Consider the following 55,870-nt stretch of genomic DNA (forward strand, 5'->3'; position numbering starts at 1 on the left):
CTGTGACCAGATACAGCGTGCCGATCGTCTTGTGATCGGTGCTGGTGAGCCACTGCACGGCTCTGGTGTCTCGGATCCTCTTCACGCCCCGCCTGTGTCCGCGCCCGGCCCGCGGGTCACACTCGGGGGACGCGAGGAGCATCACGGAAGAAGGGTGTGACGATCCGGGGGGTGCCGGACACGAACCGAGCATGAGCAACGACGAGATCTTCGCCGCTGCCTATCGCGAGCACTACTGGGCGGTCAGCCGTTATGTCGCCAGGCGACTGCAGGGGCGGACCGACGAGGTGGAGGAAGTGGTGGCGGAGGTGTTCACGGTCGCCTGGCGGCGCCGGGCCGACCTGCCGGCCGCGCCGCTGCCCTGGCTGTACGGGGTGGCCCGGAACTGCCTGGCCAACGCGGTACGCGGCTACGGGCGCCGGCGCCGGCTGGTGGACCGGCTGGGCAACGACGAGACCGCGCACGGCCGGCACATCGCGGCAGGCCCCGACGCGGAGGCACCGGGCGCCTGGGTGCACGAGGCCCTGGACCGGCTCTCCCCGGCCGACCAGGAGATCCTGCGCCTCGCCGCCTGGGAGGAACTCGGCGCCGAGGAGATCGCGGTCGCCCTCGGCTGCGGTCGCCGGGCGGCAGCCATGCGCCTGCACCGTGCCCGCCGCCGCCTGCGCACGGAGATCGACCGCCTGTGCCCCGCGGCACCGCCGGCACACACACCGCCGCCCGGGCTGCGGCGCCTGAGCCCCGCGGCACCGTCGCCGGAAGCGCCGCCCGAGCCGCGCCCCGGCGAACCGTCGCCCGAGGTGCCCGCTGGGGGGCCGTCGCTCGGAGCGCTGCCCGAGGTGGCCCCGGGGGGACCGGCGCCCGACGGCGGTGCCCGCCGGGACCGGCGATCCTCCAGCCCCGCGCCCACCACCGGCGCATGCCTGTGCAAGGACCCCCGACATGCCTGACGAACTCGAACTTCTCCGGCGCGCCAACCCCGTACCGGACGACGGGCCGCACTTCGGTGACGGGCCCCTGGACCAGCACGCCGAGTGGCGGCTCGATCGTCTGCTGCGTCAACCCCTCCCGACGCGCCGCGTCCCCCGCGCCCGGTTGCTGTGGGGCCTCGCCGCCACGGGCGTCGTAGTGGTGACCGCGCTCGCCGCGCTGGTCGGCGGGCCGAACACCCAGCCCGCCCTCGCCGCGCCCCGGCCGCTGACCGTGCGCGCCGACTCCACGCCCGTCCCGCTGACACGGCTGGCCGAACTGGCAGCGACCGCCGCCGCCGACGGCTCGCCGCGCCTGCGCAAGGGCACGCACGTGCAGTCGTGGAGCCTGAGCATGACCGACGGCAAACCCCCCGTCACCCTGCCCGAGGAGCGGGTGGTGCGCTGGCGCGCGGACGACAGCCACACCGAGCTGGTCGTGGCGACCGACCCGCGCCGGCCGGGACGCCCGGTCCTCACCGACGAGGGCGGAGACCCCCGCGTGGTGGCCGACGGCCACGTCCTCAGCCGGACCACCTACCCGCCGAGCTGGAGTGACGCCCCGCCCGAGGCACCGCCGCCGCACACCCCGGCCGCCCTGCGCGCCTACCTCACCGAGACCGCCCGTACCGGCTCACTGGGCACCCCACAGCTCCTCGACGCCGTCGGGGAGCTGCTGGACCACTGGACGCTGGGCGCCCGCGAGTCCGCGGCACTCGTCGAGGTCCTCGCGGACGCCAAGGGCCTGCGGGCCGTGGGACAGGTGACCGACCGCCTCGGCCGCCTCGGGCAGGCGTACGTGTACGAGGGCGAGGGCAGCCGGCAGATGCTGATCCTCGACCCACGCACCGGCACCGTCCTCGGCCTGGAGACCACCTTCACCCGGGACGCCCCCGAGTACGGCGTCGAGGCGGGGGACGTCATGGACTACAGCGCCTGGATGCGCTGACCGGCGAGGCATGGCGCTGCCCGGCGACGCCGACCGGCGCTCCGCCGCCTGGGGTTGCTCGGCGACGCCTGGCGGTGCCCCGGCCCGGGTGTGGCGCTGCCCGCCCGGCGCTGGTCGGCGACGTCTGGTGGTGCCGTGAGCGGTGTCGCGCGGACCCGCCTGCCCGGGGTTGTCCGGCGCGGCCGGGCGGTGACCCGGTCCGTGTGGTGCCCGGCTGCCCGGCCGTCCGGGGCTGGTCGGCGATGCGCTGCCAGTGATCCGTGCCGTACGGTGCTGACCCGCCGCCCGCCGCTGCCCGGCGACGCCGGCCGGCGGTCCGCCCGGCCCGGCACTGCCCCACGACGCCCACCGCTGAACCCCTACTGCCCCCTACACCCCCAGCTGCCGGGCGGCGGCCGTCACCGTTTGGTCCAGGAGCGTGGCGATCGTCATCGGGCCGACGCCGCCCGGTACCGGGGTGATCAGCGACGCCCGCTCCACGGCCGAGTCGAAGTCGACGTCGCCGACGTTCCCCGGGTTGTAGCCCGCGTCGATGACGACCGCGCCCGGCTTGATGTCCTGCCCGCGGATCAGTCGCGGCCGGCCGACCGCGGCCACGACGATGTCGGCCTCGCGGACCACGGCCGAGAGCTCGCTGGTGCGCGAGTGGCAGTAGGTCACGGTCGCGTCCCGGGCGAGCAGCAGCATGCCCACCGGCTTGCCGAGGATCGCGCTGCGGCCGACCACCACGGCCCGCTTCCCGGCCGGGTCGATGCCGTACTCGTCGAGCAGCCGCAGGATGCCGCCCGGCGTGGCGGAGACGAAGCCCGGCAGCCCGAAGCTCATCGCGGAGAACGACGCGAAGGTGACACCGTCGACGTCCTTCTCCGGCGCGATCGCCTCGAACGCGGCCCGCTCGTCGATGTGGTCGCCCACCGGGTGCTGGAGCAGAATGCCGTGCACGCCCGGGTCGGCGGACAACTCCCGCAGAGTGGTGACGAGTTCGTCGGTCGTGGTGGTCGCGGGCAGGGCGACGTGCCGGGACTCGATGCCGGCCTTGCGGCTGCGGTTCTGCTTCATCCGGACGTACGTCACGGACGCCGGGTCCTCGCCGACCAGCACGGTCGCCAGACACGGCGCGGTTCCGGTGCGCTCGGTGAGAGCGGCGGCCTTCTTCGCGGTGTCCTCGACGATGCGGCGGGCGGGCGCGGTGCCGTCCATCAGACGGGCCTGGGTCATGCTGCACACTCCTGAGCTGGATCGACTCTCCTCGCCCAGGCGCGCGGCAACCGACGCGGACCGCTCCCCGGTGGTGCTCCACCTCAGCGCCAGTCACGGCCCGCGTACAGCGTAACCGAGGGTGCGTACGACCTGCGGACCCCGCTCGGCCTCCTTCCGCTCCCGCCGTACCCGGCCGGGGCCTACTCGTCCCAGGCCTGGATGATCAGCTGATCGGTGATCTTGCCGTCCCGCAGGGTGACCATCGACTCGGCGAGGACCCGGGTGCCGTCCCCGTACTCGCAGGACTCGCTGTAGGCCGCCTGGTCGCCCTGGACGACGCACCGGTCCAGCCTGTGCGTCATGTCGCGGCTGTAGATGTCGTCCAGCAGTTCGGCGATCTGGCTGCGACCGTGCAGGACCGTGGGATGGCTGGGCTGGTTGTTGCGGTCGACGATGCGGATCTCCGCGTCGTCCGCGTAGAGCGACAGAAGGTTGTTGCCGGTGTTGCCCTCGATGGCCCGGCGCAGTGTGTCGGTGTCGAAGGCGGACCCCGCCGCGGTACCCATGGTGACCTCCTTCAGGTGCCCGTGTGGTCCAGGTGCCCGTGCGGTCCGGCCAGGAGCGGGCCGCACGGGCCCACCTCCGAGACTCCTCCGCCCCGGCGGCCCCGGCAAGCCCGGCCGCGCGCTCCACCTCCCGGGTGAGCGCGGCCCGCCGCCCGTGTCCGCCCGGGGCCCGTCGCCGTTGCTGAAGGCATGATCTCAACACGACGTATCGCCGCCGCCGTCGGTCTGGCCGCCGGGATCGCCGGCCTCGCCGTACCCCAGGCGAACGCGGCCGGCACCGGCGCACCGCTCGTCGGGAAGCTCGGCGCGCTGAGCACGCTGGACTCGCTCGCCGTCGGTGACCTCCCGGCGGAGCAGCGGGGCCGGGTGCCGCGGCCCACAGAGCAGTTGCAGGAGCTGAAGCACCTGAAGGAGCTGAACCGGCTCAACCAGGTGGAGCAGGTCCTCGCGCCCGCCGCGCCGGTGCTCGGTCTGGTCGGCGCCATCCACTGATCCCGCCCCCCGGCACGAGGGCCGTCCCGTCGGGGCGGCCCTCACCGCTGCCCGGGACCGCCGCGTCCGGAAAGATCCACGAACCACCTCGTGGTCCGCCCCGCTACCGATCGGTCGCGCGTAGTGTCGGTGGTGAAGGCAAACGAAGGAAGGAACCAGACCATGGCGCAGGAAGTCCGCGGCGTGATCGCGCCGGGCAAGGACGAGGCCGTACGGGTCGAGACGATCGTGGTGCCGGACCCGGGGCCCGGCGAGGCCGTCGTACGCGTCCAGGCCTGCGGCGTCTGTCATACCGATCTGCACTACAAGCAGGGTGGCATCTCGGACGACTTCCCCTTCCTGCTCGGTCACGAGGCCGCCGGTGTGGTGGAGTCGGTCGGCGAGGGCGTCACCGACGTCGCCCCCGGCGACTTCGTCGTCCTGAACTGGCGTGCGGTGTGCGGGCAGTGCCGCGCCTGTCTGCGCGGCCGGCCCTGGTACTGCTTCAACACCCACAACGCACGGCAGAAGATGACCCTCGCCGCCACCGGCCAGGAGCTGTCCCCGGCCCTGGGGATCGGCGCCTTCGCCGAGAAGACGCTCGTCGCGGCCGGCCAGTGCACCAAGGTCGACCCGGCCGTCTCCCCGGCGGTCGCGGGCCTCCTCGGCTGCGGGGTGATGGCCGGCATCGGCGCGGCGATCAACACCGGGAACGTGGGACGTGGCGACTCGGTCGCCGTCATCGGCTGCGGCGGTGTCGGCGACGCGGCCGTCGCCGGGTCGAACCTGGCCGGCGCGGCGAGGATCATCGCGGTGGACATCGACGACCGCAAGCTGGAGAAGGCCCGCACGCTGGGCGCCACCCACACCGTCAACTCCAAGGAGACCGACCCGGTCGAGGCGATCCGCGAGCTGACCGGCGGCTTCGGCGCCGACGTCGTCATCGAGGCCGTCGGCCGCCCGGAGACCTACCGGCAGGCGTTCTACGCCCGTGACCTCGCCGGAACCGTCGTCCTCGTCGGCGTCCCCACCCCCGAGATGAAGCTCGAACTGCCCCTCCTGGACGTCTTCGGCCGCGGCGGCGCCCTCAAGTCCTCCTGGTACGGCGACTGCCTGCCCAGCCGGGACTTCCCCATGCTGATCGACCTCCACCTGCAAGGCCGCCTGCCGCTCGACGCGTTCGTCACCGAGACGCTCCAACTGGACCAGGTGGAGCAGGCCTTCGAGCGGATGCACCACGGTGACGTGCTGCGTTCGGTGGTGGTGCTGTGATGGCCGTGCGCATCGAACGCCTCGTCACCCCGGGCCAGTTCACCCTCGACGGCGGCACCTGGGACGTGGAGAACAACGTGTGGATCGTCGGCGACGACCACGAGGTGATCGTCATCGACGCCGCCCACGACGCCGAGGCCATCGCCCGCGCCGTCGACGGCCGCCGGCTGACCGCCATCGTGTGCACGCACGCCCACAACGACCACATCAACGCGGCACCGGAACTCGCCGAGCTCACCGGCGCGACGATCTGGCTGCACCCCGACGACCTGGCGCTGTGGAAGCAGACCCACCCGCACCGGGACCCCGACCGGCACCTCCTCGACGGCCAGGTCATCGAGGCCGCCGGCGCCGACCTCACCGTCCTGCACACCCCGGGGCACGCCCCCGGCGCCGTCTGCCTGTACGACCCGGGCCTCGGCACCGTGTTCACGGGCGACACCCTCTTCAAGGGCGGCCCCGGAGCCACCGGCCGCTCCTACTCGCACTTCCCGACCATCATCGACTCCCTCCGCAACCGCCTCCTCACCCTCCCGCCGGAGACCAAGGTCCTCACCGGGCACGGGGACGGCACCACCATCGGCGACGAGGCCCCCCACCTGGAGGAGTGGATCGCCCGCGGCCACTGAGCCGGAGGACACCGAGCCCGGCGGACACCGGGTCGCGCGGCGACACACCGCTGGGGCCCGCGTAAAAGCCGACAGAAGATGTCCGGCTTCCCGGCGACAGTGGACGACGACAGCAGTCGTACCGCAGTCGTACCGCACGGGAGGCCGTACATGTCAGGACCGCTGGAAGGCAAGGTGGCGCTGGTCGCCGGGGCGACCCGGGGCGCCGGACGGGGCATCGCCGTCGAACTCGGCGCGGCCGGCGCCACCGTCTACGTCACCGGCCGCAGCACCCGCGCCCACCGCTCGGAGTACGACCGCCCCGAGACCGTCGAGGACACCGCCGACCTCGTCACCGCGGCCGGCGGACAGGGCATCGCCGTGGCCGCCGACCACCTCGACAAGACCGCCGTACGCGACCTGGTGGACCGCGTCGCGGACGAGCGGGGGCGTCTCGACGTCCTCGTCAACGACATCTGGGGCGGCGAGAACCTCTTCGAGTGGGACACCCCCGTGTGGGAGCACGACCTCGACAACGGCCTCCGACTGCTCCGTCTCGCGGTCGAGACCCACGCCGTCACCAGCCACTACGCCCTGCCGCTGCTGCTGCGACACCCCGGCGGACTGGTCGTGGAGGTCACCGACGGCACCGCCGAGTACAACCGCGACACCTACCGGGTGAACTTCTTCTACGACCTCGCCAAGACCTCCGTCCTGCGCATGGCCTTCGCGCTCGGCCATGAACTCGGCCCGCGCGGTGCCACCGCCGTCGCCCTCACCCCTGGCTGGATGCGCTCGGAGCTCATGCTCGACGCGTACGGCGTCCGCGAGGAGAACTGGCGGGACGCCCTGGCGCGCGAACCCCACTTCGCCATCTCCGAGACCCCCCGTTTCACCGGCCGGGCCGTCGCCGCCCTGGCCGCCGATCCCGACGTGGCCCGGTTCAACGGCCGGTCGCTGTCCAGCGGCGGCCTCGCCCGGGTGTACGGCTTCACCGACCTCGACGGCAGCCGGCCGGACGCCTGGCGGTACCTGGTCGAGGTGCAGGACGCGGGCAAGCCGGCGGACGTCACCGGCTACCGGTGAAACCGGGCGCAGAACCGGTGAAAGCGCGTCCGGGGGGCCGTACCGTCGGCCCATGACTGATCCGACTCGCTTCGCAGGACACGGAGTTCTCGTCACGGGCGGCGCCCGCGGCATCGGTGCGGCCGTCGCCCGGCGCATCGCCGAGGAGGGCGGCCGGGTGCTGGTCACCGACCGGGACCTGCCCGAGGCGGAACGGACCGCCTCCGCCCTGCGCCGACAGGGCCTCGCCGCCGAGGCGTTCGCGTGTGACGTGGCCGACCGCGCCGCCGTCGAGGCGGCCGTCGCCCACGCCGTCACCGCGTTCGGCTCGCTCGACGTGCTGGTCAACAGCGCCGCCCACTGCACCTCGGACGCCCCGCTCTTCGAGGACGACCCCGACGAGGCCTGGGCGCGCGACCTCGACATCACCCTCACGGGCGCCTACCGCTGCTGTCGCGCCGCCCTGCCGCACCTCGCCGCCTCCGGGCGCGGGACGATCGTCAGCGTCGGCTCCGTCAACGGCGTGCAGGACTTCGGCAACCACGGCTACAGCGCCGCCAAGGCCGGCCTCGGCTCGCTCACCCGCACCCTCGCCGGGCACGCGGCACCCCGGGGCGTGCGGGTCAACCTGGTCGTGCCGGGCACGGTCCGCACCTCGGCGTGGGAAGGACGCGACGACGAACTCGACGCCGTCCGCCCCCTCTACCCGCTCGGCCGGGTCGGCGAGCCGGAGGACATCGCCGCCGCCGTCGCCTTCCTCGCCTCGCGCGACGCCGCCTGGATCACCGGGACCTCCCTCCTCGTCGACGGCGGCCTCACGGCCGTCAACACCGGCTTCCGCGCGGCCGTGCGGCACACCTCCTGACCCTCAGTCCGAGGCCGCCGCCAGCACCGCGAGCACCCGGTCCGTGTCCGCCTCGGTGGTCCGCCAGTTGCTGAACGCGGCGCGCAGCCCGGGCACTCTGCCGTACACCGTCGGCGTCACGTACGCCTCCCCGGACGCGGCGACCGCCCGGGCCAGCGCCGTCACCCGCTCCGGCGACGGGTCCGTGGCCAGGGTGAAGCACACGACGTTGAGGCGGACCGGAGCCAGCAGGGTGAGGCCCGGCAGCGCGTCGACGCCCGCGCCGAGCCGGCGGGCCAGCGCCACGTTCCGCTCCACGACCTCCCGGTGCCCGTCCCGCCCGTACGCCACCAGCGAGAACCAGGCCGGCAGGGCCCGCAGTCGGCGCGAGTTCTCCGGGGTCAGATGCAGGAAGTCGGGATCGCCGTCGGGTGGGCCGAGATACGGCGAGGCGTTGTGGAACACCGCCATCTGAAGGTCGCGCCGCCGGGTGAACTGGACGGCCGCGTCATAGGGGACGTTCAGCCACTTGTGCAGGTCCACGCAGACCGAGTCGGCCGCGTCGAGCCCGTCGACCAGCGCCGCGTGTTCCGGGGAGAGCGCGGCGAAGGCGCCGAACGCCGCGTCCACGTGCAGCCAGAAGTCGTAGCGCTCCTTCAGCGCCGCGACGGCCCGCAGATCGTCGAAGTCGACGGTGTTCACGGTGCCCGCGTTCGCGACGACCAGCACCGGCCGGCCGCCGGCCCCGGCCAGCGCCGTCTCCAGCGCGGTCACGTCGACGGCCTCCCGGTTGCCGGGCAGCAGCGGCACCGGCCGCAGCCGGTCCCGGCCGAGGCCCAGCACCGACATCGCCTTCGCGATGCTGGAGTGCGGGCTGCCGGAGAGCACGTCCAGCGGCCCCAGCGCGGCGGTGCCCGCCCGGGAGACGTCCACTCCCAGCCGCTCACCGGCCCACTCCCGGCCGATCGCGAGCCCGACCGCGTTCGACATGGTCGCGCCCGTCACGAACGCACCGCTGTGCGCCTCGCTCAGCCCGAACAGCTCGCGCAGCCACGACACCGTCTCCCGTTCCAGCTCCTGCGCCCAGGAACCGCCGGCGCCGGACAGGTTCTGGTCGAACGCGGAGGTCAGCCAGTCACCGGCGACGGCGGCGGGCGTGGCGCCGCCGGTGACGAAGCCGAGGTAGCGCGGACCGGCGGAACCGGAGAAACCGGGCGCCCACCGCTCGGCGAACCGGGCGAGCGCGCGGTCACCGCCCGCACCCGAGGCGGGGAGCGGCTCCCGCGCGGGTACCGGCCCGGGCGCGGCGACCGGCCGGCCTGCGAGCCCCGCCACCTCCCGGGCGGCGAGATCACGGGCGGCCTGGAGCAGTTCGGGGAGCCGGGCGAGGTCGTCGGCGAGAGCGGGGTGCATGCGGCGCAGCGTAGACGGTCACCGCTCACCGCGAGAGGTGCCGTACGGCCGGAAGTTCACCGTTTCGTCACAGCCTGACCGGAACCACAACCATCTCCGGCCCGGCCGGGTCTAGTAGTCCGACATCGCGGGAATCGCGCTGGAGAGCACCGGGGAGGCCCGGGCGAACGGAACGGGCAAAAGGGGAAGGGGAAGAGGCCGCCATGGGGGTCATAGGCAGAAGAGGTGCGGTCGCGCTGGGCGTCACGGGACTGGTGGCGCCGCTGGCGCTCGCCCTCACCGCAGCGCCGGCCCAGGCCGCGAGCTGCACCACGAGCACAGGGCCGTACCAGAAGCAGGTGGAGAAGTTCCTGGGCCGGCCGGTCGACGGCAAGCAGTCCGCCACCGACTGCAAGGCCATCCAGGCCTTCCAGAACAAGCACGGCATCACGCCGAACATCGGCTACGCCGGTCCCGTCACCTGGGGCGTGATGGACCTGATGAACAAGCAGAAGGCCGTCGGGAACAAGCCCAACAAGGACGGCAAGTGCCCGGTGAACAAGGGCCGCATCGCCTGCGTGAACCTCACGCTCCAGCTCAGCTGGATCCAGGACGGCAACCGGCTCGTCTACGGCCCGGTGCCGGTGCGCACCGGACGCGACGGCTACGAGACCCGCACCGGCCTGAAGAAGATCTACTGGCGGGACATCGACCACGTCTCCACCATCTACAACGTGCCGATGCCCTACAGCCAGTTCTTCGACGGCGGCCAGGCCTTCCACTCGGTGGGCCTGAGCATGTGGAACCCGCCCGGTTCGCACGGCTGCGTCAACATGACCACCACGACCGCCAAGAAGTACTGGTCGCTGCTGAAGAACGGTGACGACGTCTTCGTCTACGGCCGCAAGCCCGGCACCTGAGCCGCCGGGATCCGTCACACCTCCGGCGCGTCCCCGAAGTCGGGGATCTCCAGCCGGACGCCGCCCTGCCGTGCCGATTCGTGCGCGATGACGCCCGGCAGGGTGTATCGGGCGGCCACCCACGCGTTCACCGGTGGCAGCGTCCGCGTGGTGACGGCGGTGACGAAGTCGTCCACCAGGAAGTGGTGGCTGCCCTCGTGCCCGTTGTGCAGGTGGTCGAACTCCCGGGGCAGCCGTGACCGGTCGTGCACCGGCGCCGAGCCCGAGGTGAAGGCCGCGCGCAGCTCCGGCGCGATGTGCGCCAGTGACGGGTCGTCAGGGGCCAGGGTCGGCTTCGGCTCCAGTAGCTCGCTGATGTCCTCGACCCCCTTCTTGTCCTGCCACAGCGCCACCGTCGCCAGCTGTTCCATGCTGGCCTCCGTCCCGAAGAACCGGAACCGGGACTCGCGGATGTGCGAGGGGTAGCCGACCCGCCGGAACTCGTTCGTACGGAACGATCCGCCGCCCGCCACCTCGAACAAGGCGGTCGCGTTGGACACGTCGTTGTCGAACTGGCTGACCGAACGGTCGAAGACGCCGTCGCCGCGCTCGTCGCGCACACCGATCGCGGACACGCTCACCGCATGCGTCCCCCAGGCCCCGAGGACCCCGCCCACCGCGTGCGTCGGGTACAGCAGCGGGGGATAGCTGGCGGTCGCCTTCCAGTTCTCGCCGCCGCTGTACTGGTAGGCCTCGTAGAACCCGAGGTCCATGTCGTGGACGTAGTCGCCCTCGGCGTAGAACAGCCGGCCGAAGGCGCCCGCCGCGATCTGGTTGCGGGCGTGCACGGTCGCCGGGTGGTAGTGACTGGTCTCGCCCATCATGTACGTCAGCCCGGTGGCCCGGACGGCGTCGATGATCGCGGCCATCTCGTCCACGGTGATCGCCATGGGGACGGCCGAGTAGACGTGCTTGCCCGCGGCCAGCCCCTGGAGGACCAGCGGTCCGTGGGTCCAGCGCTGGGTGAAGACCGCGACCGCGTCGACCGCCGGCGACTCCAGCATCGCCTCGTACGACGGGAACGTGCCCGCGAGCCCCTGCGCGGCGACGAGCCGCTCGGCCCGCTCGGGCAGCAGGTCGGTGACATAGACGTCACGGACGCCGGGATGGGCCTGGAAGAGGGTGGCGAACTGTCCGGAGAACTGTCCGGCGCCGACGATGCCGAGCGAGAAAGTCATACGGATTACTTTCGCCACGGAACAATCAAGCCGTCAAGGGCTGGGTGACTTCTTCCTCGCTACCCCTCCAGCCGCCATATGCTGGCCCTATTACTTCTGCACCAGAAGAAAGTAGAAAGGTTGGCTTCCATGACCAGCTGGTGGCCGCTGAGCCCCGCGGAGCGCTCCGTGGCGATCGAGGTGCTCGTGCACGGCCCGCTGTCCCGCACCGAGCTGGCCCGGAGGCTGCGCCTCTCCCAGGGCAGCCTGACCCGGCTGACCAAACCGCTCATCGAGTCCGGGCTGCTGGTGGAGGCCGCCGAGACGGGTGGGGCCGGCGAGGGCCGCCAGGGGCGGCCGTCGCAGCCCCTCGACATCGTCGCCGAGTCCCGCTCCTTCCTCGGATTCAAGATCACCGCCGACCGGGTCTACGGCGTCGTCACCACCCTGCGCAGTGAGGTCACCGGCCGGCTGGACCGGCCGCTGACCACGCACGACCCTGACGCCGTCGCCGCCCTGCTGGCGGAGATGACCACCGAACTGGCCGGACGGCATCCCGACCCGGCGGGTCTGGGCATCGGTGTGGGCGGACGGGTGCGGGAGCGTACGGTGGTGGGCGAATCGGCCTTCCTGGGCTGGCGGGACGTGCCGCTCGGCACGCTCGTCCGGGAGCGCACCGGGCTGCCGGTCGTCGTGGAGAACGACGTCGCGGCCCTGGTGGAGGCCGAGACCTGGTTCGGCGCGGGCCGGGGGCTCGACCGCTTCGCCGTACTGACCATCGGCGCGGGCATCGGCTACGGGCTGGTGCTCGGCGGCCGTCGGGTGCCGTACGAGGAGGAGGACCGCGGCTTCGGCCGGCACTGGATCATCCATCCGTACGGCCCGCTCACCCCCGAGGGCGCCCGGGGCAGCGCCGTGTCGTTGCTCACCATCCCCAGCATCCGCTACCAGGTGCGCGCGGCCACCGGCCGGGACATCGGCTACGAGGAGATCCTCGCCGGTGCCGCCGCCGGCGAGCCCATGGCCTTCCGGGTCGTCGACGAGGCCGCCCGGGCCCTCGGCACCCTCGTCGCGCAGATCGCCAACTTCGCGATGCCGCAGAAGATCCTGCTCGCCGGAGAGGGTGTGGGCCTGATGGATGTGGCGGGGAACACGGTCCGTGACACCATCCGCTCCCACCGCCACCCGCTGGCCGCCCCGGTGGACCTGGAGACGAAGGTGTCCGACTTCCACGACTGGGCGCGCGGCGCGGCCGTGCTGGCCATCCAGGTGCTGGTGCTGGGCCGGACCGGGGAGTGAGCCGGGGTCGAGGAGTGGCAGGGGCAGTGAATTCCCGCTTCCGGTTGACACATTGACGTGATGAGTAACACGGTCCGGAATGTCCGTATCGCGGGTACTTACTCACAGCGCCTTCACCTCGATCGGCATATGCTTCACAGCATGTCCACCACTGTTGAAGCCGTCTCCGAGCGATCGGCCGCGGAGGTCAACGAGGAGATCCGGGCCCTGTGGCGCCGGTCGGGCGGGACACTGACCACCGAGCAGCGTGCGGAGTACCAGCGCCTCGTGATGGAGTGGGCCGCAGCGGCCCCGCAGTCGCACCGGGCGGCCTGACCGACCCCGCGCACACCGCGCCGAACCGTCCGGGGCACCCGTGAACGCACGGGTGCCCTTCTCGTCGTGCCCCCGGCCCTCCCGTCAGCCCCATGTCGCCGAGTAGTACCGCTGGTACGCCTTGCGGTCCTGCTCGGCCCGGATGTAACGGGTCGCCACCAGCGCGATCAGACTGCCCGCGATGACCAGCAGCCCCGGCCCGACGTTCCGGGTGTCGGTCAGCCGCGCCAGCGCAGTGCTGCCCTCGGACGCGCCCGTGACCGGCGCCGAGGAGCCCGGCGAGGCCGCGCTCGGCACCATCGCGCCCTGCGGCGCGGACGCCGACGGCGCGGGGGAGGGGGTGCCGCCCGGGGCGCCGCCCGCGTTCTGCGCCGACACGATCAGCCGGACCCCGAGCGCCGTCAGCGCCTTGGTCACCGGCTGGAAGAACGTCGTCCCGCCCGCCGTGCAGTCGCCGTTCCCGCCCGAGGTGACGCCGAGCGCGATGCCCTCGGAGAACAACGGGCCGCCGCTGTCGCCCGGTTCGGCGCACACGGTGGTCTCGACGAGCCCGGTGACCGTGCCCTCCGGGTAGTTGACGGTCGCGTTCAGGGCCGTCACCTGGCCGTCGCGCAGACCGCTGGTGCTGCCGCTGCGGAACACCCGCTGCCCCACCGCCGGATCGGCGGCCCCCGTGATCCGCACCCCCTTGCCACCGCCGATCGCGACGACGTCCGCGCCCACGCCGGCCTTGCCGTCGGCGTACTGCACGAGCGAGAAGTCACTGCCGGGGAAGGAACTGTTCACGGTCCTGCCGAGTTGCCGATCGCCCTGGTTGTCGGCGAACCAGGTGGACCCGGCGGGACCGCAGTGGCCGGCGGTGAGGATGAAGTCGGACCGCCCGTCGGTGACGTTGAACCCGGCCGAGCAGCGACCGCCCGTCGACAAGATCGGCTGGGCGCCGTTCAGCCGTGTGGTGAACGTGCCCTTCGTACGCTCCATGTGCACGAAGCTGCCGATCCCCGTGGCGACCCGGGTCAGCCGCGACCAGTCCCCGGCGGACACCGTGCGGTCCGCCCGCACCACGACCCGGTTGGTCCGGTAGTCCACCGCCCACGCCGTGCCCGGCACCCGCGGAGCCGAACGCAGCGTCGCCGTCGCCGACTTCAGCTCGTTCATGCTGTGCGACACGATCTTCGCCGCCGCCCCGGCCCGCCGCACCTCCCGGGCCGTCGCCTCGTCGGTCACGGCCACGACCGTACGCCCGTCGGCGCCGATCCAGTTGCCCGCCGTACGGGCCGTGCCGAGCCGCGCCACCAGTGCGGCGCCGGTGTCGCCCGTGGCGGCGAGCGGTCTGGCGGAGGCGGGCGGTGTCTCGCTCGCCATGGCCGCCTGGGCGACCATCGCGCCCCCCAGGAGGAGTCCGCCGACCGCCGCCAGCCGTGTCACTCGCCGGACGACCCGTCGTCGTGCGTGCCGCATGCATGGCTCCCGAAGCCGAACCCGAACGCGCGCTGCCCGTACCGGCACCGCGAGGCCCTCGGATCGTCGAGGGCCCGCTCCTCCATACGGGGGCCGGGGTCACGGCGTTCACCGGCGCCGGTGAACCGCCGGGCGCGGTTCAGTTCTTGCGGGCCACCCCGCCGAACATGGCGACCTCCTCCGGCTCGGCCCCGTCGCCGTCCTCCGGGCGCCACCGCGAGCAGGACACCACACCCGGCTCCAGCAGTTCCAGGCCGTCGAAGAACCGGGCCACGTCCTCGGGCGTGCGCTGCTTCAGCTTCGGAGTGCCGTGCTCGTTCCAGAACTTCACCGCCTCGTCCACGTCCGGCATCGACGGGCTGGTGATGGTGTGCGACAGCACCAGGTGGCTGCCCGTCGGCAGCCGGTCCGTCAACTGCCGTACCAGGCCGTACGGGTCCTCGTCGTCGCCGATGAAGATGACCACGCCGAGCAGCATCAGCGCCACCGGCTGACTGAAGTCCAGCGTCTTCGCCGCGTGTTCCAGGATCGCGTCGACGTTGCGCAGGTCCTCGTCCAGATAGTCGGTACGGCCTTCCGGTGTGCTGGTCAGCAGGGCACGCGCGTGGGCGAGGACGAGCGGGTCGTTGTCGACGTACACGATCCGGCACTCCGGCGCGATCCGCTGCGCCACCTCGTGCGTGTTGTCGGCGGTGGGCAGCCCGGTGCCGATGTCCAGGAACTGCCGGATGCCCACCTCACCGACCAGATGGCGCACCGCTCGGCCCAGGAACAGCCGGTCGGCGCGCGCGTACTCCCCGATGCCCGGGTGCAGTTGGCGGATCTGGTCGCCGGCCGCCCGGTCGACCTCGTAGTTGTCCTTGCCGCCGAGCCAGTAGTTCCAGATGCGGGCGGTGTGCGGCTGGCCGGTGTTGATACGGGCGCGCAGCGACACGGCCACGTCGTTGGTGGCTGCCGGGTTGTCGGTCACGTGGGTCAGCTCCTGGGTGCCTGAAGAGATGCCTGAGGGGGTGTCCGGCGAAGACGCCTGACGGGGACTGCACCGTGCAAGACGCAATCTAGACGCCTGAGTTGATCTCCGTCGCCCGGCCCGGGTTTTCTGTTGAGCACCGGGAAGAGGGCCGGCGCCACCCGCGTCCGCGCCCGGTAGGCGTCCGCCCGTTGCCGCTGCGCGGCGAGCCGGCGCAGCATCCCGGCGGCCCCGGAGCCGGACGCGGCCCCGCTCCCGCGTCCCACCGCTCCCGCGTTCCGCCGACTCCGTCTCCGGGCACCTCACAGCCCCTCGTCCCGACCGAGCCACACGGCCGGCATCCCGCAGGGCACCGCCCGCCGTCGGGCCGCCCGAGTCACCGGGCTTCGCCGGGCACGGGCCGCCCTCCTACACTGCGGGCATGGACGACACGCGGCTCGACCGGCTCGGGTCCGGCAAGTACCTGCTGCTGACCAGCCACCGCAAGAACGGCACGCCCGTCGCGACCCCGGTGTGGGTCGTCCCGGACGACGGCACGCTCGGGGTGTGGACGGCGGCCGACAGCGGGAAGGTCAAACGGATCCGGCGCCGCCCGGACGTCCTCGTCGGCCCGTGCGACGTGCGCGGCAACCCGACCGGCGACCAGGTGCCGGCCACCGCCGAGATCACCGATCCGGCCACCACCGCCCGCTACCGGAGCCTGATCGCCCGCAAGTACGGCCTCCTCGGCCGCCTCACCCTGCTGGGCAGCCGGCTCCGGCGCGGCCTGGACGGCACCGTCGGCGTCCGGGTGACCCTCGGGGAGTGAGGGCACCCGGGACCGGCGCCCTACGACGCGTCCAGTACCGGACCGGCCAGCTCAGGGCCCCCGGTCCGCGGCTCCCCGGTCCCCCCGCCACCGCGAACAATGCTGCGGCGGTCACCCATATGCGCCGGGCACGGACCACTGATCCTCCTCGAACACCGACCTCGGGCGTCCCGGCAACGCCGGACGCCCCTCGCCCCGGGTGGATGGGGAGCGGAGGCTGTGGGTTGCCTGCGCAGGAGAGCCGATGGTTCGCGCGGGAGGAGGAGGGGACCCGGCCGTGGTGTCAGCGGCACCGCGCCGGTGGGGTACGGCGGTGTACGGCGGTCAGGTCCAGGCCCGGTACGGCTCGTCCGTCAACTGGAACACCGGCTCCCCGCGCACCGGGTCCTTGGCGGTGGACAGCCGCACCCGGTCGCCGCTGTGGATGCCGATCGGCGGACCCATGACCCGGCCTCGGACGACGAACCCCTCGGCCATCTCTATCAGCGACACATTGCGCGCCGCCGGTGTGTTGCGGTGCACCACCGTGGAGTGGCGGACCGTGCCGACGCCCTCGCTGCGCTCCGTGCGCAACTCGCTGCCCTGGCAGACCGGACACAGCAGCCGGTGGTACATCGCGGTGCCGCACCAGGTGCAGCGCTGGAAGAGGATGGCGTCCTTGGAGTCCGTGGCGGCGGGATCGAGAACGCCCGCCGCGGAGCCGGCCACCGGATGCGAGGTGCTTGCTGGAAGGGGGTACACGCTGCTCAACTCCCTGCGCTCGGCCGGAATCCCGTGTGCCCGGGGCGGACCGGGCACACGTGTGCGCGGTTGCCGTGCCACCGTGCACGCCGACAGAGTATGGCACTGAGTGTCACTCGTAAAGGCACTCGGTACCCCTAATCACCCCTGTTCCGGGTCAACCCCTGCCGAGCGCCGTCTCCAGTTCCTGCACCACCCGCCACAGCGGCGCGTCCCGGCGGGACACCAGTACCACCACGTCGTCGGGCTGCCCCGCCTGCGCGCCGGCCGTCACCGACCCGGCCGGGGCGGGGGCCGGCGGAGCGTCCGCCGACCGGCCGAACGTCTTCTGCACGTACCCCAGCGCGTGGTCGACGGCGGCTCCCGGGTCATCCTTGCCCTCCGACCGCAGCCATGAGCGCAGGGCGTTGTTGTGCGCGGCGACGACCGCGGCCGCGATCACGTCGGCGCGCAGGGTCCCGTCGGGCCGTCCCGCGAAACGGGCGCGGAGGTACTCGGCGAGCGCGCGTTCGTAGCGCCACACCACCGAGAGTTCGTACGCGCGCAGGCCCGGCACCTGCCGGGTGAGTCGGTAGCGCTGCACGGAGAAGGCCGGGTTCTCCGCGTACATCCGCAGCACCAGTCGGGCCGCGTCGCAGACCCGCCGCACCGGCTCGTGTTCGGCGCCGCCCGCCGCGAGGAAGGCGGTCATGTCGGCCAGGCAGCGCTCGTGGTCGGGGAAGACCACGTCCTCCTTGGAGGGGAAGTAGCGGAAGAACGAGCGCCGGCCCACCCCGGCCAGGGCGACGATGTCGTCCACGGTGGTCTGCTCGTACCCGCGTTCCAGGAAGAGCCGGAAGGCCGCCGCCACCAGGGCGTCCCGGATCGGCGGCTTCGCGGCCGGCGCCGCGCTGCTGGAGCTCATGGACGGGAACGTAGCACCCGGACCGGATTCGTGACACTCAGTGCAGTGCGAGGGTCGTTCCGGGGGAACTGAGTGCTTCTGAGGTCACCGTGGAGCGGCCGGACCGGGCTGTGAGGTGCGGGGCGGGAGGCGGGTCTTGGCCGGGGGTGGCCGAAAGTCGCCGCACCCTGCGGCGTAACCTTTCTCCGCCGTCACCGCCGCCGTCGAAGACGCCGCCGGCACCGGCCCCGCACCACCGCGCCGCATCACACCCCCGCACGACACACCCGCCACGACACCCGCAGCCCCGCGCCGCCCCGAGGAGCCCCCCCATGCCCGCCGCCCGCCCCCGTCTGCTCTACGTCACCGACCTGGCGTACCAGGCGCGCGGGCGCCGCTACTGCGACGAGGACATCCACCTCACGTCCCGGCTGCGCGCCCACTTCGACCTGGCCCTGTGTCATCCGGTGGACGCGGCGGCCCTGATGGACGGCTTCGACGCCGTCGTCGTGCGCAACAGCGGGCCCGTCCTCGGCTACCGCAAGGAGTACGACGCCTTCCGCGCGCGGGCGCTCGCCGCCGGGACCCGGGTGTACAACCCGCTCACCGGGAAGGCCGACATGGCCGGGAAGCAGTACCTGCTCGACCTGACCGCCGCCGGCTTCCCCGTGATCCCGACCGTCGACCGCGCCGAGGACCTGGACCGGCTGCCGGCCGCCGAGCGGTACGTGGTCAAGCCGAAGCAGGGCGCCGACTCCCTCGGCCTGCGGATCGTCCCCGCGGGCGGGGTCGCCGGACTCGCCACCGGGGACGTCCTGATCCAGCCGTGCGTCGACTTCGCCTACGAGGTGTCCTTCTACTTCGTCGACGACGACTTCCAGTACGCCCTCCACGCCCCAGACCCGCAGCGCCGCTGGGAGCTGCGGCCGTACCAGGCGACCGCCGCCGACCTGGAGTTCGCCCGCCGGTTCATCGACTGGAACGACCTCGGCCACGGCATCCAGCGCGTCGACGCCTGCCGCGCCGCGGACGGGGGCCTGCTGCTGGTCGAACTGGAGGACCTCAACCCCTACTTGTCCCTCGACGCGCTCCCGGAGGAGGCCAGGGACGCCTTCGTCACCGCGTTCACCGCGTCCCTGAGCCGGTTCGCGCGGGGAGTGCTCATACCGGCCTGACGGTGATCGGCGGTTCACCCGGACACCTCGCCCCCCAGTGGCCGTTCAGGGCCGGGGATCGCTGCGGTGCCACCGTGGCCGAGCGTCACCGCCCCGGCGTCCGGCCACGGACGCGCAGCGTGGGCACACGCGCCGCACCCGGTCCGCCGCGCCCCCGGATTCCGGGAAGGTGTCCGCCCAGCCGACGTGCGGGAAGCGCGTCAGCCGGGAGCGGCTGAGGGACAGTCCGCAGACGGTCTGGTTCAGACCCGGCTCCCACGCGTGGACCTCTCCCGCGGGCAGCCGGCGCCGGCCCTCCTCCTCGTCGGTCCACTGTCCGGAGGCGGCGACGGCGTACCGCTTCGTGCGTCCCATGGCGTGCTCCGGACCCGGTCAGCCGGCCGTGACGGCGGCGCGCGACCGCCCGGTGCGGCCGGTACGGAGACCGTCGGCCGCCCCGCGTGCCAGGGGGCGGGCGTGCGGGACGCGGGAACGCTGGTACTCGGTCATCGTGGCACCGTCCTCGACTCGGCTGGACCGCACTACGCGTGCCCCACCGGGCGCCCGCCACACCCGTGCGGCACGGCGGGCCCGCGGACCTGGCACGCCGATGCCTCCTGTGCGCGGGGCCCTCACTCCGCCGCTCGCGGACCGTCGTCGTAGACCAGCAGGCCGTCACCGCGGAGACGGACACCTGGCGTCGGGCTGTGCGCCGTGAGGCGCCCGTCGTGCATCAGGTGCAGCACGACCGCCCCGCGGGCCAGCACGGCGAAGTCGGCGATCAGGCGCCGGTGGCACCTCCACCACACCGCCTCGCTGCACATCACCGCGGTACGTTCCTCGTCCGCCTGCCGCAGCACGCCGTCCATCGCGGTCACGAACTCCGCGCTGCGGGTGTGAGCGGCGTAGCCCCGGAAGGACTCGTTGCGCCAGACGGTGTCGGGTGAGTCCGGCGGCGGCTTGCGCCAACCGCCCAGCCGCCGCTCCCACCGGTAGGCGATGTGCTCCTCGGGCATCCACTCGGCGAGCCGCTGTCGCCCCAGGTCCGGATCGCGGCGACTGCCCGGTGCGGTCCTGACGTCCACGACGGCGGCGACGCCGGCCTCCCGCAGGAGCTCCGCCAGCGCCGGCCGGCCGGCCGTGCCGTGGCCGAAGGTGATCAACTCCGGGCCCGAGCTGGGGACCGGGCCCACGGGACCGGTCCGGGCGTGGTTCATACACCGAGTGCACCACGGTCGGCGCGTCGAGTGCGCGGTGCGGGGCTTACCCGCTCGGGGCCTGGGCACTCGAAGACGACACAAGCCGCCGTAGCCGCCGGTCTCTGTTCCTGAAGTCGTCAGGGCGCCGGCCCGGCCCGCGTTCGCCGCGGTGCGCCGGCAGTGGCAGTCGCCGCTCCGCGAGCCGCGCGACAGTTTCCGTCGTCTACAGAAGGGAGCGTCATGTATCCCAGTACCGCCCAGCTCAGCACCGGGGGGCACGCCGGTGCGCCGAACGGAGGCGGGGCATCATGTGCGGTCTGAGCGGGGAGGTCCGCTTCGACGGGCGCTCGCCCGACCTCGCGGCCGTCGCCCGCATGACGGAGCGGCTCGCCGACCGCGGACCCGACGGACAGGGGACCTGGAGACGGGGCGCGGTCGCGCTGGGACATCGCCGCCTGAAGATCATCGACCTGTCGGACAGCGGGTCCCAGCCCATGACGGACGCCCGGGGAGAGATCACCGGCGTCTTCAACGGCTGCGTGTACAACTATCCGGAGCTGCGGGAGGAGCTGCGCCGTCTCGGCCACCGCTTCGCGTCGACGTCGGACACGGAGGTGGTCCTCAACGCCTACCGGCAGTGGGGGACCGCGTGCGTGGAGCACTTCCGCGGCATGTTCGCCTTCGCGATCGTCGAGCACCGGACCGGCCGCGTCGTCCTCGCCCGGGACCGGCTCGGGATCAAGCCCCTGTACCTGGCGCAGACGCCGGGCCGGCTCCGTTTCGCCTCCACGCTGCCCGCTCTCCTGGCCGCCGGGGACGTGGACACCTCGCTCGATCCCGTGGCCCTGCACCAGTACCTGAGCTGGCACGCCACGGTCGCGGCGCCGCGCACCGTCCTCAACGGGGTGCGCAAGCTCCCCCCGGCCACCGTGCGGGTCGTCGAACCGGACGGCACGTACCGGGACCACTGCTACTGGCAGCCGTCCTACACGCGCCGGCCCGAGCACACCGGCATGTCGGCCGACGAATGGCGGGACGCGGTGCTGGACGCGCTGCGCGTGGCCGTGCGCCGGCGCACGGTGGCCGACGTGCCGGTCGGTGTGCTGCTCTCCGGCGGCCTCGACTCCAGCCTCATCGTCGCGCTGCTGGCCGACGAGGGCCGGCGCGACCTGATGACGTTCAGCGTCGGGTTCGAGACGGAGGGCGGCGAGGAGGGCGACGAGTTCCGCTACTCCGACCTGGTGGCCCGGGAGTTCGGCACCGACCACCGCCGGCTGATGGTTCCCTCCGAACGGGTGTCGACGGCTCTGGACGGGGCGTTCCAGGCGATGAGCGAGCCGATGGTCAGCCACGACGTGGTCGCCTTCCACCTGCTGTCCGAGCAGGTGTCCAAAGAAGTGAAGGTCGTGCAGAGCGGGCAGGGCGCCGACGAGGTCTTCGCCGGCTACCACTGGTACCCCGAGCTGGCGTCGGTCCCCCGCGAGGACGAGCCGGAGCGGTACGCCGCCACCTACTTCGACCGCTCGCACGCCGACCTCGCCCGGGTCCTGCGGCCCGAGATGCTGCCCCACGACGACGTCTCGGGACGCTTCGTACGGGAGCACATGGCGCGACCGGGGGCGGAGACGGCACTGGACGCCGCTCTCCGGCTGGACACGCACGTCATGCTCGTCGACGACCCCGTCAAGCGGGTCGACAACATGACCATGGCCTGGGGCCTGGAGGCCCGCGTGCCGTTCCTTGACCACGAACTGGTCGAGCTGGCGGCGGCCTGCCCCCCGGAACTCAAACTGGCCGACGGCGGCAAGGGCGTGCTGAAGGAGGCGGGCCGGAAGCTGCTGCCCCACGAGGTCGTCGACCGCCCCAAGGGCTACTTCCCCGTGCCGGCCATCCGGCACATGGCGGGTCCCGTCCTCCGGCGCGTGCGGGAGGCACTGGAGGCACCGGAGGCAAAGCGCCGCGGTGTGTACCGCGACGCGTACGTGGCGGAACTCCTCAGGGCACCCGACGAGCACCGGACCAGGCGGGGCGCGAACGCGCTGTGGCAGATCGCTGTGCTGGAGATATGGCTGCAGACCCACGGAATCAGGTGACCGACGACCGGGGTGCGCGAGCGGCGCACGGCACGGCAGCCGCCGTCATCCGCTCCGGACCACCGGGTCCGACAGGTCCGAGCCGCGTCCGGTCCCCGGACAGCCGTACCGGGGACCTCCTCGACGCTGCCCGTGCCGCCGCCCCCGCGCCGGTGCCGCTGCCCGAGGCGGGCGGCCCGCGGGACGCGGTGACACGGCTGCGCGCGCACGGCTGTTGGTACCCGTCCGCGAACGCCGACGGCAGCGAGACGGCCTTCATCTGTGACCGAGGGGGCGTCCCCCAGGTGTGGGCCGGGCCCGTCGACGGCGACGAGGTGCGACTGCTCGACTCCTCACCGGACCCGGTCAAGGAGGTCTCCTGGTCACCGGACGGCCGCTGGATCGCATACACGACGGCGCCGGGCGGCGGTGAGCACTCACGGGTGCTCTGCGTGCGGCCCGACGGCACCGGCCGCCGCATCCTGGCGGGGGCCGATCCGGCCAGTTCCGCCTATCTGGGCTGCTGGGCGCACGACGGCTCGGCCGTCGCCGTCACGGTCGCGGCTCCGGCCGCCGCCGCGTACGGGGGCCTCGCGAGGCAGGCCCTGACGGACTCCGGCCCGGTGGACGACGGGCTCGCCGGGATGCGCCCCGGGGCCGACTGGGCGGAACGGGACGGCCACGCCACGCTCCTCGGCCCGCCCGCGTACGACGCCGCCTCGGGGACGGCGCCGGACGGGACCCCCACCGGCACCACGGCCCCGGCGGCCCGGCCCGACGGCGGCCTGTCGGTCTACCTGATCGATCCCGACGGTCTGGCCTCGCCGGTCCTGCTCACCACCGAGACCCACGCTGCCTCCCTGCGCGCCTGCGACCTCAGCCCTGACGGCGGCCTCGCGCTGCTGCGCCGGGGGCCGCGCGGACGGCGCGAGGCGGTCGTCCTGCGCACCGCCGACTCGGTGACCACCCTCGTCGTGCCGGTCGCCGACGGCGACCCCTGGATCGGCCGGTTCTCCCCGGACGCGCGGACGCTGTGGCTGCGCAGCAACGGCGACCGCGAGTACGCGGCACTCCTCGCGGTGGCCCTGGACGCCGACGGCCGACCGCATACGGTGTCGGTCGCGGCGGAGCGCGCGGGCAGCGACCTGGAACTCTTCGCGCTCGCTCACGACGGCCGCACCGCCGCGCTCGCCTGGAACGTGCGAGGCGCGAGCGAACTGGAACTCGTCGAGACCTTCCCGAGGGGACGGGCCCTGGGCTCGACGGGGCAGACCCCGGGCCCGACGGGGCGGGTCCCGGACCCGACGGAGCAGACCCCGGACGACACGGGCCCGGCGAGGCCCTTGCCCCTGCCCCACGAGGTCGTCACCCGTGTGACCGCCGCCGGTGCCGGGCGCCTGCTGCTCGCGCTGTCGGGATCGCAGCGCCGCCCGGGCCTGTGGTGGGCCCACGAGGGCGTGTCGCTGCTGCGCACCCCGTGGTCCTCCCAGGACGAGGACGCCGTCCCGCCGGGCCGTCCACCGGTCCGCCCCGTCCCCGTGCGCCTGACCGCGCGGGACGGGCTGCCCCTGAGCGGCTGGTACTACCGGGCGCCGGGGCGCGCCCCCGACGAACCGGCCCCTTGCGTGATCCACCTGCACGGTGGCCCGGAGGAACAGGAACGCCCGGTGTTCAACCCGCTCTACCACGAGCTGGTCGGGCGTGGCCTGGACGTCTTCGCACCCGACGTCCGGGGCTCCCTGGGACACGGCCGCTCGTTCGTCGACGCCGACCTGGGCGCGGGCCGCTTCGCCGCCCTCGACGACGTCGCGGACTGCGCGGTCCACGCGGTCACCGCGGGCCCCGCCGATCCGACGCGGCTCGCGGTCATGGGCCGCTCGTACGGCGGCTACCTCACCTTCGCCTCCCTGGTGTGGCACCCGGACCTGTTCCGCACCGGGGTCGCCGTCTGCGGCATGTCCGACTTCCTCACCTTCTTCGCCGGTACCGAGCCGTGGATCGCGGAATCGGCGGCGCACAAGTACGGCCACCCGGAGCGCGACCGTGAGCTGCTGCGTGCCCTGTCGCCGATGAGCCGCATCGACGCGCTGCGCGTCCCGCTGCTGGCCGTCCACGGCGAACACGACACCAACGTGCCACCGGGGGAGTCCCAGCAGTTCGTACGGGCCGCGCGGGAACGGGGTGTCCACGCGGAACTGCTGACCCTGCGCGACGAGGGGCACGACTTCCTGCGCGCGGACAACCGGCGCCTGTTCCGCCGCGCCGCGGCCGACTGGATGCAACGGCACCTCCACGCGTGAGCCACCGCCTCGTCAGGAGTGAGCCGGGGGGTTCCTGAACGAGGCCGCGGTGGGCGCCGTATCTGAGCACGCGGGCCGCGCGAGCGCCCCGGCCCGCGGGACGGAAGGAGAGCCAGGTGCCGACACCGCCCGACCCCGAACAGCCGCCGCCCGGACCGGTCCTGGAACCCGTCCGGGTCGTGCGCCTACGCCGCTTCGACGCCCTCGCGGAACTCATGCGGGAGATCCGGCCCGATCCGGTGACCCGCGAGGACGACACCCAGGAACTCCCGCCCGTACCGGCCCTTGTCCCCCGCCCCTCGGCTGTACCCGGACCGAACGCGGGCCGGGGCCCGCGCCGGGCCACCGTGGCCGCGGCCGTCGTGGCGGCGGCCCTCGCCGGCTTCGGCTGCGCCCTGCTCCTCCCCGGCCGTCAGCAGGCCGCCGCGACCGCCCGCCCGGCCCCGCCGGCCACGACCGCCCCGCCGGCCGGCGCACCAGGCGGCCCCCTCGGGCCCCCACCGCGTCCGCCGGACCCACGACACCCGCCACCGCGCCCGACCCCGACGGGCCCGGCACCCTCCGTCAGGGCGACACCGGGCCCGATGTCGCCGACCTGCAACAACGCCTGCTGCGCGTCCCGGACGTCTACCGCGACGGCTCCACCAGCGGCACCTACGACACCACGCTCACCGAGGCCGTGGCCCGCTTCCAGCTCTGGTACGGCGTCCGTGGTGACGAGACGGGCGTCTACGGCAACGACACGCGCCGCGCGCTGGAGTCCCGCACCGGCTTCGGCGACGATTCATGAGCGGCACACCGGGCACACGAGGACCACCGCGCGGCCTGCGCGGGCCGGCACCGGGCGGCGGCGGACGGGAGCGAACGGCAATGGCGGACGAGAGCGGCACGCGGGGCGGCCGGGCGCGACCGGACCTGGACGGCTTCTTCGACCGGCTGGACCCGGACATGTGCGTGGTGACCGCCGCGGCGAGCGGCAGGCGCGCCGGATGCCTGGTCGGCTTCGCCTCGCAGTGCTCGATCCAGCCGCCCCGGTTCGCCGTATGGCTGTCCAAGGTCAACCAGACGTACCGGGTCGCCCGTGCCGCGCAGTTCCTCGCCGTCCACCTGCTCACCCGCGACCAGCGGGACCTGGCGGAACTCTTCGGCGGCGAGACGAGCGACGAGGTGGACAAGTTCGCGGGGCTCGCCTGGCGGGAGGGGCACGGCGGCACCGCCGTCCTGGAGGACACGGCGGCCTGGTTCGTCGGTGCCATCCTGCAGCGCACCGACGGCGGCGACCACGTCGGCTTCGTGCTCGACCCCGTCGAGTGGGGCGAGGGCCGCGGCGGGTCCCTGCTGCGCCTCTCCGACGCCGTCACCATCGACGCCGGCCACCCCGTGGACTGAGCACGGCCGCCCCTGGGCCGAGGGGACACCAGCCGTCAGCCTTCCGGGGGCTCCGCCGCGTCCTGCACCTCTTCCAGGGGCATTCGGATGTCGAGCACGCACACGTCGTCGCGCCGCTCCTCCGCCAGCATCGTCGCGAGCAGCGCGTCCAGGGAGCCGGACTCGCCACGGCCTTGGGCGCGGACCGCCCCGGCCAGCCGGGCGAAGCCCGCGTCCAGGCCCTCGCCGGGGCGTTCGACCAGGCCGTCGGTGTAGAGCAGCAGCCGGTCGCCGGGTTCCAGCCGCAGCTCCCGCGACTCGTAGGCGGGGGCGGCCGTCGCGCCGAGCAGCATGCCGCCGGGCCGGTCGAGGAAGCGGACCTCGCCCCGGCGCACCAGCAGCGGCGGGGGGTGTCCCGCCTGCGCCCAGGCGAGGATCTGCTGGTCGGGGTCGTAGCGGGCGAGGACCATGGTGGCGGTCATCTGGCTGTCGCGGGAGTGCAGCAGCAGCTGGTTGAGCCGCGCCAGCGCCCCGGTGAGCGAGGAGCCGGTGCTGACCATGCCCTTCGCGGTGAACCTGAGCTGGGCCATGGTGGCCACGGCGTCGATGCCGTGGCCTGCCACGTCGCCGACCACGAACAGCGCGTCGTAGTCGGGCAGTTCGATGGCGCTGAACCAGTCCCCGCCGACGTGGATGCCGGCCTGCGCGGGCAGGTAGGCGACCTCGACGCGCAGCCCGGCCAGCCGCACCGGCTTGCTGGGCAGCGGCAGCAGGGCGTGCTGGAGCCGGGCCGCCAGTGCCCGTTCGGCCTGGAGGATGCCGCGCTGGAGCAGCATCGCGCGCTCGCTCTCCACCAGCGCGAGTTCCGCGCTGCGCTGCGCGGTGAGGTCCTGGACGAAGCCGTGCACCTCGACCGGGGTACCGTCGGACGTCATGACGGCCTCGGCGACCATCCGCAGATGCCGGACCCCCTCCGGTGTCTCGACACGGAAGGGCACGTCGAACGGGCGCCCGTGGGAGACGAGTTCGGCGATCGCGTGGGCCAGCGGCCCGGTGTCGTCGGGCAGCACCAGGTCGGGCAGCTCCTCCAGGCGGAGCGGCCGCTGCCCGGGGCGCAGGCCGAGCACGGCGTACGTCTGCGTCGCCCAGGAGGTCTCCTGGGTGATCAGGTTCCAGTTCGCCCAGCCCAGGTTGCCGAGCCGCTGCACGTCGGCCAGGCGCTGCTCCTGGCGTTCCACCGGGTCGTGCCGCAGCCAGGTCACCACCAGGCGCTCGCCCAGCGGGGCGGCCCGCACCGTGTAGGTGGCGGTCACGGGCACCTCGCCGACCACGTCCTGGTAGGCGAACGGCTCGCCCTCGAAGGGGACTCCGGTCTCCAGAGCCTGAAGGTAGCCCCGCCACAGCGGTTCGCCCGCGACCGACGGGTAGCTCTCCAGGACACGTCTGCCGACCATGTCCCGGCCGGTGCGGCCGAACACGTCGACCGCCTCCGGGGTGGCGGCGTCGATGAGGTAGTCCTCCACCTCGCCGGAAGCGGCGCGCAGCGGGCTCAGCAGGATCGCCGCGCCCGGCAGCGCGTCGAACACCGCCTGCACGGTCTGGGAGATGTCCGCGGTCGCGCCGCCGCGCGGGTTGTCGAAGGCCCGCAGCCGGCCCGCGCACAGCCGGGCCACGGCCCGCAGCAGCTCCCGCTCCCGACCCGCGAACGGCTCGGGGCGCCGGCGCAGCACCCCGAGGGCGACGCACGCGGTGTCCCCGGCCGGCACGGGCAGCCAGGCCCGGGTGAGCCACCGCTCCGGCGGATCGCCGATCAGCAGGTACCGGGTGCGGTCCAGGGCGACGTTCTCCAGCCAGCGCGGCTGCCCGGACTCCAGGGCGTCCAGCGCCGCCACGCCGGTCACCGGGGGGAGCTGGCGCCACTGGGCGGCGAGGGTGGGGTCGATGCCGGCGTACCCGATCAGTCCGAGCCCGCCCTCGGGCAGCCGCTCGTACAGCATCACCGCGTCGGCGCCCGCCTCGGTCGCGAGGTGGTCCAGCAGGCATCCGGCCAGCTCGTGCGGTGAGCCGACCCGGAGCAGGTCGCGGCCGATGTGTCCCAGGACGCCGGTCAGGTCCGTGGTGCCGGCGGGCACGCTCTCCCAGGGGCGTACGGCGGGGGCCGGGGCGGGGGGCGTCACCGGCTGCTGCCGGGGCGGCAGGGCGCCCAGGGTGAGCCAGCACTGTTCGAGGAGGGTGCGGTTGCCGTCCTTGGCGCGCTGGAGCAGCTCCTGGTGGGCGGCGTCCGGGGTACAGGAGGTGACGGCCATCAGTACGCCCTTGGCCCGCTCCAGGACCGCGGAGGTGGCGGCCAGGTCCCGCAGCCGTTCCATTTCGGCGCGCTGCCGGGCCACGACCTTGGCCAGCGCCGCGAGGTCGGCGCTGGTTCCGCGGTCCACCGGGGGCAGGGGCTCGCTCGTCACGCGATGAGCATTGCACATCCGTGCCCGTCCGATCACTCGTCTGCCGGGTCGGGATTCACACGACCGGTGGACAGGATCGACGGCTGGGAGACGGCGGGCCGAGACAGGGCGAGGCAGCGGTGAGGGAGCGCCCCGGCCAGGTCAGCGGGCCGTGCCGCGCGCGGCCAGCGCCTCGCTGACCACGCGGACGCTGCGCGCGATGTGCTGCAACTGCAGCACCTCCGCCGCGTACAGCTTGATCGTGTGCTCGATCACCGATTCGGGCAGTCCGAGCACGGGCAGTTCGGCCCGAGCGGTCTGCAGGGCGGTCCGCGCGACCCGGATCTCCTGCTGCACCTGGAGCTGCGCGTGCCGGGCCAGCAGCACCGGGTGCCGGATGAGCGCCGGGTAGCTGGCGTAGCGCGCGGGGATCAGCTCGCGCAGCCACCTGGTGGCCGAGCGCTCCCAGTCGTACGAACCCGGCGTCTTGACCTGACAGGGCCAGTCTGGGCTGATGCGCGTGCTGGTCAGGGGCATCTTCATCGCTTCCGGTGTGCGGCGTCGGAGGGTGGCCGACGGGTTCGGGGCGGCCCCGGTCTAGGGGATGACCGGGGCCGCCACGGGCGCGCCGCGCAGACGACGCACCCCGGTACACCCCGGGCGCCGACGTGGGTAGGGACGGCGGCGGAGGGTGTCCGTGCGCGGGCCCCGGACGAGCGGGGGAGCCCGCCGAGCAGTATTTATATATGCCGAGCGCTTTGCAAGACGTATGAAAACATTCATGCGCGGTATGCGGTGAATCGTCCCCGTCCACGGCACGGATGACCGCAAGATCTTCACGGATGCCCGGAGCGGACGGAAGGATCGGCCGTGCGGGCCTCGGTTCAGTCCTTGAGGAAGAACTGGTGCTGGTCGGAGAGCTGTTCGTACTTCTCCAGCCGGGCCTGGGTGCGCTCGGGATCGGCGTCGGTCATGGCCTGCAGCAGCGCCGCGGCCAGCACGCCGGGCGCGGCGTAGGAGTCGAACACCAGCCGGGAACCGGTGCCGGTGGCGAAGGTGACGTCGGCCTCGTCGGCCAGCGGCCCGAGCGCCAGGTCCGTCACCAGGGCGACCTTCAGACCCGCGCCGCGCGCCACCCGGACGGCGTGCAGCGTCTCCTGGGAGTGCCGGGGCATGGCGAAGGCCAGCACCCAGCTACCGCCCGCCTCGCGGGACTGGAGCAGCGCGTCGTAGGCCACGCTGCCGCCGCGGGTCACCAGCCGCACGTCCGGGTGGATACGGCGGGCCGCGTAGCCGAAGTACTCGGCGAGCGACACCGAGATCCGCAGGCCCAGCACGGTCAGCGGGGTGGAGCGGGACAGCTCGCGGCCGACGTGGATCACCCGGTCGGGGTCGGCGAAGTCCCGCCGCAGGTTCTCCAGGTTCTCGATCTCGGCGTCCACGGCCGCCTGCAACTCGTTGGCCCGGTCCTCCTCCCCGGGACCGCCCGCGAGGCTGCTCAGCGCGATCGACTGGAGCTTCTCGCGCAGCGCCGGGTAACCGCTGAAGCCGACGGCTGCGGCGAAGCGGGTGACGGAGGGCTGGCTGACCCCGACCCGGTCGGCGAGCTCGGTGATCGACAGGAACGCGGCCTCGGTGATGTGCTCGATCAGGTACTGGGCGATGCGCCGCTGCCCCGGCGACAGACGCGGGCCGTCGAAGAGTTCCCTCAGCCGCGAGGTCGGGGCGGCCTCGGCCGCCGGCACCGCCTTGCCCGACGTGATCGCTGATGCCTGTGCGCGTGCCTGCTGCGGCGAGGGCACCGGTCGGCCTCCTTTGTCTGCCACGAGGACTCAACATAGCTCACCGACCGTCGTGACCAGGGGGTTGAGACACCGCGCTCACCGCCGGTACAGGCCGATGGAATGGCCCACTTCGCCGACCGGCCGGCTGCTCGCCAGCAGCTCCGCGAGCCGGCCGCGCGCCTTGGCGGCGGCGGAGTCCGACACCACCAGCAGCCCGTGCACCCGCTCCGGCGGCACCGTGCGCGGATCCGCCGCGTGGATGCCGTAGTACGCCGGGACGCCGCTGCCCTTGTACACCAGCCACACCCGCTCGCCCGGGTACCGCTCCCGGAGCCGGTCGGCGAGCCGGCCCAGGTCCTGGCCCCAGTCCACGTTCGAGTCGTGCAGCAGCCGGTGGGTGCGCGCCGGACCGCCGAACGCCTCGTTGGCGTACGGCAGGTAGTACGGGAACGTCCGCAGCGAACCCACCGCCACCCACAGCACCAGGGCGCCGGTCAGGAGCCCGCGCCACCGCCACCGGAGGGTGAGCACACAGGCCGCCGCCACCGCGAGGAACACCGGTACGAACAGCGCGTACCGGGTGCCGAAGTCCCGCGCCCCGGTCATCGCCGCCGCGAGCAGCACCAGCGGCGGCAGCAGCAGGTACGGCGCCGCGGGACGCAGCCGCCGTACCGCCACCACCGCGACGGCACCGGCCGCGCCCAGCGCCAGCAGCCCCAGCGGGGTCTTCACCAGCAGGGCGGCCGGCAGGTAGTACCAGAGCGAGCCGGTGTACAGGTGCCCGAACAGATACCCCTGCCAGGGCTGGTTCTCCAGACCGAACTGCACCCGCATCCCCGCCCGGTATGCCGGCGGCACCGGCAGCAGCTCCACCAGCCGCGCCCGCAGCCCGTGCACGCCCGGCACCGGCTCGGCGGGCGCGAACCGCAACCGAGGGTCGACGACGAGATACGCGGCCCACACGACGGCGACGGCCACGACCGCGACGACGGCGGCGGCCACCAGCGCCGACACCACCGGACGCCGCCCCCCGGGCCCGGACAGGGGCCATCGCCCCGGGAGCCGCGCGGACCGGTGGGCGGTCAGGGCGGACAGCGCCGCCAGCGCCATCAGCACCGGTACCGCGGGCAGGGCGCTCATCTTGGTCGCCGCGGCCGCGCCGAGTGCCGCCCCCGCGAGCGGCAGGTACAGGACGGGGCGGTGCCGGGCCCGCCATGCCAGCCAGGCCGCGGTCAGGACGCATCCGGCCGCCGGCAGGTCCAGCGTGGCCAGGGAACCGTGCGCGATCACGTCGGGCGAGAACGCGTACAGGGCGAGCGCGACCAGGCCGCCCGCCGTACCCGTCAGGTCCCGGGCGAAGGCGAACACCACCAGCCCGCACAGCAGCGTCAGCGCGATGACCGGCAGCCGCGCCCACAGCATCAGCCGCCAGGGATCGTTGCCCGACGCGTACAGCAGGTGCCGGCCCACCTGCCCCTGGTCGCCGGTGTACGAGGGGTCGTACTGCGGGTCCGCCACCGCCACCCCGGCCGCGATCAGCAGTTTCCCGAGCGGCGGATGCTCGGGGTTGTACCGCACCCGGTGCTCGCGCAGGTAGTCGGTCGCCGTGGCCACGTACACCGGCTCGTCGATGGTGGGGGTCTGCTGCACCGCCGTGGTGACCATCGCCGCGGCCATCTGCCCGAGGAGCAGGACGACCAGGACCGGCGGCAGCCACCGCCACTGCCGGCGCAGGCCCGCCCACCGCTGTGAGGTGGCCTGCCGTACCGGGACCGCGGCGGGAGCGGCGGGGGTGAGGACCAAGTGCTGTTCGCGCGCCATCATCCGTCCCGCGGCGGAAGGGGCCGTGCGGGGGCGGGCGGCTCAGGGGCCTGATCATGGCCCTACCGTCGCACCGCCGCCCCCACGGCCGTCACCGCCGCACGAGTCGCACCGACAGACCTTCTGCCGTGTACACGGGTACGGCCCGCAGCTGGTCGGAGTTCACCTCGATCCACTCGAACCGCCCGGCGAACCGGGGCGCGGCGAGGACCGGCAGCGTGCTGCCCGCGGCCGGCGGCAGTTCGGCGTCCACCCGCGGCGCCGGCACGACCGGACCGCCGAGCACGGCCCGGTGCCCCACGGTCAGCGGTGCCTTGCCGCCGGCCCGCACGGTGACCTCTGGCGTGCCCGCGTCCTGGGCCCAGGCGCCGCGCACCCGCAACCGCCCCGCCACCCGCAGCGTGCCGCCCGCCATCCGCACGTCCCCGTGCCCGAGCGCGTCCTCGGAGCCGGCCACCAGCACGCCCTCGGCCAGCACCAGGATCGAACGCGACCGGGCCGCTACCGCACCGGCCGGCGGCGGCACGTCAGCTCACGGGAAGCAGTACACCGTCCGGTACCACCAGGTCGGCCCACCGCCGTGTCGTCGCCACCAGGTCGGCGTTGCGCTGGTCCGAACCCAGCACCCAGGCCACGGCCGCCTCGTGCTCCTTGCCGAACTCCTCGTGCCGGGCGACCAGCCGCCGGATCCGCTCGTCCTCGTCGATCTCGCAGAACCACACCTCGTCCAGGCACGGACGCACCCGCGCCCACGAACCCTCCCGCAGCAGCAGGTAGTTCCCCTCGGTCACCACCAGCCGGGCTTCCGGCGGCACCGGGATCGCGCCCGCGAGCGGCTGCTCCAGCAGCCGCTCGAACCCCGGCGCGTACACGACCTCGTCGGTCTCCTCGCGCAGCCGCCGCAGCAGCGCCGCGTACCCTGCCGCGTCGAAGGTGTCCGGCGCGCCCTTGCGGCCCCGGCGGCCCAGCCGGTCCAGTTCGGCGTCCGCGAGATGGAAACCGTCCATCGGCACGTGCGCCGCCCAGGGCGGCCCGTCGCCGTTCAGCGCGTCCACCAGCCGCTCGGCCAGCGTCGTCTTGCCCGAGCCGGGGCTGCCCGCGATGCCGAGCAGGGCACGCCGGCCGTTCCGGGGCAGGGCGCGGGCACGGTCGAGGAGATCGTCGAAGGTGAGGGGCACACAGAGAGTGTGGCATCCCCCGTTCGCCAGGAGTGTGGCGTGCGCCACCCACTGGACGGCCGCTTCGCGGGGAACAGTCCGGATATGACTCAGCTCGGTCTGCCCGACACCATCCAGGCCTGTCTCTTCGACCTCGACGGGGTCGTCACCAAGACCGCCGTCGTGCACGCGGCGGCCTGGAAGGAGACGTTCGACGCCTTCCTGCGTGACTACGAGGGGGAACAGGGGCGGCCGTTCGACGCCGTCACCGACTACGACGAGTACGTCGACGGCCGCCCCCGCGCCGACGGCGTCCGCGCCTTCCTCGCCTCACGCGGCATCCAGCTCCCCGAAGGCGGCCCGGACGACCCGCCGGACGCCCGCACCGTGCACGGCCTCGGCAACCGCAAGAACGACCTGCTGCTGGAGAAGATCCGCACCGGCGGGGTCGAGGCGTACGAGGGCACCCTGCGGTACCTGGAGGCGGTCCGCGCCGCGGGACTGCGCACCGCGATCGTCTCCTCCAGCGCCAACTGCCGGGACGTGCTGCGCGCGGTCGGCGCCGAGCACTTCTTCGACGTACGGATCGACGGCGTGGTCGCGGCCGAGCGGAACCTGCCGGGCAAGCCGCACCCCGACACCTTCCTGGCCGCCGCCCGCGACCTCGGCGTCGAGGCGTCCCGCGCGGCCGTCTTCGAGGACGCGCTGGCCGGCATGGACGCCGGCCGGGCAGGCGGCTTCGGCCACGTCGTCGGCGTGGACCGGGTGGGCCAGACCGACGCGCTGTACGCGCACGGCGCCGACATCGTCGTCAAGGACCTGGCCGAACTGGGAGGCAAGCAGTGATCACCGACCGTTCCTACGGCGTCGAACCGTGGACCGTCCGGGAGACCGCCCTCGACCTCGACGTCCTCGCCCAGAGCGAGTCGGTGTTCGCCCTGTCCAACGGGCACGTCGGCTGGCGCGGCAACCTGGACGAGGGCGAGCCGCACGGCCTGCCCGGCAGCTACCTCAACGGGGTGCACGAGGTGCACCCGCTGCCGTACGCGGAGGCCGGCTACGGCTACCCGGAGTCCGGGCAGACCGTCATCAACGTCACCAACGGCAAGGTCATCCGGCTGCTGGTGGACGACGAGCCGTTCGACCTGCGCTACGGCCGGCTCGTCGCCCACGAACGCGTCCTGGACCTGCGCCGCGGAGTGCTGGAGCGCACGTGCGAGTGGACCTCCCCGGCCGGCTCCACGGTCCGGGTGCGCTCCACCCGGCTGGTCTCGCTGACCCAGCGGGCCGTGGCCGCCGTCGCGTACGAGGTGGAGGCCGTCGGCAGCCGCAGCCGGGTGGTGATCCAGTCCGAGCTGGTCGCCAACGAGAGCCTGCCCGACCCCGACGGCGACCCGCGCGCGGCGAAGGCGCTGAAGTCCCCGCTGGAACAGGAGGACGGCTTCGCCTCCGGCAACCGGCTGCGGCTGGTGCACCGCACCCGGCGCAGCGGTCTGCGGGTCGCCGTGGCCGCCGACCACGTCGTCACCGGACCCGAACGCACTACCAGCCGCAGCGAGAGCGGCATCGACGTGGCCCGGCTGACCGTCACCTCCGTGCTGGAACCCGGACAGACCCTGCGGATGGAGAAGCTGGTCGCCCACGGCTGGTCCGGCACCCGGTCGCTGCCCGCGATGGCCGACCAGGTCGACGCCGCGCTCGCTGCCGCCGGCCACGACGGCTGGCAGGGCCTGCTCGACGACCAGCGGGCCTGCCTGGACGACTTCTGGGCCCGCGCCGACGTCGAGGTGGAGGGCGACGAGGAGATCCAGCAGGCCGTCCGGTTCGCGCTGTTCCACGTCCTCCAGGCCGGTGCCCGCGCCGAGCAGCGCGCCATCCCCGCCAAGGGGCTCACCGGCTCCGGCTACGACGGGCACGCCTTCTGGGACACCGAGATGTTCGTGCTGCCCGTGCTCACCCACACCGCCCCTCAGGCCGTCGCCGAGGCCCTGCGCTGGCGGTACAACACCCTGGACGAGGCCCGCGAACGCGCGGCCCAACTCGGGCTCGCCGGCGCCGCGTTCCCCTGGCGGACCATCGCCGGTCCGGAAGGCTCCGCGTACTGGCCGGCCGGCACCGCAGCCTTCCACGTCAACGCCGGCATAGCCGACGCGGTCGTCCGGTACGTCGAGGCCACCGGCGACACCGCCTTCGAGCGGGAGACCGGCGTGGAACTGCTGGTGGAGACGGCCCGGTTGTGGCGCTCGCTCGGCCACCACGACACCCACGGGGTCTTCCACCTCGACGGCGTCACCGGCCCCGACGAGTACAGCGCGGTCGCCGACGACAACACCTACACCAACCTGATGGCCCGGCAGAACCTGCGCGCCGCCGCCGACGCCGTCGAACGCCACCCGGACCAGGCGCGGCGGCTCGGGGTGGACGAGGAGGAGAGCGCGGCCTGGCGGGACGCCGCCGACGCCATGCACATCCCCTACAACGCCGAACTCGGCGTCCACGAACAGCACGCCGGCTTCACCCGCTACCAGCGCTGGGACTTCGAGGGCACCCGCGCCGACCAGTACCCGCTGCTGCTCCACTTCCCCTACTTCGACCTCTACCGCAAGCAGGTCGTCAAACAGGCCGACCTGGTGCTGGCCATGTACACCTGCGGCGACTACTTCGAGCAGGAGCACGACGAGGAGCAGATCGCCCGGAACTTCGCCTACTACGAGCCGCTGACCGTCCGCGACTCCTCCCTGTCCGCCTGCTGCCAGGCCGTCATCGCCGCCCAGACCGGCCACCTGGACCTCGCCTACGCCTACACCGCCGAGGCCGCGCTGATGGACCTCCAGGACCTGGAGCACAACACGCGGGACGGGCTGCACATCGCCTCCCTCGCCGGCACGTGGATGGCCCTGGTCGCGGGCTTCGGCGGCATGCGGCACGACGGCGACCGGCTCCGGTTCACCCCGCGCCTGCCCGAACGGCTGCGCCGCGTCGCCTTCAACGTCCAGTTCCGCGGGCGCCGACTGCGCGTGGACATCGGCGCGGACAAGGTGACGTACGCGCTCCTGGACGGCCCACCGCTGACGCTCCGCCACCACGGTGAACCACTCACGGTCAGCACCGACGGCCCGGCCGTCCGCGCGCTACCACCGGCACCGCGGCGCCCCACACCACAACAGCCGGTGCACCGGGGGCCGGGCGGCGGGGAAGGGGGCGCGTTCGGGGGCTGAGCGGCTGCCCGGCCGGGGCGGGACGGGGCGGGGGCGGCGAGGGGGCCGGGTGGTGGGTGAGCGCTGTCAGGCACGGGCCGCCGGCGGGGGGTACCGGGTGCCGACCGGGGGGCCGGGTGCCGGGGGCGGCTCGGGCTCTGTGCCGGATGGCAGCCGGGTGTCCTCTGGTGTCCTCGGGTGTTGCGGAGTGTGCCGGGCGTGGGTGTCGGGGTGGCTCGGGCCGTGTACCGGACGGCGGCCGGGTGTCCCCGGGTGTCGCGGGGTGCGCTGGGCGTCGGTCTCGGGCGCGGAGCGCCGCCGTGCCGGGCCAGCGTCCCTCAGTCGAGCACCCCGGACAGCAGGTGCAGCAGGTCGCCGGTCGCGTCGGCGGCGAGCAGGGCCGGGAGGGTGCCGAGGGCGAGGACGGCCAGGGCCGCGGACCACAGACGCGGGGGCGGGTTCGTCCGGAGGGCCGCGATCCGGCGGGTGACGGCCCGGTCGGTGAACTGAAGGGCGCAGCCCACGCGTGCCCTGCCCGCGCTGAGCGCGGCCCGGGCCAGCGCCCGCGCGGTCACCCGCCGGTCCCCGACGACGGCCGCCGCCCGCTCGTCGGCCCACCGCTCCACGAGGAAGGTGACCGCCGCGCGCACCGGTCCCAGCAGCGGATCGGCCGCCGCCGCGAGCGTGACCGCCGACACCAACAGCCCGTGCCGGTGCGTGAGATGGGCCCGCTCGTGGGCGAGGAGCACCCGGCGCTCCGCGGGGCCCAGCGCGCTCAGCATCGCGGAGGTGACCAGGATCCGGCCCGGCCGTCCCGGGATCGCGAACGCCCGCGGCACGTCCGAGGCGGCGACGATCAGCTCGGTGTCCGCCGGCTGCCCCGCGCCGAGCCGCCGTAGCGCGCGCCGCGTGCACCGCTCGGCGCGCACGGCCCGGCGGACACGCACGGCGACGGCCGCCAGTGCCAGACAGGCGGCGAGCCCGATCACCGTGGGCACCGGGTCGGTCAGCGGGTGCCCGTCCTCGCGGGCCTCGCGGATCACCGGCGGCGCGTCCCCGAGCAGCGCGGCGGCCAGCAGGAGCAGCGACCAGGTGGTGGCCGCCGCCGTCAGCACGGCGGCCGAGGCCAGCACGCGCGCGGCGAGCGCCGGCGCGGCCCGGCGGGCGAGCACGGGAGCGACGGCCGACAGCAGCAGCGACAGCGCCAGCGGGGCGTACACGTCGAACGTCATGCGCCGAACCTCATGAGCCCGGCCTCACGCGCCGTCCCCGGCGAGCAGCTCGCGCAGCGCCCGCTCCTCCTCGGCGCTCAGCCCGGTCACGAACTGCTGGAGCGCGGCGATCGGGTCCGGCCCCCGGTCCAGGACCTCGTGCATCGCCTCGGCGGTCAGCTCGGCCGCGTTCTTGGCCGGCCGGTACGCGCCGCGCCGCCCGTCGGCGTCCCGGAGCACCAGCCCTTTGTCGTACAGCCGTTTGAGGATCGTGTGGACCGTGTTGTACGCGAGCCCGCCACCGATCTCGTGCTGGATCTCCGCCGGGGTCAGCGGTCGCTCGGTGGCCCAGAGGGCGGCCAGCACCTCGCTCTCCAGCGCCCCGGCGCTGCGCCGTTCCGCTCTGCCGCGGGACCCTGTGCCAGCCATGCCACAACCTTACAGCGAGTAGGGCCGTCGGCCGGATGGCCCCGCCTGCGGGCGCGGGCAGATCATTCGCGTTAGTTTGTCCGTGTTTTCCCCTGCTCCCGTCTCCGGCCCTACAGGCCGTAGGGTGACAGTGGGCCCTACGGGCTGTGGGGGACGGGGACGGAGGGGTGGACATGGCCGGCAGTGCGCACGCGACAGTCGACACGGCGAGCCGCGAGCACGCGCGCCGCGCGTCCGCCGGCTCCGGGCGCGCGGTCTGGCCGACGGCGGCCGTCGCCGCCGCCTTCACCCTGGCCCAACTGGTCCTCGTGCGCCCCGGTCTGGGGCTCGGCTGGGACGAGACGGTGTACGTCAGCCAGGTCAGCGGACACGCTCCCGCCTCCTTCTTCAGCGCACCCCGCGCCCGGGGCGTCTCCCTGCTGGTCGCCCCGGTGGCGGCGTGGTCGTCGTCCACGGCCCTGTTGCGGATCTACCTCGCCCTCCTCTCCGGTCTGGCCCTGTTCCTGGCCCTGCGTGCCTGGCGGGGACTGTTCCCCGTCCGGGTCCTCGCCTTCGGCGGAGCCCTGTTCGCCTCCCTCTGGGTGACCCTGTTCTACGGCCCGCAGGCCATGCCCAACCACTGGGTCGCCGTCGCCGCCCTCGCCGCCGTCGCCTGCTTCCTGCGCGCCCCCACCGACCGGGGCGCCCTGTGGGGCCTGGCGGGGAGCGCGGCGCTGATGGCGTGGATGCGGCCGGTGGACGCGGTCTGGGCGACCCTGCCGCTGCTCGCCCTCGGCCTGGCGCGCCGCCGCCGGAGGGCACTGGTCGTGCTGCTCGCCGGGCTCGCCGCCGGCGCCGCCGAGTGGGTGATCGAGGCGTACGCGAGCTACGGCGGTCTGGCGCGCCGGCTGTCCGACGGCTCGGCGATCCAGGGCGGCCTGGGCTGGCACTTCGCCGTCGTCGACCAACTGCGCAGCCTGGGCGGGCGCACGCTGTGCCGGCCGTGCAGCGGCTCCCTGCCGCATCCGCTGGTCACGCTCTGGTGGTTCACGCTGCCCGTGCTGGCCGTCCTCGCGCTGGTCGTCGCCCGGCGCGGACGGCGCCCGGCGGCCACGCTGCTGCCGCTCGCCTGCGCGGCGACCGCCGCGTTCCCCTACCTGTTCCTGATCGGCTACGCGGCACCCCGCTTCCTGCTCCCGGCCTACGCCCTCCTCGCGATCCCGGTCGCCGACGCGCTGGCCCACCTGACCACGAGGCCGCGTCACCCGGCCCGGCGCCCCGCGCCACGCCTGCCGCCGCGTCCGGCCCAGCACGTGTCGGAGCGCCCCGGCCGGAGTCCTGCCTCGCGCCTGAACCCGGACCCGGACCAGCGCCCACCCCTGGGCTCGGCCCCCACCCCGGCCGACTTCCGGAGCCTGGACCCGGCCCGTGCCCCGGCCGACCCCCGAACCCTGAACCCGACCCCTGCCCCGACCCCCGATCCCCCCTCGCGTCCGGCCCCGGACCGGCCCCGGTGGCCGGTCCCACCCGCCGGCCGAATCCCCTCACCCCGGCCGACCCGGCGCCCACTGGCCCTCGTGCTGGTCTGCGTCGGTCTCGCCGTCCACCTCGCCGTGCAACTCGTCGTCCTCCTGCATGTGGTCGGCGCGGCCACCACCGCGCATGACGCCTGGGGGCGCACCGCGGCCGAGATGGGACGCCGCGGGGTGCGGCCGCCCTGTCTGGTCACCGGGCACGAGGCCATCCCCGTCGCCTTCGCCGTCGGTTGCTCCTCCGCCGCGACCGCCGGACCCAACGCCAACATCACCGAGGACGGCATCACCCGGACCGCGCGGCGGACGCCGGTCGCCACGCTCGTGCCGGCCGGGTCCGCGCCGCCCCGGTACGCCCGTGACTGGCCGTCCGTGCCCGTCGGCGCGGTCCGGCTCTACTACGCCGTACCGGGCGCCGCCTGATGACCTCTCCGGCCGGGCTCACCGCCTCCCTCGGCCGCCGGCGCGCCCGCTGGCAGGCCGGCGCCTGTCTCGCCGTACTGCTCGGCGCGCTGTACCTGGCCCACCGGCACTGGCCCGCGGTCGAGAGCGGCGCCGGGCGGCTGGCGGTCGCCGACCAGGGCTGGCTGCTGGTCGGGGCCGCCGCGGCCACGGGCACCTGGGCGGCCTCCGCGCTGGCCCAGCAGGGCGCCGTCGTACCGCGGCTGCCCGGAGCCCGCCTGGTCGCCGCGCAGTTCGCCGCCTCCGCCGCCAACCACCTGCTGCCCGCGGGGCTCGGCGCGGGCGCGGTGAACCTGCGGTTCCTGACCCGCTGCGGGCTCCCGGCCGGCCGCTCGGCCGGCGCGCTCGCCGTCAAGGCCGGCGCGGGCGCCGCCGTCCGTCTGGCGCTGATCGCGCTACTCGCCCCGGCCTGCCCCGAGCTGCTGCGCCTCCCGCACGTCTCCCCGACGGCGGTCGCCGTCGTCCTGGGTGTCCTCGTCCTCGCGGCGGCCCCGCTCGCCACCCCCTGGTGGCCGCGCTGCCGGCGAGCCCTCGGCGGCCTGGTCGCCGACATCCGCGCGCTGCACGCCTGCCCGGCCCGCGCCGCTGCCCTGTGGGGCGGCTCCCTGGCCTTCGCCGGGCTGCACGCGCTGGTCCTGATCGCCGTCACCCGGGCCGTCGGTCTGCCGCTCGCGCCGCTCCAGGTGGCCCTGCTGTACCTCGCGGCGAGCAGCGCCGCCGCCCTGCTGCCCTCCCCGGGCGGCCTCGGCTCGCTGGACGCCGCCCTCGCCCTCGCCCTCACCGCCGCCGGCACCCCGGGAGCCGTCGCCGCGTCCGCCGTCCTCGGCTACCGGCTGCTGACCGTGTGGCTGCCGCTGCTCCCCGGCCTGCTGGTGCTCGGGGTGCTGGTGCGCCGCAAGGCCCTGTGAGGACGGGAGAGTTTCCCACGGGCCCGCTTCAGGTAGGAGTCGGGTACTGCCGTGTGACACAGGAGGGGGAGTCATGCCGGGCAACGACAGCGCGGGCCTGCCGAGCGAGGCCTTCTTCACACCGGGGACGTCGTCCTTCAGCGAGTTCCTGACCGCGCACCGCCCCGGGCTGCTGCCCACCGCGCCCCCGTTCCCGCCCGGCGTCAGCGTGCCGGCGGACCGGTTCCCGCACGGCACCACCGTGCTCGCGCTCACCTACCGCGACGGCGTGCTGATAGCAGGGGACCGCCGGGCCACGATGGGCAACCTCATCGCCCAGCGCGACCTGGAGAAGGTGCACCCCGCCGACGACCACACGGCCGTCGCCTTCGCCGGCACCGTCGGCCTCGCCCTCGACATGGTGCGGCTCTACCAGGTCGAGCTGACCCACTTCGAGAAGATCGAGGGCGTTCCGATGACGCTCGGCGCCAAGGCGACCCGCCTCGCGGCCATGATCCGGCAGAACCTCGCCCAGGCCATGCAGGGCCTCGTCGTCGTCCCGCTGCTCGTCGGCTTCGACCTCACCGCGCCCGCGGGCGGACGCGGCCGGATCTTCAGCTTCGACGCGGCCGGCGGGCTCTACGAGAAGCGCCACTTCCACGCCGAGGGCAGCGGCTCCCCCTATGCCCGGGGCGCCCTGAAGAAGCTGTACCGGCCGGACCTGTCCCGCCGGGAGGCGGCGCTCGCCGCGCTCCAGGCGCTGTACGACGCCGCGGACGACGACTCGGCCACCGGCGGACCGGACCTGAACCGCCGGATCTTCCCCGTCGTCTCCGTCATCACCGAGGACGGCTTCGAGCGGCTCCCGGAGGCGGAGACGGAGGACCTGAGCCGCGAGACGGTCCGGCAGCGCGCCGGCCGCCCGGACGGCCCGCACGCCTCACCCTGACGGGCCCCGTCGGCACGTTCTCCCCCCGTCCCGGACCGGCTTTCCCTCCCCATGGGAAAGGACTGCCGCGGGCTTTACTGCACACGGGATGCAGGTACGGAACGATGTCACAAGGCTGTAGGGCGCAGCCGTACCCGCACCACCGAAGGAAATCCCCTCCCGGGACGGCCGCCCCTGATTCCGCTCCGCACCTCCCCGCCCGGGCCGGCGACCCGCCCCCGGCCCGGTACCGCGTCCACGGCTCCATGACGCGGCAGGAGTGGATCAGGGTCGGCGGGACGGCCGGCACCGTGCCTGCCGGACGCCATCGACGGCACGTTCATGAACTTCGCCTGCGGCTGTGCGTTCTCCGAGCGGGTCCGCAAAGCGGACGATCTGTCCGGGCGCCGGTGGGGTTAATGATCCGGTCACGGGAAACGCGGACCAGGACCGCCCGCGAACCCGAAGGAGGCGACCATGAGCGACCAGCAGTCCGAGCAGACCCCCATGGCGGACGACGTCTACCAGCCCACGGGCAGCAACGAGGAACAGGAGGACGCCGGGCCCCTGGACCTGCAGGACGCGGTCGGTGAGCGCTCCTACGACGACATGCTCGACGAGGGCTACTCCCCGCCGGAGCGGCCGCTGGGCGTCACCAAGCACGGCACCACCGCCGCCGAGCAGCACGAGGGGGAGACCCTGGACGAACGGCTCGGCCAGGAGGTCCCCGACGTGACCCCGCCGGCCGGCGACGAGATCGGCGACCTGCCCGGCGGCGAGGGCGAGCCGGTCGACCCCGAGGCCGGCGCGTCCCGCGCGGGCCGGCTGGTCGCGCCGGACGAGGGCGCCCACGCCGACACCACCAAGGAGGAGATCGCCGAGGACGTCGGCATCGACGCGGGAGGGGCCGGCGCGGAGGAGGCGGCGATGCACGTCGTACCGGACGAGACCCGGCTGCCGGAGTGAGCGGGGAACGGCGACTCTGCGCAGTTGGCCGGTCGCCTTCTGTGTGACGCCCCGCGCACAGGCTACCGGCCGGGCGTGCGTCCGGCCGGTACCCCCGTTCGTGTCCCTGTGCTCCCCGGACCGCCCTAGGGCAGCAGCTTCTCGATGGCCGCCGTGCCCTCCGACTCCAGCTTGCGACGCGCCCAGTCGAGGGTCTTCGGTGTGACGTCCCGGCCCGCCGCCATCACCAGGTCCTCAGGGGTGACGTCCTGTGCGGGCGCGGAGTGGAGCAGGGCGTCCGGGGTGCAGACGTCGTCCGACGAACGGGACTCTTCGGGTGTGGATGTCGACATGATGCCTCCTCCTCGGTCCGGATGACCGCATCCGTGCCGGTGCCCCCGAACGGGGCACACTCTCACCATTGCCCTCCCCGGCGCACCCTGCATCCGGAAGCGCCTCGGGAGCGGGTGAGGACCGCCTGCCCACGCCACGGCGAACCACTCGCCTAAGCTGGAAAACACTCGCAACAGGCGCATACCGCCCGCACCGCCCCGCTCACCGGGAGGCCGCCGATGGCCGAATCGCCGTTCCATGGGACCGCACCCCGCGACCACCGCTACCTACCCATCGCCGAGCACGGACTCATCGGCGATCTGCGCACGGTGGCCCTGGTCGGCAGCAACGGCACGATCGACTGGTACTGCTGCCCGGCCTTCGACTCCCCGAGCGTCTTCGCGGCGATCCTCGACGCCGAGCGCGGCGGACGCTTCGAGCTGGCCGCCGCCGTGCCGGCCCGCACCAAGCAGTTCTACTTCCCCGACACCAACGTGCTGATCACCCGGTTCTTCACCGAGGACGGCGTCGGCGAGGTGCAGGACTTCATGCCGATCATCGGCGAGGAGCCCGGGGACGTGGGCCGGCACCGGCTGATCCGGCGCGTGGTGTGCGTCCGCGGCACCGTCCCCTTCCGGATGCTGGTCGCCCCCCGCTTCGACTACGGCGCCGTCGCGCACACCGTGCGCCCGCTGGACGGCATGCTGGTGTTCGAGTCGCCCGCCCAGTCACTGTCGCTCACCTCGACCGTCGCCCTGGAGTGCGACGGGCGGGACGTGGGCGCCGACTTCAAGCTCGGCGAAGGCGAGTCCGCCGTGTTCGCCCTCGACCAGGTCGACGGCGCGGTGTCCCCGCGCGGCTGCGCCCACGAAGAGGCGGAGCACCAGTTCAACGCCACGGTCGCCTACTGGCGGCGCTGGCTGCACCAGTCCCGCTACCGGGGTCGCTGGCGCGAGATGGTGCACCGCTCCGCGCTCACCCTGAAGCTCCTCACCTACGCCCCCACCGGCGCCATCGTCGCCGCCCCCACCACCAGCCTGCCCGAGCAGCTCGGCGGCGAGCGCAACTGGGACTACCGGTACGTGTGGGTGCGCGACGCCGCCTTCGCCGTCTACGCGCTGCTGCGGCTCGGCTTCGCCGGCGAGGCCGAGGCGTTCATGCGGTTCCTGACCACGCACATCAGCCCCGGCTGCGGCGACGGCTCCGACCCGCTGCAGATCATGTACGGCATCGACGGCCGCACCGAGCTGCCCGAACGCGTCCTGCCCCACCTGGAGGGCCACCTCGGCTCGGCCCCGGTCCGGGTCGGCAACGCCGCCGCCGGCCAGCTCCAGCTCGACATCTACGGCGCCCTGATCGACTCCATCTACCTCTACGACAAGTGGGCCCAGCCCATCTCCAGCGGCCAGTGGGACGACGTGTGCAGCCTGGTCGACTGGGTGTGCGACCACTGGGACCAGCCCGACGAGGGCGTGTGGGAGACCCGGGGCGGGCGCAAGAACTTCACGTACTCGCGGCTGATGTGCTGGGTCGCCATCGAGCGGGCCATCCGCCTGGCCACCCACCGCGGCCTGCCCGCCGACCACCGCCGCTGGCGCCAGGCCCGCGACACCATCTACCGGCGGATCATGGAACGTGGCTGGTCCGAGCGCCGGAACGCCTTCGTGCAGTACGAGGGCGGCGACGTCCTCGACGCGTCCCTGCTGATGATGCCGCTCGCCAAGTTCATCGCCCCCACCGACCCCAAGTGGCTGTCCACCCTGGACGCCCTCACCGAGGACCTCGTCTCCGACTCGCTCGTCTACCGCTACGACCCGCAGGCCAGCCCCGACGGACTCCGCGGCGACGAAGGCACCTTCTCCATCTGCTCGTTCTGGTACGTCGAGGCACTGGTCCGGGCCGGCCGGCTGGACGAGGCCCGGCTGGCCTTCGAGAAGATGCTCACCTACGCCAACCACCTCGGCCTGTACGCCGAGGAGATCGGCCGCACCGGCGAGCAACAGGGCAACTTCCCGCAGGCGTTCACCCACCTGTCCCTCATCAGCGCCGCGTTCAACCTGGACCGTGCCCTCGGCTGAGGCCGCCCGCACGTTCCCGCCGGGACACGTCTGTCACCGCCGTGTCACAGCCCGTCCGCGCGTCACAACCCACCCCGCCCCCGCCGGGTGCTGCTGCCCGCGAGCGGTGGCGGACTGCTCGCCGACGGCTCCTGGTCCTACGGCGCCGCCGCACTCGGCGGCACCGCCCACGGCGCCCGCTTCGGCGCCGTGATCGACGAGTAGGGACGGTCCGATCGGCCGGTGTGCCCGCAGGCCGCACGGGTACCCGGCGAGGCGGCAAGCGGAATCGACACAGGGTCGACATGAAGGAGGAGACCCCGGATGACCAGCACCAGCGAGACCGGCGACGTCACCGGCACCCGCGACAAGGACTACAACCTGATCTGGTACGTCGAGGCATGCCTGAGCAACGCCCTGCGCCTGGAGCAGTACATCCAGGACGCCGAGCGCGACAAGGACAACGAGGTCGTGGAGCTCTTCCGCAAGGCACAGTCCGACAGCCGCAAGGGCGCCGAGCTGGGCAAGCAGCTGCTGCGCTCGCGGCTCGACGGCGGCTGACCGCCGCCTCGCTCAGGCGAACCGGGAACCCGGGACCGGCCCGGCGGACCGCACACGCGCACGTTCGCCGCGCAGCCACGTGCCCTTCACGGCCGTGGCGAACGCGGCGAACTCCGTGTCGCCGTCCGCCGGGCCGTCGTCGTCCCCGGGATCGGGCGTCGGGTCCGCCGCGGTGATCCCGGCGGCGATCTCCGCCTCCGGCCGGTCGTCCGCCGGCCCCCGCTCGACCCCGCCGTCCGCCCCCAGGCGCAGCCCCTCACCCCACGGCGCCGTCACCGACTGGTGCAGCAGGGCGGCGCTGTCAGGGGTGACGGCGGGCGGGTCCGTCCAGCAGCACGCGTGCGCGTGCAGCACCTGCCCCGGGGCGCGCTCGAACAGTTCCCCGATCAGCTCCGGCCCGCCGTCGTGCGCCGCGAGCCCGTCCAGGTCGTACGCGACGACCACCGTGTCCGCCCGGCCCGGCGCGAACGGCTCCGCCGGCAGGCCCAGCACCTGGGCCGCGGCCAGGCCGAGGATGCGCGAGTCCCGGTCCGGCAGCAGCGACACCGACCGCGGCCGCACCCCGGTGGCCGCCAGCAGGTCCCGGAGCCGCAGCAGACCGCGCAGACACTGGTCCGGAGTGTCCTGCAGCCAGGCGTAGCGGCCGTTCATGCCCGCGTCGTAGCCGTACGGGGACAGCGTGCCGAGGACCGTGCCGCCGAGCACGTACTGCCAGCCCCGCAGATCGGCCGTGTCGAGCCGGCCCGCCCGCTCGGCGTCGGCGGCCCGGGCGAGCATCCGGTCCTGCCGGTCCCGCGCCGGCCGCCACCGCTCGTCCTCCGGATCGGGCAGCAAGGCGTGCTGACGCCGGGCCAGCTCCAGATCGCCCGCCAGCACCGCGTTGTAGACCAGCAGATAGCGGTCCGGCCAGTCCGCGAGACGGTCCTCGTGGCGGGCGAGTTCGGCCACCGCCTCCCGGTGCCGGCCCTCGTCCTCGTACGCGGACACCAGCTCCCGCAGCACCGGCAGCGCCCCGCCGCTCAGGCCGAGCGCCGCGCGCAGCGCGGGGATCGCCAGACCGGGCACTCCGCGTTCGACGCACGCGTACCCGAAGTCGTAGAGCGCCCGGGGGTCTTCGGGGGCGGCGGCCAGCGCGGCCGAGGCGTCGGCGAGGTCGTCGAACCCGGCCGAGCCCGCCGCCCGCCCCACCACCAGGGCCACCTCACCGAGCGGCTCGTCCTCCCCGGCCGCCCGCACCTGCCGCAGCGCGCCGGGTACGTCCCCGGCGTCCAGGGTCTCCCAGGCGGCACGGAGGGCGGGGGACGTGGGCCGGGCGGTACGGCGATTCCTGCGCGAGAACATGCCGGAGATCATCACCCGCGGGCCCACGGGTCCTCAAACGATTTCCCGCGCCCCGCACGCTCAGGGAAGCGGCTGCTCCGCCCAGATCACCTTGCCGTGCGGGGTGTACCGGGTGCCCCAGCGCCCGGCGAGCTGGGCGACCAGGAACAGGCCCCGGCCGCCCTCGTCGGTGCTCGCCGCGTACCGCAGGTGCGGCGAGGTCGTGCTGCGGTCGGACACCTCGCAGATCAGCGTGCGGTCGCGCAGCAGCCGTACCCCGATCGGGCCGCGCCCGTAGCGGATGGCGTTGGTGACCAGCTCGCTCAGGATCAGCTCCGTCGTGAACGCCAGCTCGTCCAGGCCCCAGTCGGCCAGCCGCCGGGTCACCGAGGCCCGCACCTCCGACACGGCCGCCGGGTCGGACGGCACCTGCCACTGCGCCACCCGGTCGTCGCCCAGCACCCGGGTGCGGGCGACGATCAGCGCCACGTCGTCGCTCGGCCGGGCCGGCAGCCGGTCCAGCACCGTACGGCAGGTGTCCTCGGGGGAGGCGCCCGGTGCCCGCAGCAGCGCGTCGCGCAGCAGGCCCAGTCCCTCGTCGATGTCCCGCTCCCGGTCCTCCACCAGACCGTCGGTGTACAGCACCAGCCGGCTGTCCTCCGGCAGTTCCAGCTCGGCCGTCTCGAACGGCAGCCCGCCCAGGCCCAGCGGGGGTCCCGCGGGTACGTCCAGGAACTCCACGCCGCCGTCAGGCCGCACCAGCGCGGGCGGCGGATGACCGGCCCGGGCCATCGTGCACAGCCGGGACACCGGATCGTAGATCGCGTACAGACAGGTCGCGCCCGTCACCACGGAGGCGCCCGTCACCGGTGTCTCGTCGTCCTGGTCGAGCCGGCCGACCAGCTCGTCCAGCAGGCTCAGCAGTTCGTCCGGCGGCAGGTCCAGCGAGGAGAAGTTGTGCACGGCCGTGCGCAGCCGGCCCATCGTCGCCGCCGCGTGCAGCCCGTGCCCCACGACGTCCCCGACGACGAGCGCCACCCGGGCGCCGGACAGCGGCAGCACGTCGAACCAGTCGCCGCCCACCCCCGACTGGGCCGGCAGATACCGGTAGGCGAGGTCGAGGGCGCCCTGCTCGGGCAGGGTGCGCGGCAGCAGGCTGCGCTGGAGGGTGACCGCCATGCTGTGCTCACGGGTGTACCGGCGGGCGTTGTCGATCGACACCGCCGCCCGCGCCACCAGCTCCTCGGCGAGGGTCAGTTCCTCGGCGTCGAACGGCTGCGGCTTCTCCGCCCGCCAGAAGTTCGCCACGCCCAGCACCAGGCTGCCCGCCCGCAGCGGCACGGTGATCAGGGAGTGGATGCCGAACGCCAGCACCTGGTCCGTGCGCTCCAGGTCCTGCGCCCGCCAGCCGGGCTCGTCGCGCAGCCGCGGCACCACGACCGACTGCCCGGTCGTCAGGGCGCGCGCCTGCGGCGAGGTGGTCACGAACCGGATCCGCTCACCGAGCGGATACAGCGGGGCCTCCTTGCGGATGCCCGCGCAGGCGGTCCGGCGCAGCGCCGTCCCCGGCCGAGGCTCCTCCCCGCCCAGCACCGCGTCGAACAGGTCCACCGTCGCGAAGTCCGCGAACCGGGGCACCGCCAGCTCCGCCAGCTCCTGCGCGGTCCGGGTCACGTCCAGGCTGGTGCCGATGCCCACCCCGGCCTCGTAGAGCATGTTCAGCCGCTCCCGCGCCACCTCCGCGCGGCCCGACAGGGCGCGCAGCTCGGTGGAGTCGCGCAGCGTGGTGACGCTGCCCGGCGGGCCGCCGCGCAGGTCCGTGGGCCGCTGGTTGATCGCCAGCAGCCGGTCCTTGACCAGGTGCACCTCGTCCGTGGCGACCCGCCCCGAGGCCAGCAGCCCCGCCGTCTCGTCGTCCAGCCCCAGCTCCAGCACATGCCGCCGCTCGGCGTCCGCGGGAAGGTCCAGCAGGCGGTGGGCCTCGTCGTTGGCGAGCAGCAGCCTGCCGTCACCGCCGACGATCAGCACGCCCTCCCGGACCGCGTGCAGCACCGCGTCGTGGTGCTCGTACATCCTCGTCATCTCGTACGGCCCGAGGCCGTGCGTCTGGCGCAGCAGCCGTCTGCTCACCAGGGCCGTGCCCGCGGTCGCCAGCGCGAGCGCGGCAGCCGCCGCGGCGAGCAGCAGCGGCAGCTGCTGATCGGCGGCACCGCCCACGTGCGCGGTGGTGATCCCGGCCGCCACCAGCCCCACCACCTGGCCATCGGAGTCCTTCACCGGCACCACGACCTGCACCAGCGGGCCGATGGTGCCGGTGATGTGCTCGGTGACCGTGCCGCCGGCCACGGCCGGGGCGATCGTGCCGACGAACTTCTTGCCGATGCGGTCGGCCTTGGGGTGCGTGTAGCGGATGCCGTCGGTGTTCATCACGACGATGAAGTCCACGCCGGTCGCCTTGCGGGCCGCCTCCGCGCGCGGCTGGAGCACGGCCGTGGGGTCCGCGGAGCGCAGGGCGGCGACCGTGCCGGGCGCGTTGGCGAACGTCTCGGCGACCGCGAGGGAACGGTTGCTCGCCTCGGTGTCGCTGTCGTGCCGCACCTGGAGCACCTGGGCCACCACCGCCGAGACGACCAGCAGCAGCACGATCACCACTTGCAGGACGAACACCTGCCCGGCCACGCTGCGTCCGGTCACCGCCGACCGGAGCACCCCCGGCCGGCTGCCGCCCGCGCCGCGGTCCGCCGCCGGCGGGCTGTGCGGTGCGCGCGGGTACCCGAAAGATCGGGGCGGCCGAGTCACGGGCCGGCCGGGCAGTCGCACCATGTGCCCATGTCTACACTGCCCGGCGCCGTCAGGCGAGACCATCACCCGAGGCGGCGACCGCCGTGCGCCGGGGCGGGGGCGGGCTCGGCTGAGCGGGGTGGCCGGTCACCGGCCGGGAGCGGGCGGCGGGCGGCGGGCGGCCAGCAGGAGGGCCACGTCGTCCGGGCGGTCGGTGGCGTGCCGGGCGGTGGCGGTCAGCCGGTCGGCGACCCCGGACAGGGACCGCCCGCCGCCCCGGCCCGCGCCGGCACCGGCCCGGGCGAGCGCCAGCCGCAGCGACGCGATGCCGTCGTCGATGTCGGCGCCGGGCCGCTCCACCAGACCGTCGGTGTAGAGGGCGAGGATCGCGTCCGGCTCCAGCCACAGCTCGGTCACCGGGTACCGGGCGTGCGGATCCACGCCGAGGACGACGCCCCCCGGGACGTCCAGCAGCCGGGTCCGGCCGTCCGGGCAGCGCAGCAGCGGCGGCGGATGACCCGCCCGCGCGATCCGGGCCCGGCCGGTGGCGGGGTCCAGGCGCAGGTAACAGCAGCTGGCGAACTGGCCGGGGTCCAGGTCGATCAGCAGGTGGTTGGTGCCGCTCAGCACCTCGTCCGGCGGCCGGTCGCCCAGCGCGAACGCGCGCACGGCGCTGCGGAGCTGGCCCATCGTGGCCGCCGCCTGCACCCCGTGCCCCTGCACATCGCCGATGACCAGCGCGAGCCCGTTCCCGGCCTCCACCACGTCGTACCAGTCACCGCCCACGTCCATGCCCTGCGTCCCCGGCAGGTACCGCCCCACGGTCTCCACCCGCGGATGCCTCGACAGCCGCCGGGGCAGCAGGGCCTGCTGCAGGCCGCGGGCGAGGGCCGCCTCGTCGTCGTAGCGCCGCGCCCGCTCCATCGCGTGCGCGATCAGCCCGGCGAGCGCGGTGAGGACCGTGCGTTCCTCCGTGCTGAAGGCACGCTCGCGGTCGAAGCCGAGGATGCAGGAGCCCACCGGCCTGCCCGAGGCGATCAGCGGCAGGAAGGCACGCGAGCCCTCCTCCGCGTCGAGGGCGATCCCCGGATAGGCCGCCGCGATCTGTCCCATGTCCTCGAAGAACAGCGGCCGGCCGGTGGTCAGGGTCTCCACACCGGGCAGGTGCGCGTCCAGGCCGACGCCCTCGAACGCCGAGAGGAAGCCCTGCGGGAACCCCGTCTCCCAGGCCAGGTACAGATGCCGGTCCTGGAGCAGGTAGATGGCGAGCCGCCGGCCGCCGAACGCGGGCAGCAGCTCCTGCATGACCACCGCCGACACCTGCCGGGCGGTCACCGCGTCCGTCAGCGCGATGGCCAGCGCGATCGGCCGGTACAGCGGCGTCATCGAGCGGGCGCCCGCCACCGCGTCCTCGGGGGCCCCGGCCTCGGGCACCGGCCCGCTCGCGGCGTCCACCCGGCTGGCCGGGACGAGCACGCAGGTGAGCAGGTCGGTGCCGGGGTGCACCGACACCGCCAGCCAGTCCCCCTCACCGGACTCGTCCCGCTCGCCGGCCGGCCGCCGGGCGTGGAAGTGCACCGGCTCGGGGCAGAGCAGAGCCCCGCGCAGATGGTCGTCGTACGGCGGCCCGGTCAGCCAGGGCAGCGCGTCCCACAGCGCCTGCCCCAGCAACCCCTCCCGCGCCCGGCCCGTGAGCCGGGCCGCCGCCGGGTTGGCGTACACGATCTGCCCCAGCCGGTCCAGGCAGAACACGCCCTCCGGCAGCAGGTCGGCCGCGCCGTCGGCGGAGGCGGCCGTACCGGGGTCGAACACCACCCCGTGGACCGCCGTCCCGGCGCGGTCCGCGCTTTCCTCGCCGACCGGCCACAGGTCCAGCAGCCGCGGCGTGCCGTCGTGGGCGCGCAGACTCAGCGGCGCGCTCGGCGGTTTCCCGGCGGCCGTGTCGCGCAGCGCGGCCAGGACCCGGTGCGCGTCGGCGGGTGCCACCGCTTTCGCCAGCGCCGTCATCGTCCCCGCGAACTCGCCGGGGCCGAGCCCGAGCAGGGCGTGCAACCGGTCGTCCGCACGGACCGTGGAGGTCGCCGGGTCACAGCTGAAGCGTCCTACGGCGGCCCGGGTCGGCCGGCTCGCGGGCGGCCGTACGCACAGCGGTTCGCCGTCCCAGACGATCGTGCTCTCGTCCCCGTCGGCCAGACCGAGCAGTTCGGTGCCCAGGCCCTCGGCCAGCCGGCCGAGCAGTTCCCGGTCGAGCAGGTCGTCCACCGTGTCCGTCACCGCCGGGTGCAGGACCGTGAGCACCCCCAGCGGCTCGGTCCCGCCCGGCACCGGCACGTGCACCGACCCGAACGGGAAGGGCAGACCGGCCGCGAACTGCGGATACCGGCGCATGGTCTCCGTGGCGTTCGGCAGGACCACCTGGACGCCGAGCCGGTAGGCGTCGGCGACCGGGAACGGCCGGCCGACGTGCAGCCGCCACCAGGACCTGAACAGCGGACCCGGCAGCCCCGTGAGCACCGCCAGGCGCAGCAGGCCGGGGGTGCGGGAGCGCAGGTACACGCCCGCCACCCGGCCGCCGGCCGCGGTGAGGGCGCCGGCCGAGACGTCGGCCAGCAGCGCGGTCAGCCGGGCCCGCGTACGGACCGCCTGCTCGTCGCTCCCGGCCATCGGCCCCACCTCGTCCCGTGCGGCTCCGGGTGGATGACACAGCAAGAATGCGCCACCGGACGCGCGGAGCGCACCTGGGCGGGATGGCGAGGGGAAGGACGGGCCGGTACCGGCCGGAGGGCACCGGACCGGCTCACACCAGTGCCCCGCCCGAGTGGCGGGCTCCGGGGCCCGCTCCTAGTAATGGAGTCCGTGTAATGGAGTCCGTGACGCGGCGACCGCAGACGGGGCGCGGGTGCGGTCGCACCCTTCTCCTGGAGCCGAGATGACGACCTGCTCTTCATCCCCTCGTCCCGACGACTCGGTGATACCCACGGCACCGGGCGCCGCCGGCGCCCCCGCCCCGTCCCCGGACCTCCTCACGCGGCCCGTACGGCCGCTTCCCCCGGAGGAACCCGCGCACGGCGACCCCCTGCGCAGCCTGGTCCGGGCGGCCGTCGCCGACCGCCCGGTGGAGGACGTGGTCCGGCTCATCACGCTGCTGGAGAGCTCGCCCGAGCCGGCCCGGATGACAGCCGACGTGCTGCGCGCGGTCGCGGTCGACCGGTCGGTGGAGGACGTCACCCGTCTGGTGACGCTGCTGACCGAACCGCCCCGGGACAGCGGCAGCGCCGACGAGGCGATCCGGGCAGCCGCTGAGCGCCGCCCTCTGGAGGACGTCTCCCGGTTGGTGCAACTGCTGCACCGCGGCCCGGTGGAATCCCACTGCGCGGAAGCCGCTGTGCGGGCCGTGGCGGTGCACCGGCCCGTGGAGGAACTCGCCGAGCTGATCGGCCGGCTGGCGGCGGAACGGCAGACGCGGGAGGCTGAGGAGCGGTCGGCGGCCGCCGCCGTGGCACCGGCGGTCGTATGGGAGGTGGGGTGGTCGGCCCCGGCGGCATCGGCGGAGGCCGAGCGGTCCGTCACGGAGGAGCCGGCGGCGGGACGGCCGGCCGCGGCAGGGCCGGTGAAGACCCGGCGCATCATCGTCGAAGGACGCACGCGGACGTCGCGGCCCCTCACGGAAGGGCGGGCGGAAAGACGACGGGCGGCTGCGGAGCGGACCGTGGACGACCGGACGCCGACGGCTTGCCTGTGGGCCGCCCGGTCCGCCGCGCTGCTGGTGTTCCTGTGTGGCACGGCCCATGCCCCGCGCTACTGGGCCGGGCTCTCCCACGGCGCCCTCGGGGCCACCCTGCTCGCCTCGGCGCTGTGCGGCCTGCTGGCGCTCGCCCTCACCGCGCGGGCCGCGCCGGCCCGGCTGGTGGCGGCGACGGCCGCGGTCGGGGTCACGGCGGTGCTCGCCGCCGGACACGTGCTCGGCGGACGGTTCAACCTGCCGGACCCGGCCCGGCTGCGGGCGGCGACGCTGGCACCGTCATGGCTGGCCGGTCCGACGGCAGCGGCAGCGGCGCTCGGCGCGCTGGTGGTCCTGCTCACGGCCCTGACCATGGGCAAGGCCCAGCGGGACGGCGCCGGTTGAGACGTCCCGCCGGGTCGGACCCGCCGGCGGGTGCGTGTCCGGACCGACGCCGCAGCGCTCGCTATGCCCAGGCGACAGGGCCCTCGGGGGGCGCCCACGCGCGCAGCACCAGGTGGCCGTCCTCCCGGGTGGCCGCCATGGCCGACGGGAACGTGTCCGTCTCCAGGCACACGGCCACGTCCCCGGGATCGACACCGGCCCACCCGCGCCGCACCCCGTCGGCCAGCCGTGCGGCGGCGGTGGAGCGCCGGGCACGCGCCAGGTAGGGGACCGCGTCGGTGTCGTCCGTCCGCACGCGTTCCGCGATGTACTCCGCGCAGGCCAGATCCTCCTCGGCCCGTCCGCCGTCCCCGGTGACCACGAAGGTCACCGCCTCCGCCCGTACCCGTCGCAGCGCCCCTGCGGTCGCCCCGGCCACCGCGAAGCTCGCGCACAGCAGCAGCCCGGCGTCCGCCACGGCCAGCGCCCCGGCCGTTCCGGCGGTGGTCCTCTGGACGACCGTACGGCCCCGCAGGTCCAGCGCACGCAGCCGGGCGGGCGAGTTGACCAGGTCGAACCCCGGCATCGGCGCCCCGTCCTGGCAGGCGAGCCAGTCCGGGTGACGGGCCTTCAGCGCCAGCGCCTCCCGTCGCGTGCGGGCGAAGACGATGCGCTCGGCGCCGCGCCGGAACGCCCAGGCGGCCACGGTGAACGCACGCATCACGTCGACGACCACGGCCACACCGGGGGCCGCCGGGGCACCGGGTATGCCGGTGAACACGGGGTGCATCGCCCCATGGTGCGGCATACCCCCGGTGCGGTACACCCCGCCCGGCCGGTCAGGGCTCGGTCGTCCCGCGCGGCAGCGGCCGGGCGGCGCGCAGGCTGCGCAGGGCGAGGAGCAGGACGCCGATGTCGTCCAGGTAGACCGGGTCGGGCAGCAGATCGGTGGGCAGCACCAGATAGGCGACCGCGCCCCAGAACACCCACCGGGGCCCCGTCGGCAGCCCCGCCCGCCGCAGCGTGCGTCGCGCCCGCACCAGCCGCACCAGCAGACGGACCGCGACGGCGAGCAGCACCGCCGCGACGACGGCGGCGAGCACCAGCAGGGTCGTGGTCGTGTCCATGTGCGGCTCCTTGTCGGAGTGGGGCGCCTACGAACGGTACGACCGTCCCAGTACCCCGACTGACTCCTACGATGAACGGTCGTCCGCATCGCCGTCGGCGCCCGTGGCCCCGGCGCCGTCGTCCGCCGGCGCCGCGCCGTTCGGCGAGGAGTCCGCGGCGGGCCCCTGCTGCGGCCGGCCCTTGGCCGTCAGCCTGAGCCGTTCGAACGTCCGCGTCAGCTGCTGCAGTGCGCCCGGTGTCCGGGAGGCGGGCCGCTGCTGGGGGAGGGCGGGCGCGGGCACGTCGCGGTACGCCGCCAGGGCCTCCAGCGCCTGCTCGGCGGCCTGTTTGTACAGGTCCCGGGACCTCGTCATCGCCTCCAGCGCCTCGGCGTACATGGCGACCAGCCGCCGCTCGCGCTCCAGCTCTTCCTGAAGGGTCATCAGGGTCCAGTTCTCGCGCAGGTCCGTCAGCGCCTCCTCGGCGTCCCGCGGCAGCGGCCGGGGCAGGGCGACGAAGTGCCGGAGCGCCGCGACGAGTCCGGCCGGCTGTGAACCGTCCAGGAAGACCGTGCGTACGCTGTGCTCCCGGCCGTCGTACCCCTCCGGCGCCGGATCCGGCGGCAGCAGCACCGCGCCGCCGCGCGGCACCTCGACGCCCAGGTCCTTCAACGCCCAGTTGACGGCGCGCAGTTGCTGCGGTGCGGCCCGGTGCTCGATCACACGGTGTCGCAGGCCGGGCGGCAGCAATCGCGCCAGCGGCAGCCGGCCCCGCTCGTCGGGTGTCATCGCCTCGTGGACGACGACATGGACGCA

At 74.3% G+C, this 55,870-nt stretch carries 49 protein-coding genes, 1 pseudogene and 1 riboswitch (1 of these 51 cut by a window edge); of the genes and pseudogenes, 25 read left to right on the forward strand and 25 right to left on the reverse strand.

Annotated features, from left to right (window positions below; genetic code table 11):
- Nucleotides 1-191 precede the first annotated feature (191 nt).
- A pseudogene (locus C3492_RS19920) lies at nt 192-695 on the forward strand (RNA polymerase sigma factor); the annotation flags it as partial.
- A 247-nt stretch (nt 696-942) separates the two neighbouring features.
- Nucleotides 943-1,917 (forward strand): CU044_5270 family protein, encoded by a 975-nt coding sequence (locus C3492_RS19925; RefSeq protein ID WP_103813102.1) that lies wholly within the window; start codon nt 943-945, stop codon nt 1,915-1,917.
- A 369-nt stretch (nt 1,918-2,286) separates the two neighbouring features.
- On the opposite strand, the gene C3492_RS19930 is transcribed toward C3492_RS19925, so the two are convergent.
- Nucleotides 2,287-3,135, reverse strand: coding sequence for a bifunctional 5,10-methylenetetrahydrofolate dehydrogenase/5,10-methenyltetrahydrofolate cyclohydrolase (locus C3492_RS19930; RefSeq protein WP_103813103.1), 849 nt, complete (start codon nt 3,133-3,135; stop codon nt 2,287-2,289).
- A gap of 26 nt (nt 3,136-3,161) precedes the next feature.
- A riboswitch (ZMP/ZTP riboswitch) is annotated at nt 3,162-3,242 on the reverse strand.
- 75 nt (nt 3,243-3,317) lie between these two features.
- The gene (locus tag C3492_RS19935) at nt 3,318-3,683 is read right to left on the reverse strand and encodes a nuclear transport factor 2 family protein (protein WP_103813104.1); all 366 of its coding nucleotides are present in this window, start codon (nt 3,681-3,683) and stop codon (nt 3,318-3,320) included.
- A 189-nt stretch (nt 3,684-3,872) separates the two neighbouring features.
- Between C3492_RS19935 and C3492_RS19940 the strand changes: the two genes are divergently transcribed.
- From C3492_RS19940 to C3492_RS19960, 5 genes are all read left to right on the forward strand, one after another.
- Complete coding sequence (locus C3492_RS19940) at nt 3,873-4,175, forward strand: hypothetical protein (RefSeq protein ID WP_103813105.1); 303 nt, start codon at nt 3,873-3,875, stop codon at nt 4,173-4,175.
- A 162-nt stretch (nt 4,176-4,337) separates the two neighbouring features.
- Nucleotides 4,338-5,426: an S-(hydroxymethyl)mycothiol dehydrogenase gene (locus tag C3492_RS19945; RefSeq protein WP_103813106.1), complete on the forward strand. Its 1,089-nt coding sequence runs from the start codon at nt 4,338-4,340 to the stop codon at nt 5,424-5,426.
- Complete coding sequence (locus C3492_RS19950) at nt 5,426-6,055, forward strand: MBL fold metallo-hydrolase (RefSeq protein WP_103813107.1); 630 nt, start codon at nt 5,426-5,428, stop codon at nt 6,053-6,055. The genes C3492_RS19945 and C3492_RS19950 overlap by 1 nt, the downstream gene beginning before the upstream one ends.
- 150 nt (nt 6,056-6,205) lie before the next feature.
- Complete coding sequence (locus C3492_RS19955) at nt 6,206-7,120, forward strand: SDR family oxidoreductase (protein ID WP_103813108.1); 915 nt, start codon at nt 6,206-6,208, stop codon at nt 7,118-7,120.
- Nucleotides 7,121-7,172: 52 nt separating this feature from the next.
- A complete protein-coding gene (locus C3492_RS19960) occupies nt 7,173-7,964 on the forward strand; it encodes an SDR family NAD(P)-dependent oxidoreductase (RefSeq protein ID WP_103813109.1) in 792 nt (263 codons plus the stop codon).
- Nucleotides 7,965-7,967: 3 nt separating this feature from the next.
- Here C3492_RS19960 and C3492_RS19965 read toward each other — a convergent pair whose 3' ends face one another.
- On the reverse strand, nt 7,968-9,356 hold the full coding sequence (locus tag C3492_RS19965) for an aminotransferase class I/II-fold pyridoxal phosphate-dependent enzyme (RefSeq protein ID WP_103813110.1): 1,389 nt from the start codon (nt 9,354-9,356) through the stop codon (nt 7,968-7,970).
- A 203-nt stretch (nt 9,357-9,559) separates the two neighbouring features.
- Between C3492_RS19965 and C3492_RS19970 the strand changes: the two genes are divergently transcribed.
- Entirely contained in the window at nt 9,560-10,255 is a 696-nt protein-coding gene (locus tag C3492_RS19970) for a L,D-transpeptidase (RefSeq protein WP_103813111.1), read from the forward strand.
- A 14-nt stretch (nt 10,256-10,269) separates the two neighbouring features.
- Here C3492_RS19970 and C3492_RS19975 read toward each other — a convergent pair whose 3' ends face one another.
- Complete coding sequence (locus C3492_RS19975; protein ID WP_103813112.1) at nt 10,270-11,472, reverse strand: Gfo/Idh/MocA family protein; 1,203 nt, start codon at nt 11,470-11,472, stop codon at nt 10,270-10,272.
- 129 nt (nt 11,473-11,601) lie between these two features.
- On the opposite strand from C3492_RS19975, the gene C3492_RS19980 reads away from it, so the two are divergent.
- Entirely contained in the window at nt 11,602-12,750 is a 1,149-nt protein-coding gene (locus C3492_RS19980) for an ROK family transcriptional regulator (protein WP_107500673.1), read from the forward strand.
- Between the two features lie 129 nt (nt 12,751-12,879).
- Nucleotides 12,880-13,065 (forward strand): hypothetical protein, encoded by a 186-nt coding sequence (locus tag C3492_RS19985; protein WP_103813113.1) that lies wholly within the window; start codon nt 12,880-12,882, stop codon nt 13,063-13,065.
- Between the two features lie 84 nt (nt 13,066-13,149).
- Here the strand turns inward: C3492_RS19985 and C3492_RS19990 are convergent, their stop codons facing one another.
- Both C3492_RS19990 and C3492_RS19995 read right to left on the reverse strand, forming a co-directional pair.
- Nucleotides 13,150-14,526 carry a S1 family peptidase gene (locus C3492_RS19990; protein WP_103813114.1) on the reverse strand — a complete coding sequence of 459 codons (1,377 nt, stop codon included), beginning with the start codon at nt 14,524-14,526 and terminating at the stop codon, nt 13,150-13,152.
- A 139-nt stretch (nt 14,527-14,665) separates the two neighbouring features.
- Nucleotides 14,666-15,496, reverse strand: a complete 831-nt coding sequence (locus tag C3492_RS19995) for an SAM-dependent methyltransferase (protein ID WP_103813115.1) — start codon at nt 15,494-15,496, stop codon at nt 14,666-14,668.
- A 421-nt stretch (nt 15,497-15,917) separates the two neighbouring features.
- Here C3492_RS19995 and C3492_RS20005 point away from each other — a divergent pair, with 421 nt between their 5' ends.
- Nucleotides 15,918-16,304, forward strand: a complete 387-nt coding sequence (locus C3492_RS20005; protein ID WP_103813117.1) for a PPOX class F420-dependent oxidoreductase — start codon at nt 15,918-15,920, stop codon at nt 16,302-16,304.
- Nucleotides 16,305-16,628: 324 nt separating this feature from the next.
- Here the strand turns inward: C3492_RS20005 and C3492_RS20010 are convergent, their stop codons facing one another.
- Both C3492_RS20010 and C3492_RS20015 read right to left on the reverse strand, forming a co-directional pair.
- Nucleotides 16,629-17,045 (reverse strand): Zn-ribbon domain-containing OB-fold protein, encoded by a 417-nt coding sequence (locus C3492_RS20010; protein WP_103813118.1) that lies wholly within the window; start codon nt 17,043-17,045, stop codon nt 16,629-16,631.
- 157 nt (nt 17,046-17,202) lie between these two features.
- Nucleotides 17,203-17,949, reverse strand: a complete 747-nt coding sequence (locus C3492_RS20015; RefSeq protein ID WP_103813119.1) for a TetR family transcriptional regulator — start codon at nt 17,947-17,949, stop codon at nt 17,203-17,205.
- A gap of 311 nt (nt 17,950-18,260) precedes the next feature.
- On the opposite strand from C3492_RS20015, the gene C3492_RS20020 reads away from it, so the two are divergent.
- Nucleotides 18,261-19,103 (forward strand): hypothetical protein, encoded by an 843-nt coding sequence (locus C3492_RS20020; RefSeq protein ID WP_103813120.1) that lies wholly within the window; start codon nt 18,261-18,263, stop codon nt 19,101-19,103.
- A gap of 45 nt (nt 19,104-19,148) precedes the next feature.
- Here C3492_RS20020 and C3492_RS20025 read toward each other — a convergent pair whose 3' ends face one another.
- Nucleotides 19,149-19,457 carry a hypothetical protein gene (locus C3492_RS20025; RefSeq protein ID WP_103813121.1) on the reverse strand — a complete coding sequence of 103 codons (309 nt, stop codon included), beginning with the start codon at nt 19,455-19,457 and terminating at the stop codon, nt 19,149-19,151.
- A gap of 257 nt (nt 19,458-19,714) precedes the next feature.
- Nucleotides 19,715-20,299, reverse strand: coding sequence for a DUF488 family protein (locus tag C3492_RS20030; protein WP_103813122.1), 585 nt, complete (start codon nt 20,297-20,299; stop codon nt 19,715-19,717).
- Between the two features lie 290 nt (nt 20,300-20,589).
- Here C3492_RS20030 and C3492_RS20035 point away from each other — a divergent pair, with 290 nt between their 5' ends.
- The 4 genes from C3492_RS20035 (at nt 20,590) to C3492_RS20050 (ending at nt 26,042) form a co-directional block, all read left to right on the forward strand.
- Nucleotides 20,590-22,374, forward strand: coding sequence for an N-acetylglutaminylglutamine amidotransferase (locus tag C3492_RS20035; protein ID WP_103813123.1), 1,785 nt, complete (start codon nt 20,590-20,592; stop codon nt 22,372-22,374).
- Nucleotides 22,347-24,653 carry a S9 family peptidase gene (locus tag C3492_RS20040; RefSeq protein ID WP_374938355.1) on the forward strand — a complete coding sequence of 769 codons (2,307 nt, stop codon included), beginning with the start codon at nt 22,347-22,349 and terminating at the stop codon, nt 24,651-24,653. The genes C3492_RS20035 and C3492_RS20040 overlap by 28 nt, the downstream gene beginning before the upstream one ends.
- A 49-nt stretch (nt 24,654-24,702) precedes the next feature.
- Nucleotides 24,703-25,443 (forward strand): peptidoglycan-binding protein, encoded by a 741-nt coding sequence (locus C3492_RS20045; protein WP_308461153.1) that lies wholly within the window; start codon nt 24,703-24,705, stop codon nt 25,441-25,443.
- Between the two features lie 80 nt (nt 25,444-25,523).
- Nucleotides 25,524-26,042 (forward strand): flavin reductase family protein, encoded by a 519-nt coding sequence (locus tag C3492_RS20050; protein ID WP_103813125.1) that lies wholly within the window; start codon nt 25,524-25,526, stop codon nt 26,040-26,042.
- A 35-nt stretch (nt 26,043-26,077) separates the two neighbouring features.
- Here C3492_RS20050 and C3492_RS20055 read toward each other — a convergent pair whose 3' ends face one another.
- From C3492_RS20055 to C3492_RS20080, 6 genes are all read right to left on the reverse strand, one after another.
- Complete coding sequence (locus C3492_RS20055) at nt 26,078-28,498, reverse strand: SpoIIE family protein phosphatase (protein ID WP_374938356.1); 2,421 nt, start codon at nt 28,496-28,498, stop codon at nt 26,078-26,080.
- Between the two features lie 123 nt (nt 28,499-28,621).
- Nucleotides 28,622-29,002 (reverse strand): hypothetical protein, encoded by a 381-nt coding sequence (locus C3492_RS20060; RefSeq protein WP_181140462.1) that lies wholly within the window; start codon nt 29,000-29,002, stop codon nt 28,622-28,624.
- 341 nt (nt 29,003-29,343) lie between these two features.
- Nucleotides 29,344-30,261, reverse strand: a complete 918-nt coding sequence (locus tag C3492_RS20065) for a MurR/RpiR family transcriptional regulator (protein WP_181140463.1) — start codon at nt 30,259-30,261, stop codon at nt 29,344-29,346.
- A 78-nt stretch (nt 30,262-30,339) separates the two neighbouring features.
- On the reverse strand, nt 30,340-32,067 hold the full coding sequence (locus tag C3492_RS20070) for a phospholipid carrier-dependent glycosyltransferase (protein ID WP_103813127.1): 1,728 nt from the start codon (nt 32,065-32,067) through the stop codon (nt 30,340-30,342).
- An 88-nt stretch (nt 32,068-32,155) separates the two neighbouring features.
- Entirely contained in the window at nt 32,156-32,590 is a 435-nt protein-coding gene (locus C3492_RS20075; protein ID WP_103813128.1) for a hypothetical protein, read from the reverse strand.
- Nucleotide 32,591: 1 nt separating this feature from the next.
- Nucleotides 32,592-33,242, reverse strand: a complete 651-nt coding sequence (locus C3492_RS20080; RefSeq protein ID WP_103813129.1) for a nucleoside/nucleotide kinase family protein — start codon at nt 33,240-33,242, stop codon at nt 32,592-32,594.
- A gap of 84 nt (nt 33,243-33,326) precedes the next feature.
- On the opposite strand from C3492_RS20080, the gene C3492_RS20085 reads away from it, so the two are divergent.
- Entirely contained in the window at nt 33,327-34,067 is a 741-nt protein-coding gene (locus C3492_RS20085; protein WP_103813130.1) for an HAD family phosphatase, read from the forward strand.
- Nucleotides 34,064-36,439: a glycoside hydrolase family 65 protein gene (locus tag C3492_RS20090; RefSeq protein WP_103813131.1), complete on the forward strand. Its 2,376-nt coding sequence runs from the start codon at nt 34,064-34,066 to the stop codon at nt 36,437-36,439. Before C3492_RS20085 ends, C3492_RS20090 begins: the two co-directional genes overlap by 4 nt.
- A gap of 317 nt (nt 36,440-36,756) precedes the next feature.
- Here the strand turns inward: C3492_RS20090 and C3492_RS20095 are convergent, their stop codons facing one another.
- Nucleotides 36,757-37,650: a M56 family metallopeptidase gene (locus C3492_RS20095; protein ID WP_103813132.1), complete on the reverse strand. Its 894-nt coding sequence runs from the start codon at nt 37,648-37,650 to the stop codon at nt 36,757-36,759.
- 24 nt (nt 37,651-37,674) lie between these two features.
- Nucleotides 37,675-38,058: a BlaI/MecI/CopY family transcriptional regulator gene (locus tag C3492_RS20100; protein WP_103813133.1), complete on the reverse strand. Its 384-nt coding sequence runs from the start codon at nt 38,056-38,058 to the stop codon at nt 37,675-37,677.
- 173 nt (nt 38,059-38,231) lie between these two features.
- Here C3492_RS20100 and C3492_RS20105 point away from each other — a divergent pair, with 173 nt between their 5' ends.
- The 4 genes from C3492_RS20105 (at nt 38,232) to C3492_RS20120 (ending at nt 42,812) form a co-directional block, all read left to right on the forward strand.
- Nucleotides 38,232-39,992 carry a hypothetical protein gene (locus tag C3492_RS20105; RefSeq protein WP_103813134.1) on the forward strand — a complete coding sequence of 587 codons (1,761 nt, stop codon included), beginning with the start codon at nt 38,232-38,234 and terminating at the stop codon, nt 39,990-39,992.
- On the forward strand, nt 39,992-40,939 hold the full coding sequence (locus C3492_RS20110) for a lysylphosphatidylglycerol synthase domain-containing protein (protein ID WP_103813135.1): 948 nt from the start codon (nt 39,992-39,994) through the stop codon (nt 40,937-40,939). Before C3492_RS20105 ends, C3492_RS20110 begins: the two co-directional genes overlap by 1 nt.
- A gap of 73 nt (nt 40,940-41,012) precedes the next feature.
- The gene (gene prcB, locus C3492_RS20115; RefSeq protein ID WP_103813136.1) at nt 41,013-41,867 is read left to right on the forward strand and encodes a proteasome subunit beta; all 855 of its coding nucleotides are present in this window, start codon (nt 41,013-41,015) and stop codon (nt 41,865-41,867) included.
- A 456-nt stretch (nt 41,868-42,323) separates the two neighbouring features.
- Entirely contained in the window at nt 42,324-42,812 is a 489-nt protein-coding gene (locus C3492_RS20120) for a DUF5709 domain-containing protein (RefSeq protein ID WP_103813137.1), read from the forward strand.
- A gap of 125 nt (nt 42,813-42,937) precedes the next feature.
- On the opposite strand, the gene C3492_RS20125 is transcribed toward C3492_RS20120, so the two are convergent.
- On the reverse strand, nt 42,938-43,144 hold the full coding sequence (locus tag C3492_RS20125) for a hypothetical protein (RefSeq protein WP_030640810.1): 207 nt from the start codon (nt 43,142-43,144) through the stop codon (nt 42,938-42,940).
- A gap of 219 nt (nt 43,145-43,363) precedes the next feature.
- Between C3492_RS20125 and C3492_RS20130 the strand changes: the two genes are divergently transcribed.
- Nucleotides 43,364-45,202, forward strand: a complete 1,839-nt coding sequence (locus C3492_RS20130; protein WP_103813138.1) for a glycoside hydrolase family 15 protein — start codon at nt 43,364-43,366, stop codon at nt 45,200-45,202.
- A gap of 303 nt (nt 45,203-45,505) precedes the next feature.
- Nucleotides 45,506-45,742 carry a hypothetical protein gene (locus C3492_RS20135; protein ID WP_014676749.1) on the forward strand — a complete coding sequence of 79 codons (237 nt, stop codon included), beginning with the start codon at nt 45,506-45,508 and terminating at the stop codon, nt 45,740-45,742.
- Between the two features lie 12 nt (nt 45,743-45,754).
- On the opposite strand, the gene C3492_RS20140 is transcribed toward C3492_RS20135, so the two are convergent.
- The 3 genes from C3492_RS20140 to C3492_RS20150 all read right to left on the reverse strand — a co-directional run bounded on the left by C3492_RS20140 (nt 45,755) and on the right by C3492_RS20150 (nt 52,507).
- Nucleotides 45,755-47,083, reverse strand: coding sequence for a hypothetical protein (locus C3492_RS20140; protein ID WP_181140464.1), 1,329 nt, complete (start codon nt 47,081-47,083; stop codon nt 45,755-45,757).
- A 60-nt stretch (nt 47,084-47,143) separates the two neighbouring features.
- Entirely contained in the window at nt 47,144-49,885 is a 2,742-nt protein-coding gene (locus C3492_RS20145; protein WP_258055771.1) for a SpoIIE family protein phosphatase/ATP-binding protein, read from the reverse strand.
- A 105-nt stretch (nt 49,886-49,990) separates the two neighbouring features.
- A complete protein-coding gene (locus C3492_RS20150; protein ID WP_103813140.1) occupies nt 49,991-52,507 on the reverse strand; it encodes a SpoIIE family protein phosphatase in 2,517 nt (838 codons plus the stop codon).
- A gap of 265 nt (nt 52,508-52,772) precedes the next feature.
- Between C3492_RS20150 and C3492_RS20155 the strand changes: the two genes are divergently transcribed.
- Nucleotides 52,773-53,969 (forward strand): hypothetical protein, encoded by a 1,197-nt coding sequence (locus C3492_RS20155; protein ID WP_258055772.1) that lies wholly within the window; start codon nt 52,773-52,775, stop codon nt 53,967-53,969.
- A gap of 61 nt (nt 53,970-54,030) precedes the next feature.
- Here C3492_RS20155 and C3492_RS20160 read toward each other — a convergent pair whose 3' ends face one another.
- From C3492_RS20160 to C3492_RS20170, 3 genes are all read right to left on the reverse strand, one after another.
- Complete coding sequence (locus C3492_RS20160; protein WP_181140465.1) at nt 54,031-54,738, reverse strand: 2-phosphosulfolactate phosphatase; 708 nt, start codon at nt 54,736-54,738, stop codon at nt 54,031-54,033.
- Nucleotides 54,739-54,787: 49 nt separating this feature from the next.
- Nucleotides 54,788-55,075 (reverse strand): DUF1232 domain-containing protein, encoded by a 288-nt coding sequence (locus C3492_RS20165; protein ID WP_103813141.1) that lies wholly within the window; start codon nt 55,073-55,075, stop codon nt 54,788-54,790.
- Nucleotides 55,076-55,141: 66 nt separating this feature from the next.
- Nucleotides 55,142-55,870: the 3' portion of a hypothetical protein gene (locus C3492_RS20170; protein WP_103813142.1), read on the reverse strand. It continues 486 nt past the right edge of the window; only the last 729 of its 1,215 coding nucleotides appear in the window; its start codon lies off the right edge, out of view; it ends in the stop codon at nt 55,142-55,144.

Origin of the sequence: Streptomyces sp. Ru62, from assembly GCF_002920615.1 — a bacterium.
Taxonomy (GTDB): domain Bacteria; phylum Actinomycetota; class Actinomycetes; order Streptomycetales; family Streptomycetaceae; genus Streptomyces.

What these genes read in the sequence shown, in the direction of transcription:
- C3492_RS20165 (WP_103813141.1), bottom strand. Translation starts at nt 55,075, where the DNA reads ATGGACACGACCACGACCCTGCTGGTGCTCGCCGCCGTCGTCGCGGCG.
- C3492_RS20040 (WP_374938355.1), top strand. Translation starts at nt 22,347, where the DNA reads ATGGCTGCAGACCCACGGAATCAGGTGACCGACGACCGGGGTGCGCGA.
- C3492_RS20140 (WP_181140464.1), bottom strand. Translation starts at nt 47,083, where the DNA reads ATGTTCTCGCGCAGGAATCGCCGTACCGCCCGGCCCACGTCCCCCGCC.
- C3492_RS19980 (WP_107500673.1), top strand. Translation starts at nt 11,602, where the DNA reads ATGACCAGCTGGTGGCCGCTGAGCCCCGCGGAGCGCTCCGTGGCGATC.
- C3492_RS20120 (WP_103813137.1), top strand. Translation starts at nt 42,324, where the DNA reads ATGAGCGACCAGCAGTCCGAGCAGACCCCCATGGCGGACGACGTCTAC.
- C3492_RS19935 (WP_103813104.1), bottom strand. Translation starts at nt 3,683, where the DNA reads ATGGGTACCGCGGCGGGGTCCGCCTTCGACACCGACACACTGCGCCGG.
- C3492_RS19960 (WP_103813109.1), top strand. Translation starts at nt 7,173, where the DNA reads ATGACTGATCCGACTCGCTTCGCAGGACACGGAGTTCTCGTCACGGGC.
- C3492_RS19985 (WP_103813113.1), top strand. Translation starts at nt 12,880, where the DNA reads ATGCTTCACAGCATGTCCACCACTGTTGAAGCCGTCTCCGAGCGATCG.
- C3492_RS20150 (WP_103813140.1), bottom strand. Translation starts at nt 52,507, where the DNA reads ATGGCCGGGAGCGACGAGCAGGCGGTCCGTACGCGGGCCCGGCTGACC.
- C3492_RS20005 (WP_103813117.1), top strand. Translation starts at nt 15,918, where the DNA reads ATGGACGACACGCGGCTCGACCGGCTCGGGTCCGGCAAGTACCTGCTG.
- C3492_RS19955 (WP_103813108.1), top strand. Translation starts at nt 6,206, where the DNA reads ATGTCAGGACCGCTGGAAGGCAAGGTGGCGCTGGTCGCCGGGGCGACC.
- C3492_RS19965 (WP_103813110.1), bottom strand. Translation starts at nt 9,356, where the DNA reads ATGCACCCCGCTCTCGCCGACGACCTCGCCCGGCTCCCCGAACTGCTC.
- C3492_RS20145 (WP_258055771.1), bottom strand. Translation starts at nt 49,885, where the DNA reads ATGGTGCGACTGCCCGGCCGGCCCGTGACTCGGCCGCCCCGATCTTTC.
- C3492_RS20100 (WP_103813133.1), bottom strand. Translation starts at nt 38,058, where the DNA reads ATGGCTGGCACAGGGTCCCGCGGCAGAGCGGAACGGCGCAGCGCCGGG.
- C3492_RS20085 (WP_103813130.1), top strand. Translation starts at nt 33,327, where the DNA reads ATGACTCAGCTCGGTCTGCCCGACACCATCCAGGCCTGTCTCTTCGAC.
- C3492_RS20025 (WP_103813121.1), bottom strand. Translation starts at nt 19,457, where the DNA reads ATGGGACGCACGAAGCGGTACGCCGTCGCCGCCTCCGGACAGTGGACC.
- C3492_RS19945 (WP_103813106.1), top strand. Translation starts at nt 4,338, where the DNA reads ATGGCGCAGGAAGTCCGCGGCGTGATCGCGCCGGGCAAGGACGAGGCC.
- C3492_RS20110 (WP_103813135.1), top strand. Translation starts at nt 39,992, where the DNA reads ATGACCTCTCCGGCCGGGCTCACCGCCTCCCTCGGCCGCCGGCGCGCC.
- C3492_RS20055 (WP_374938356.1), bottom strand. Translation starts at nt 28,498, where the DNA reads ATGTGCAATGCTCATCGCGTGACGAGCGAGCCCCTGCCCCCGGTGGAC.
- C3492_RS20135 (WP_014676749.1), top strand. Translation starts at nt 45,506, where the DNA reads ATGACCAGCACCAGCGAGACCGGCGACGTCACCGGCACCCGCGACAAG.
- prcB (WP_103813136.1), top strand. Translation starts at nt 41,013, where the DNA reads ATGCCGGGCAACGACAGCGCGGGCCTGCCGAGCGAGGCCTTCTTCACA.
- C3492_RS20060 (WP_181140462.1), bottom strand. Translation starts at nt 29,002, where the DNA reads ATGAAGATGCCCCTGACCAGCACGCGCATCAGCCCAGACTGGCCCTGT.
- C3492_RS19930 (WP_103813103.1), bottom strand. Translation starts at nt 3,135, where the DNA reads ATGACCCAGGCCCGTCTGATGGACGGCACCGCGCCCGCCCGCCGCATC.
- C3492_RS20130 (WP_103813138.1), top strand. Translation starts at nt 43,364, where the DNA reads ATGGCCGAATCGCCGTTCCATGGGACCGCACCCCGCGACCACCGCTAC.
- C3492_RS20125 (WP_030640810.1), bottom strand. Translation starts at nt 43,144, where the DNA reads ATGTCGACATCCACACCCGAAGAGTCCCGTTCGTCGGACGACGTCTGC.
- C3492_RS20160 (WP_181140465.1), bottom strand. Translation starts at nt 54,738, where the DNA reads ATGCACCCCGTGTTCACCGGCATACCCGGTGCCCCGGCGGCCCCCGGT.
- C3492_RS20030 (WP_103813122.1), bottom strand. Translation starts at nt 20,299, where the DNA reads ATGAACCACGCCCGGACCGGTCCCGTGGGCCCGGTCCCCAGCTCGGGC.
- C3492_RS19925 (WP_103813102.1), top strand. Translation starts at nt 943, where the DNA reads ATGCCTGACGAACTCGAACTTCTCCGGCGCGCCAACCCCGTACCGGAC.
- C3492_RS20155 (WP_258055772.1), top strand. Translation starts at nt 52,773, where the DNA reads ATGACGACCTGCTCTTCATCCCCTCGTCCCGACGACTCGGTGATACCC.
- C3492_RS19975 (WP_103813112.1), bottom strand. Translation starts at nt 11,472, where the DNA reads ATGACTTTCTCGCTCGGCATCGTCGGCGCCGGACAGTTCTCCGGACAG.
- C3492_RS19990 (WP_103813114.1), bottom strand. Translation starts at nt 14,526, where the DNA reads ATGCGGCACGCACGACGACGGGTCGTCCGGCGAGTGACACGGCTGGCG.
- C3492_RS19940 (WP_103813105.1), top strand. Translation starts at nt 3,873, where the DNA reads ATGATCTCAACACGACGTATCGCCGCCGCCGTCGGTCTGGCCGCCGGG.
- C3492_RS20105 (WP_103813134.1), top strand. Translation starts at nt 38,232, where the DNA reads ATGGCCGGCAGTGCGCACGCGACAGTCGACACGGCGAGCCGCGAGCAC.
- C3492_RS20035 (WP_103813123.1), top strand. Translation starts at nt 20,590, where the DNA reads ATGTGCGGTCTGAGCGGGGAGGTCCGCTTCGACGGGCGCTCGCCCGAC.
- C3492_RS20095 (WP_103813132.1), bottom strand. Translation starts at nt 37,650, where the DNA reads ATGACGTTCGACGTGTACGCCCCGCTGGCGCTGTCGCTGCTGCTGTCG.
- C3492_RS20020 (WP_103813120.1), top strand. Translation starts at nt 18,261, where the DNA reads ATGCCCGCCGCCCGCCCCCGTCTGCTCTACGTCACCGACCTGGCGTAC.
- C3492_RS20050 (WP_103813125.1), top strand. Translation starts at nt 25,524, where the DNA reads ATGGCGGACGAGAGCGGCACGCGGGGCGGCCGGGCGCGACCGGACCTG.
- C3492_RS19970 (WP_103813111.1), top strand. Translation starts at nt 9,560, where the DNA reads ATGGGGGTCATAGGCAGAAGAGGTGCGGTCGCGCTGGGCGTCACGGGA.
- C3492_RS19950 (WP_103813107.1), top strand. Translation starts at nt 5,426, where the DNA reads ATGGCCGTGCGCATCGAACGCCTCGTCACCCCGGGCCAGTTCACCCTC.
- C3492_RS20070 (WP_103813127.1), bottom strand. Translation starts at nt 32,067, where the DNA reads ATGATGGCGCGCGAACAGCACTTGGTCCTCACCCCCGCCGCTCCCGCC.
- C3492_RS20015 (WP_103813119.1), bottom strand. Translation starts at nt 17,949, where the DNA reads ATGAGCTCCAGCAGCGCGGCGCCGGCCGCGAAGCCGCCGATCCGGGAC.